The organism is Williamsia sterculiae (assembly GCF_900156495.1).
In the GTDB taxonomy this organism is placed as follows: domain Bacteria; phylum Actinomycetota; class Actinomycetes; order Mycobacteriales; family Mycobacteriaceae; genus Williamsia_B; species Williamsia_B sterculiae.
Window position 1 is genome coordinate 518,424 of sequence record NZ_FTNT01000002.1, and the last position, 57,671, is coordinate 576,094.

50 protein-coding genes, 1 tRNA gene and 1 pseudogene (2 of these 52 cut by a window edge) are annotated in these 57,671 nt (G+C 68.4%); 30 read left to right on the top strand and 22 right to left on the bottom strand.

What is annotated here, in order from left to right; all coding sequences use genetic code 11:
- Positions 1-945 carry the 3' portion of a 5-(carboxyamino)imidazole ribonucleotide synthase gene (locus tag BW971_RS05215; RefSeq protein ID WP_083709315.1) on the top strand. Its footprint begins 276 nt before the window's first position, so the window shows 945 of its 1,221 coding nt (coding positions 277-1,221); its start codon lies beyond the left edge, outside the window; it ends in the stop codon at positions 943-945.
- The gene (purE, locus tag BW971_RS05220; RefSeq protein WP_076477148.1) at positions 932-1,459 is read left to right on the top strand and encodes a 5-(carboxyamino)imidazole ribonucleotide mutase; all 528 of its coding nucleotides are present in this window, start codon (positions 932-934) and stop codon (positions 1,457-1,459) included. The genes BW971_RS05215 and purE overlap by 14 nt, the downstream gene beginning before the upstream one ends.
- 6 nt (positions 1,460-1,465) lie before the next feature.
- Here purE and BW971_RS05225 read toward each other — a convergent pair whose 3' ends face one another.
- Positions 1,466-2,293 (bottom strand): dienelactone hydrolase family protein, encoded by an 828-nt coding sequence (locus BW971_RS05225; protein WP_076477150.1) that lies wholly within the window; start codon positions 2,291-2,293, stop codon positions 1,466-1,468.
- A gap of 198 nt (positions 2,294-2,491) precedes the next feature.
- Here BW971_RS05225 and BW971_RS05230 point away from each other — a divergent pair, with 198 nt between their 5' ends.
- A complete protein-coding gene (locus BW971_RS05230) occupies positions 2,492-3,652 on the top strand; it encodes an acyl-CoA dehydrogenase (RefSeq protein ID WP_076477152.1) in 1,161 nt (386 codons plus the stop codon).
- Positions 3,653-3,662: 10 nt separating this feature from the next.
- Here BW971_RS05230 and BW971_RS05235 read toward each other — a convergent pair whose 3' ends face one another.
- The gene (locus tag BW971_RS05235) at positions 3,663-4,274 is read right to left on the bottom strand and encodes a helix-turn-helix transcriptional regulator (RefSeq protein WP_076477154.1); all 612 of its coding nucleotides are present in this window, start codon (positions 4,272-4,274) and stop codon (positions 3,663-3,665) included.
- Between the two features lie 46 nt (positions 4,275-4,320).
- Between BW971_RS05235 and BW971_RS05240 the strand changes: the two genes are divergently transcribed.
- Positions 4,321-5,148 (top strand): class I SAM-dependent methyltransferase, encoded by an 828-nt coding sequence (locus BW971_RS05240; protein WP_076477156.1) that lies wholly within the window; start codon positions 4,321-4,323, stop codon positions 5,146-5,148.
- Between the two features lie 31 nt (positions 5,149-5,179).
- On the opposite strand, the gene BW971_RS05245 is transcribed toward BW971_RS05240, so the two are convergent.
- Together BW971_RS05245 and BW971_RS05250 are read right to left on the bottom strand one after the other, a co-directional pair.
- Positions 5,180-5,896 (bottom strand): TIGR03089 family protein, encoded by a 717-nt coding sequence (locus tag BW971_RS05245; protein WP_076477467.1) that lies wholly within the window; start codon positions 5,894-5,896, stop codon positions 5,180-5,182.
- A 32-nt stretch (positions 5,897-5,928) separates the two neighbouring features.
- Positions 5,929-7,539 carry an LCP family protein gene (locus tag BW971_RS05250; protein WP_234974239.1) on the bottom strand — a complete coding sequence of 537 codons (1,611 nt, stop codon included), beginning with the start codon at positions 7,537-7,539 and terminating at the stop codon, positions 5,929-5,931.
- A 523-nt stretch (positions 7,540-8,062) separates the two neighbouring features.
- Between BW971_RS05250 and rfbD the strand changes: the two genes are divergently transcribed.
- The 4 genes from rfbD to BW971_RS05270 are packed head-to-tail and all read left to right on the top strand — an operon-like array spanning position 8,063 to position 11,847.
- Positions 8,063-8,974 (top strand): dTDP-4-dehydrorhamnose reductase, encoded by a 912-nt coding sequence (gene rfbD / locus BW971_RS05255; protein ID WP_076477159.1) that lies wholly within the window; start codon positions 8,063-8,065, stop codon positions 8,972-8,974.
- A 28-nt stretch (positions 8,975-9,002) separates the two neighbouring features.
- The gene (locus BW971_RS05260) at positions 9,003-9,971 is read left to right on the top strand and encodes a glycosyltransferase family 2 protein (RefSeq protein WP_076477470.1); all 969 of its coding nucleotides are present in this window, start codon (positions 9,003-9,005) and stop codon (positions 9,969-9,971) included.
- The gene (gene manB / locus BW971_RS05265; RefSeq protein ID WP_076477161.1) at positions 9,968-11,044 is read left to right on the top strand and encodes a mannose-1-phosphate guanylyltransferase; all 1,077 of its coding nucleotides are present in this window, start codon (positions 9,968-9,970) and stop codon (positions 11,042-11,044) included. The genes BW971_RS05260 and manB overlap by 4 nt, the downstream gene beginning before the upstream one ends.
- Positions 11,045-11,064: 20 nt before the next feature.
- Positions 11,065-11,847 carry an SGNH/GDSL hydrolase family protein gene (locus tag BW971_RS05270; RefSeq protein ID WP_234974240.1) on the top strand — a complete coding sequence of 261 codons (783 nt, stop codon included), beginning with the start codon at positions 11,065-11,067 and terminating at the stop codon, positions 11,845-11,847.
- A gap of 53 nt (positions 11,848-11,900) precedes the next feature.
- On the opposite strand, the gene BW971_RS05275 is transcribed toward BW971_RS05270, so the two are convergent.
- Positions 11,901-12,557, bottom strand: a complete 657-nt coding sequence (locus tag BW971_RS05275) for an O-methyltransferase (RefSeq protein ID WP_076477163.1) — start codon at positions 12,555-12,557, stop codon at positions 11,901-11,903.
- A gap of 292 nt (positions 12,558-12,849) precedes the next feature.
- Between BW971_RS05275 and sigE the strand changes: the two genes are divergently transcribed.
- The 4 genes from sigE (at position 12,850) to tatB (ending at position 16,329) form a co-directional block, all read left to right on the top strand.
- Complete coding sequence (sigE, locus tag BW971_RS05280) at positions 12,850-13,485, top strand: RNA polymerase sigma factor SigE (protein ID WP_200799363.1); 636 nt, start codon at positions 12,850-12,852, stop codon at positions 13,483-13,485.
- A gap of 205 nt (positions 13,486-13,690) precedes the next feature.
- Positions 13,691-14,167, top strand: a complete 477-nt coding sequence (locus tag BW971_RS05285; RefSeq protein ID WP_143690202.1) for an anti-sigma factor family protein — start codon at positions 13,691-13,693, stop codon at positions 14,165-14,167.
- Positions 14,168-14,290: 123 nt separating this feature from the next.
- Positions 14,291-15,790 (top strand): S1C family serine protease, encoded by a 1,500-nt coding sequence (locus tag BW971_RS05290; protein WP_143690203.1) that lies wholly within the window; start codon positions 14,291-14,293, stop codon positions 15,788-15,790.
- A gap of 56 nt (positions 15,791-15,846) precedes the next feature.
- Positions 15,847-16,329 (top strand): Sec-independent protein translocase protein TatB, encoded by a 483-nt coding sequence (gene tatB / locus BW971_RS05295; protein ID WP_076477167.1) that lies wholly within the window; start codon positions 15,847-15,849, stop codon positions 16,327-16,329.
- Between the two features lie 13 nt (positions 16,330-16,342).
- On the opposite strand, the gene BW971_RS05300 is transcribed toward tatB, so the two are convergent.
- The 4 genes and pseudogenes from BW971_RS05300 to BW971_RS05315 all read right to left on the bottom strand — a co-directional run bounded on the left by BW971_RS05300 (position 16,343) and on the right by BW971_RS05315 (position 21,767).
- Complete coding sequence (locus BW971_RS05300) at positions 16,343-17,485, bottom strand: Mrp/NBP35 family ATP-binding protein (protein ID WP_076477169.1); 1,143 nt, start codon at positions 17,483-17,485, stop codon at positions 16,343-16,345.
- Between the two features lie 43 nt (positions 17,486-17,528).
- Entirely contained in the window at positions 17,529-19,544 is a 2,016-nt protein-coding gene (locus BW971_RS22135) for a lytic murein transglycosylase (RefSeq protein ID WP_327200537.1), read from the bottom strand.
- A gap of 388 nt (positions 19,545-19,932) precedes the next feature.
- Positions 19,933-20,463, bottom strand: a pseudogene (locus BW971_RS05310) (DUF1003 domain-containing protein); the annotation flags it as partial.
- On the bottom strand, positions 20,460-21,767 hold the full coding sequence (locus BW971_RS05315; protein WP_076477171.1) for a magnesium transporter MgtE N-terminal domain-containing protein: 1,308 nt from the start codon (positions 21,765-21,767) through the stop codon (positions 20,460-20,462). The gene BW971_RS05315 and the pseudogene BW971_RS05310, both read right to left, overlap by 4 nt.
- Before the next feature lie 86 nt (positions 21,768-21,853).
- Here BW971_RS05315 and BW971_RS05320 point away from each other — a divergent pair, with 86 nt between their 5' ends.
- The 5 genes from BW971_RS05320 to BW971_RS05340 all read left to right on the top strand — a co-directional run bounded on the left by BW971_RS05320 (position 21,854) and on the right by BW971_RS05340 (position 27,040).
- Entirely contained in the window at positions 21,854-22,342 is a 489-nt protein-coding gene (locus tag BW971_RS05320) for a YflT domain-containing protein (protein WP_076477173.1), read from the top strand.
- A gap of 193 nt (positions 22,343-22,535) precedes the next feature.
- Positions 22,536-23,999 carry an extracellular solute-binding protein gene (locus BW971_RS05325; RefSeq protein WP_076477175.1) on the top strand — a complete coding sequence of 488 codons (1,464 nt, stop codon included), beginning with the start codon at positions 22,536-22,538 and terminating at the stop codon, positions 23,997-23,999.
- Between the two features lie 44 nt (positions 24,000-24,043).
- Positions 24,044-25,030, top strand: a complete 987-nt coding sequence (locus BW971_RS05330; RefSeq protein WP_083709317.1) for a carbohydrate ABC transporter permease — start codon at positions 24,044-24,046, stop codon at positions 25,028-25,030.
- A 4-nt stretch (positions 25,031-25,034) separates the two neighbouring features.
- The gene (locus tag BW971_RS05335; protein WP_076477177.1) at positions 25,035-25,865 is read left to right on the top strand and encodes a carbohydrate ABC transporter permease; all 831 of its coding nucleotides are present in this window, start codon (positions 25,035-25,037) and stop codon (positions 25,863-25,865) included.
- 2 nt (positions 25,866-25,867) lie between these two features.
- On the top strand, positions 25,868-27,040 hold the full coding sequence (locus tag BW971_RS05340) for an ABC transporter ATP-binding protein (protein WP_076477179.1): 1,173 nt from the start codon (positions 25,868-25,870) through the stop codon (positions 27,038-27,040).
- A 40-nt stretch (positions 27,041-27,080) separates the two neighbouring features.
- Here BW971_RS05340 and BW971_RS05345 read toward each other — a convergent pair whose 3' ends face one another.
- On the bottom strand, positions 27,081-27,941 hold the full coding sequence (locus tag BW971_RS05345) for a chromosome partitioning protein ParB (RefSeq protein WP_076477181.1): 861 nt from the start codon (positions 27,939-27,941) through the stop codon (positions 27,081-27,083).
- Complete coding sequence (locus BW971_RS05350) at positions 27,931-28,659, bottom strand: metallophosphoesterase family protein (protein ID WP_076477183.1); 729 nt, start codon at positions 28,657-28,659, stop codon at positions 27,931-27,933. Before BW971_RS05350 ends, BW971_RS05345 begins: the two co-directional genes overlap by 11 nt.
- Before the next feature lie 72 nt (positions 28,660-28,731).
- Here BW971_RS05350 and BW971_RS05355 point away from each other — a divergent pair, with 72 nt between their 5' ends.
- Positions 28,732-29,310 (top strand): suppressor of fused domain protein, encoded by a 579-nt coding sequence (locus tag BW971_RS05355; RefSeq protein ID WP_076477185.1) that lies wholly within the window; start codon positions 28,732-28,734, stop codon positions 29,308-29,310.
- 41 nt (positions 29,311-29,351) lie between these two features.
- Here the strand turns inward: BW971_RS05355 and BW971_RS05360 are convergent, their stop codons facing one another.
- Positions 29,352-30,431 (bottom strand): magnesium and cobalt transport protein CorA, encoded by a 1,080-nt coding sequence (locus BW971_RS05360; RefSeq protein WP_076477187.1) that lies wholly within the window; start codon positions 30,429-30,431, stop codon positions 29,352-29,354.
- Positions 30,432-30,528: 97 nt separating this feature from the next.
- On the opposite strand from BW971_RS05360, the gene BW971_RS05365 reads away from it, so the two are divergent.
- On the top strand, positions 30,529-31,149 hold the full coding sequence (locus BW971_RS05365; protein WP_076477484.1) for a MarC family protein: 621 nt from the start codon (positions 30,529-30,531) through the stop codon (positions 31,147-31,149).
- On the top strand, positions 31,136-31,759 hold the full coding sequence (locus BW971_RS05370) for a hypothetical protein (protein ID WP_076477189.1): 624 nt from the start codon (positions 31,136-31,138) through the stop codon (positions 31,757-31,759). The genes BW971_RS05365 and BW971_RS05370 overlap by 14 nt, the downstream gene beginning before the upstream one ends.
- A 16-nt stretch (positions 31,760-31,775) precedes the next feature.
- On the opposite strand, the gene BW971_RS05375 is transcribed toward BW971_RS05370, so the two are convergent.
- Entirely contained in the window at positions 31,776-32,603 is an 828-nt protein-coding gene (locus BW971_RS05375; RefSeq protein WP_076477191.1) for an SDR family NAD(P)-dependent oxidoreductase, read from the bottom strand.
- Between the two features lie 14 nt (positions 32,604-32,617).
- Positions 32,618-34,114 (bottom strand): flavin-containing monooxygenase, encoded by a 1,497-nt coding sequence (locus BW971_RS05380; RefSeq protein ID WP_076477193.1) that lies wholly within the window; start codon positions 34,112-34,114, stop codon positions 32,618-32,620.
- Positions 34,115-34,191: 77 nt separating this feature from the next.
- Here BW971_RS05380 and BW971_RS05385 point away from each other — a divergent pair, with 77 nt between their 5' ends.
- Complete coding sequence (locus tag BW971_RS05385) at positions 34,192-34,815, top strand: TetR/AcrR family transcriptional regulator (RefSeq protein ID WP_076477195.1); 624 nt, start codon at positions 34,192-34,194, stop codon at positions 34,813-34,815.
- 14 nt (positions 34,816-34,829) lie between these two features.
- Here BW971_RS05385 and BW971_RS05390 read toward each other — a convergent pair whose 3' ends face one another.
- From BW971_RS05390 to BW971_RS05405, 4 genes are all read right to left on the bottom strand, one after another.
- Positions 34,830-38,684, bottom strand: a complete 3,855-nt coding sequence (locus tag BW971_RS05390) for a multifunctional oxoglutarate decarboxylase/oxoglutarate dehydrogenase thiamine pyrophosphate-binding subunit/dihydrolipoyllysine-residue succinyltransferase subunit (RefSeq protein WP_234974259.1) — start codon at positions 38,682-38,684, stop codon at positions 34,830-34,832.
- Between the two features lie 190 nt (positions 38,685-38,874).
- Complete coding sequence (locus BW971_RS05395; RefSeq protein WP_076477197.1) at positions 38,875-42,726, bottom strand: ABC transporter ATP-binding protein; 3,852 nt, start codon at positions 42,724-42,726, stop codon at positions 38,875-38,877.
- Positions 42,672-43,397, bottom strand: coding sequence for a hypothetical protein (locus tag BW971_RS21055; RefSeq protein ID WP_234974242.1), 726 nt, complete (start codon positions 43,395-43,397; stop codon positions 42,672-42,674). The genes BW971_RS05395 and BW971_RS21055 overlap by 55 nt, the downstream gene beginning before the upstream one ends.
- An 11-nt stretch (positions 43,398-43,408) precedes the next feature.
- Positions 43,409-44,509, bottom strand: coding sequence for a glutathione S-transferase family protein (locus BW971_RS05405; protein WP_076477199.1), 1,101 nt, complete (start codon positions 44,507-44,509; stop codon positions 43,409-43,411).
- Positions 44,510-44,621: 112 nt separating this feature from the next.
- On the opposite strand from BW971_RS05405, the gene BW971_RS05410 reads away from it, so the two are divergent.
- The 4 genes from BW971_RS05410 (at position 44,622) to BW971_RS05425 (ending at position 48,636) form a co-directional block, all read left to right on the top strand.
- Entirely contained in the window at positions 44,622-45,311 is a 690-nt protein-coding gene (locus BW971_RS05410) for a PadR family transcriptional regulator (RefSeq protein ID WP_159441830.1), read from the top strand.
- Positions 45,308-46,849: an MFS transporter gene (locus BW971_RS05415; protein ID WP_076477201.1), complete on the top strand. Its 1,542-nt coding sequence runs from the start codon at positions 45,308-45,310 to the stop codon at positions 46,847-46,849. The genes BW971_RS05410 and BW971_RS05415 overlap by 4 nt, the downstream gene beginning before the upstream one ends.
- Positions 46,850-46,913: 64 nt before the next feature.
- A complete protein-coding gene (locus BW971_RS05420; protein WP_083709287.1) occupies positions 46,914-47,570 on the top strand; it encodes a TetR/AcrR family transcriptional regulator in 657 nt (218 codons plus the stop codon).
- A 193-nt stretch (positions 47,571-47,763) separates the two neighbouring features.
- Positions 47,764-48,636 (top strand): thermonuclease family protein, encoded by an 873-nt coding sequence (locus BW971_RS05425; RefSeq protein ID WP_076477203.1) that lies wholly within the window; start codon positions 47,764-47,766, stop codon positions 48,634-48,636.
- Positions 48,637-48,655: 19 nt separating this feature from the next.
- Here the strand turns inward: BW971_RS05425 and BW971_RS05430 are convergent, their stop codons facing one another.
- Positions 48,656-50,266: a molybdopterin-dependent oxidoreductase gene (locus tag BW971_RS05430; protein ID WP_234974243.1), complete on the bottom strand. Its 1,611-nt coding sequence runs from the start codon at positions 50,264-50,266 to the stop codon at positions 48,656-48,658.
- Between the two features lie 92 nt (positions 50,267-50,358).
- Here BW971_RS05430 and BW971_RS05435 point away from each other — a divergent pair, with 92 nt between their 5' ends.
- From BW971_RS05435 to BW971_RS05455, 5 genes are all read left to right on the top strand, one after another.
- Entirely contained in the window at positions 50,359-51,570 is a 1,212-nt protein-coding gene (locus tag BW971_RS05435) for a metallophosphoesterase family protein (protein WP_076477205.1), read from the top strand.
- Positions 51,567-54,158, top strand: a complete 2,592-nt coding sequence (locus tag BW971_RS05440) for an AAA family ATPase (protein ID WP_076477207.1) — start codon at positions 51,567-51,569, stop codon at positions 54,156-54,158. Before BW971_RS05435 ends, BW971_RS05440 begins: the two co-directional genes overlap by 4 nt.
- A gap of 73 nt (positions 54,159-54,231) precedes the next feature.
- A tRNA-Arg gene (locus BW971_RS05445) sits at positions 54,232-54,304 on the top strand.
- A gap of 134 nt (positions 54,305-54,438) precedes the next feature.
- Positions 54,439-55,071 (top strand): hypothetical protein, encoded by a 633-nt coding sequence (locus BW971_RS05450; protein ID WP_143690204.1) that lies wholly within the window; start codon positions 54,439-54,441, stop codon positions 55,069-55,071.
- A gap of 46 nt (positions 55,072-55,117) precedes the next feature.
- Positions 55,118-55,945: a shikimate 5-dehydrogenase gene (locus BW971_RS05455; protein WP_076477496.1), complete on the top strand. Its 828-nt coding sequence runs from the start codon at positions 55,118-55,120 to the stop codon at positions 55,943-55,945.
- 13 nt (positions 55,946-55,958) lie between these two features.
- Here BW971_RS05455 and BW971_RS05460 read toward each other — a convergent pair whose 3' ends face one another.
- The 3 genes in view from BW971_RS05460 to BW971_RS05470 are tightly spaced (at most 49 nt apart) and all read right to left on the bottom strand, a layout consistent with a single transcriptional unit that may run on beyond the window.
- Positions 55,959-56,648, bottom strand: coding sequence for a TerD family protein (locus BW971_RS05460; protein WP_076477498.1), 690 nt, complete (start codon positions 56,646-56,648; stop codon positions 55,959-55,961).
- Positions 56,649-56,697: 49 nt separating this feature from the next.
- Positions 56,698-57,495: a DUF305 domain-containing protein gene (locus BW971_RS05465; protein ID WP_076477499.1), complete on the bottom strand. Its 798-nt coding sequence runs from the start codon at positions 57,493-57,495 to the stop codon at positions 56,698-56,700.
- Between the two features lie 11 nt (positions 57,496-57,506).
- On the bottom strand, positions 57,507-57,671 hold the end of the coding sequence (locus tag BW971_RS05470; protein ID WP_083709288.1) for a DUF3105 domain-containing protein. The gene runs 735 nt beyond the window's last position; the window shows 165 of its 900 coding nt (coding positions 736-900); the start codon falls outside the window, past its right edge; its stop codon occupies positions 57,507-57,509.

Here is a 57,671-nt window from a genome sequence, read left to right on the forward strand (position 1 = left end):
CAGGCCCTGATCTACGCCCAGGACAAGTTGCGCATGCGGGTGCGGCTGGCCGAACTCGGTGTCCCGGTGCCCGACTTCGCCGACCTGTCCGGCACCGACCGCGACACGGTGCTCGCGGAGTTCGGTGCCCGTCACGACTGGCAGGTGGTGCTGAAGACCGTCCGCGGCGGATACGACGGTCGCGGGGTCTGGGTACTCGACAACGAGTCCGACGCGCGGGCCGTGCTCGCGGAGGTCGACGGTGACCTGCTGGTGGAGCAGCGGGTGCCGATGCGCCGGGAATTGTCGGCGATGATCGCCCGGTCGCCCTTCGGGCAGGGCGCGGCCTGGCCGGTGGTCGAGACCGTACAACGTCATGGTCAGTGCGCGGTGGCCATCGCCCCCGCGCCCGGACTGGATCCGTCGACCGCCGAGGCGGCCGAACACCTCGCCCTGCGGCTCGCCGCCGAACTCGGGGTGGTGGGGGTGATGGCCGTGGAACTGTTCGAGAAGGAGTCGGGTGCGTTGTCGGTCAACGAGCTCGCCATGCGACCGCACAACAGTGGGCACTGGACCATGGACGGTGCGGTGACCGACCAGTTCGAGCAGCATCTGCGGGCGGTTCTCGACTACCCGCTCGGAGCGACGTCGGCACGCGCACCGGTGACGGTGATGGCCAACATCCTGGGGGCCGAGCAGACACCGACGATGACGATGGACGAACGGCTCCACCACCTGATGGCCCGAATCCCCGAGGCCCGGGTACATCTCTACGGCAAGGGGGAACGACCCGACCGGAAGATCGGCCACGTGAACATCGTCGGCACGGCCGGTGTCGGGGTCGGGGCGGGGTCGCCCGACGACGAGGACTACGTGGCCGCGATCCGCGAACGCGCCGAACGCGCGGCCACCTGGATGTCCACCGCGGTGTGGACCGACGGATGGGATCCGCATGACGAGCACTGAATCGATCGCGGGGGACGGCCCGCGTGTCGGACTGATCATGGGCAGCGACTCCGACTGGCCCACCATGGAACCGGCCGCGCAGGCGCTCGCTGAATTCGGCGTCCGGTTCGAGGTCGGGGTGGTGTCGGCCCACCGCACGCCGCAACGGATGCTCGACTACGCCCGCGACGCCGCGGCCCGGGGCATCTCGGTGATCATCGCCGGCGCGGGCGGTGCGGCCCATCTGCCCGGCATGGTGGCGTCGGCGACGCCGCTCCCGGTGATAGGGGTGCCGGTGCCGCTGAAATACCTCGACGGCATGGACTCGCTGCTCTCGATCGTGCAGATGCCCGCGGGGGTGCCGGTCGCCACCGTCTCCATCGGCGGGGCCCGCAACGCCGGTCTGCTGGCGGTGCGCATCCTGGGCACCGCGGATCCGCAGTTACAAGGGCGGATGGCCGAGTTCCAGCGGGGACTCGAGGAACTGGTCGCCGAGAAGGACGCCGCCCTGCGCGACCGACTGCTCGGCGACTGATCGGGTTCAGTCCGGCGGCGTCACCTGCAGCCGGTCGACGAAGAACGCCAGCACCTCGTCGAGTGCCTCGCGAGTGGGTTCACCGGGTTCGTCGACGAGATGCAGGGTCATCGGCGAATGCGGCGGCACCGGCACGTTCTTGTTGGCGGCGCTGTTGGGGACCTCGGTCGCGAGGAATGCGTCACCGAGTTGGTCGCGGAGGAACCGGAAACGACTCCGCGGGCACATGCGGTCACCGGAGAACCGGACCCCTTTCACCTGCAGTCCGGCCGCACACCGTTGTTTCACGGTCTGCAGGTCCGCGGGACTGATGTCGATGTTGCGGGCCCGCCCGGGTGTCACCGCGAAGGGCAGTCCCGGTTGGGCGAGCACCGGGGCGAGCAACCGGTCGTCGACCGCCATCGACAGCGCGAACCCGCCGGTGAAGCACATGCCGATGGCCCCCACCCCCGGCCCGCCGCAGCGATCGTGTTCGGAGCGGGCCAGCGCGCGCAACCAGGCCACCACCGGCGACGACCGACCGGTCGCCAAGACGGTGAACTCCTTGCTGATACACGCCGAGGTCATGGTGCCGAGCGCCGTGCGTGCGGCGGCGATGGTGCCGTGGGCGCTGGGCAACGCGTCGCGGCCGTCGGTACCGAACAGCGACGGCAACACCGCGGTGCAGCCGATGTCGGCCACCCGGCGTCCGAATGCCGCGACCTCGGGGGTGATGCCGGGCATCTCGGCGATCACGATCACCGCCGGTCCGGTGCCCTTGCGGTACACGGTGAACTCGTCGCCGGTTGCGCCGAACCGGGTCTTCTCGAAGTCGGCGAGGTCGTCGTCGGCCATCGTCGGGTCCGTCCCTTCTCCCACCGGCCTGCCATACCGGCCGACTGCACACCACCCTGCCGTACCGACCGGCGCCGCACCAGGTACGAGTGATGACCGGCGGGTCGACGGTGGGACTCGAGTTACCTGCGAGTAACCGAATCGGAGGGCGGTACTAGGATCGGTGGCGACATCGACCCGTCCGCTCAGGAGCTCCCCATGGTTGCCAACCCCGATTTCGACCTGTTCCAGTTGCCGGAGGAACACCGCGAATTGCGCGCGGCCATCCGATCGCTCGCCGAGAAGGAGATCGAGCCCTTCGCCGCCGAGGTGGACGAGAACTCGCGCTTCCCCGAGGAGGCCCGCAAGGCGCTCACCGCGTCGGGTTTCAACGCCATCCACGTGGGTGAGGAGTACGGCGGTCAGGGTGGTGACTCGGTCGCCGCCTGCATCGTCATCGAAGAGGTCGCTCGCGTCGACGCCTCGGCGTCGCTGATCCCGGCGGTGAACAAGCTCGGCACCATGGGGTTGATCCTGTCCGGGTCGGAGGAACTCAAGCAGAAGGTTCTCACGGAGATCGCCTCCGGCGACGCGATGGCGTCGTATGCGCTGTCCGAGCGCGAGGCCGGTTCGGACGCCGCGTCGATGCGTACGCGCGCGGCCCAGAAGGGTGACGACTGGGTGCTCAACGGCACCAAGGCGTGGATCACCAACGGTGGGGTGTCCAGTTGGTACACCGTGATGGCGGTGACCGATCCGGAGAAGGGCGCCAATGGGATCTCGGCGTTCATGGTGCACAAGGACGACCCGGGCTTCAGTGTGGCCGGGTTGGAGAAGAAGCTCGGTATCAAGGGTTCGCCGACCGCCGAGTTGCATTTCGAGAACTGCACCATCCCGGGTGATCGGATCATCGGCGAGCCGGGCACCGGGTTCAAGACCGCCCTGGCCACCCTCGACCACACCCGGCCGACCATCGGTGCGCAGGCCGTCGGCATCGCGCAGGGCGCGCTGGACAAGGCCATCGAGTACATCAAGGACCGCAAGCAGTTCGGCAAGCCGATCAGCTCGTTCCAGGGTGTGGAGTTCATGGTCGCCGACATGGCGATGAAGATCGAGGCGGCCCGGTTGATGGTCTATACCTCGGCGGCGCGCGCGGAGCGCGGTGAGAAGAACCTGGGGTTCATCTCCTCGGCGTCGAAGTGCTTCGCCTCCGACGTCGCGATGGAGGTGACCACCGACGCGGTGCAGTTGTTCGGTGGCGCCGGGTACACCCGCGACTTCCCGGTGGAGCGGATGATGCGCGACGCCAAGATCACCCAGATCTACGAGGGCACCAACCAGATCCAGCGGGTCGTCATGTCCCGGGCGCTGCTGCGCTGACGGTGCCCGCTCACCGGGGGGTGTCGTCGGTGTCGTGCAGGTGGATCCGCCGACCCTCGTGATCGAGCATCGTGATCAGTTCCATCGGCGCCTCCGCCGCCCCGATGTGATGCGGTGTCATGGTGTCGAACTCGGCGGCCTGACCGGCCTCCACCAGGATCGTGCGGTCACCGAGTTGTAGGCGGGCCACCCCGGTGAGCACGGTGAACCAGTCCCGACCGGGATGGACGCGCAATGCCGACGGCAGCAGCGGTGGCGTGGCCGCGTCGATGCGCATCTTGGCGACGGTGGTGCCCTGCGCCCCCGCCTCCCGGCTGAGGTACCAGACCGTGCGACCGCTTCCGGTCCGCCCGTGGTCGCGCTGCGGCCGGATCACCACATCCTCGTCGAGGTCGGAGGCGACCAGGTCGTCGAGGGTGGTGCCCAGCGCCCGAGCAAGCGGGATCAACTGATCCAACACGATGCGTCGGTGCCCGGTCTCGATGCGGCTGAGCGTCGACGGACTCAGGTGGCAGCGCGCGGCGAGAGCGTCCAGGGACCATCCGCGGGCCACGCGCAGACCTCGGATGCGGGTGCGGATCAGAGTGTCGACCGAGTCGGGCTCATCCTTCTCTTGCTTCATCGGCAAGACTATATGCGAAATTCGCAGGCGACCCTACGATCGAATTATGACCACGCATCATCACCATCACCACGACGACACCGGGATGGCCGAACTCCTCGACCTCGACGCCGAGGTGTTGACCGAGTACTTCGCGACCCTCGCCGACTGGTTGGCCCCACACACCGGGGCGGTGCACCGGATCGCCGATCTCGGTGCGGGGACCGGCACCGGGACCACCCTGCTGGCGACCGTGTGTCCGCGGGCCATGGTGGTGGCGGTGGACTCGTCGCCGGACATGCTGGCGCGGTTGCGGATCCGGGCGGGCGACCGCGGGGTCACCGACCGGGTCGAGACGGTGGTCGCCGACCTCGACGAGCCCTGGCCGGAACTGGGTTCCCCGGATCTGGTGTGGATGGCGAATTCGCTGCATCACTGCGCGGACCCGGACCGGGTGATGGCGCAGGTCCGCGCGGCGTTGCGGCCCGGCGGATTGTTCGTCGTCACGGAGATGGCCGAACCGATGCGCTACCTCCGCGACGACGCGCCCGCGCAGGCACCGGGACTCGAGGGCCGGGTGCTCGCGGCCGTCGGCCACCGGGCCCGTCGTGAGGTCCCCGAGCTGGGCGCCGACTTCGGTCCCCGGTTCACCGCCGCCGGCTTCGACCTCCTCGACGAGCGTCACTTCACGATCACGGCGACCCCATCGGCTCCGCAGGGGCGGTACGCCCAGATCGCGTTGAGTCGCTACCGCGAATGGCTCGACGGATCACTCGCTCCCGACGACCTGCGGGTTCTCGACGACCTGCTGGGCGACGGCCCCGAAGCTCTCGCGCACCGCGATGACCTGGAGGTCCGGGGTGGCCGCACCGGGTGGCTGCTGCGTCGGCCCTGAGCCGGTCGGTGATGCCGTCCGACGATGCCGCTCAGGAGAGAGTGGTGGTCACTCGCTCGGTCTCGGCGTGGCGTCCGGGCGAGGTCGGATCGGCATGCGCCACCTGCACCAGCGAACAGCCGGCCGCGAACACCGCGATGAGCCCGTCGATCAGCGCCTGGGCGTTCGTCCAGCCATGGGTGGACAGCACACGGTCGCCCCGGCGCAGACCGGCCGACCCCGCTGCCTTGCCCGCGGCGGTCAGAACCGCCGTCACCGACGACCCGTCGAGCGCCACCGGGCCCGCACCCGACGGCACGAACCGGTCACCGTGGACGCGGACGGCCGACCCGAAGTCGATGACACCCATCGGCAAGCCCGGCACCGCCATCGCGAAAGCGTCCAACGGCACAGCGATGACCTCACCGTCGGCGTGATCCTCCACTGCCGAGGCAGCGCAGAATGTCGCCGGAGCCGACGGGTCCGGAGCGGTGCGCACCTCGCAGCCCGCCCACCACACGCCGAGCAGCACGGCCGCGGTCTGCCAGTGCACCGGCAGGTCGACCACCACCGCCTCACCCGGGGCCAGACCCAGCTCGTCGCGGACGAAATTCGCCGTCTTGGCCGCCCAGTTCGCCAGCGTCAGCCCGGACAGCTCGGTCCGTTCGCCACTCGCGTCGTCGTAGAAGGTCAACAACGGCTGCGTCGGATCGGGGTGCGCCGACGGCGCCAGCAGCGCGTCGGTCACCGTGGGCCCGGGGGAGGTCACGATCGGCTCCTTCTCGATTCGCGGACTGCGCTTCAGTTCACACACTGGGGTTGCGACGACCCGGCCGTCACCGAAGGTGAGTTGTCGGCGCTGCTCGGCGCCGCACTGCTCGGCGTGGGTGTGCTGTCGGGCTGGCTGCCGGTGTCGCTGACGGACCCGGGACCCGCGTAGGAGTCGGTGAGCACCACCTTCATCCGACCCGACGGCATCGCCGGATCGGCCTTCACCGGCAGTCCACCGAGTTGCTTGGCCAGGTTCTTGGCAGCCGAATCGTCGGTGTGGGCGTAGATGATCGAGTCGGTGTCGGCCGACTCCGCATTGCCCACCGCACCCTTCTGAAAACCCTTGTTGGTGACGATGGTGGCCACGTTGGTGGCCAGCCCGGCCACCGAACCGGTGTTGGACACGTCGACGGTGTACGACGAGGTGTCGGGGGCCTGGCCCGCGGTCGACGCCGCCTTCTTGTTCAGCAGACTGTTGGTGAAGGCGTGCACCTGCGTCGGGTCCACCTGCACCACGCTCTGGTCACCGTCGTCGCTCCACCCGTTCTCGCTCACCACCGGGATGGTCGCGAATTTCACCTTGCCACCACTGAGATCTTTGAGCTGCTCGGTGAACTTCACGATGTCCCAACCGTCGTCGATGACCACCGACCGCGACACCGCGTCCTCGAGGTCGCCGAGCTTGCCCGGGTTCGACAACGTGCCCGCCGACAACACCTTCTGCGCAAGTGACGCCATGTACACCTGCTGCCGGGTGATCCGGTCGAGGTCGCCGCGCGGCAGTTCGTGACGCTGACGCACGAAACTCAACGCCTGGGAACCGTTCAGCGTCTGCTCACCCGCGCGGAAATGCGCACCGGAGAACGGCTCGTTGACCGGTCCCTTGAGACACACGGGGACCCCGCCGACCGCGTTGGTCAGCAGGACGAAGCCGAGCAGACCCACCTCGGCGTAGTGATCGACCTGCACCCCGGTCAAATTGGCGACGGAGTCGATGAGCGCCTTGCGGCCGGCCTGCACGCCTTGGCGTTCCGCATCGGTCGGATCGCCGCCCGCGTTCACCACGGCCTCGCGTTTGATCTCCTTGGTGGAACCGTAGGCGGAGTTGATCTTGGTCTTCCCGATACCCGGGACGTCGACGTAGGAGTCGCGGGGTATGGAGATCGCGGTGGCCGACGACCCGTCGTTGGGGATGCGGATCAACAGGATGGTGTCGGTGTTGGTGGCCACGTCGTCACCGGCGTGCAGTTCGGCGAGCTCACCGGCCGACAACGGATTCCCGTGGGCGTCGGTCCGGGAGTCGGTGCCGACCAACAGGATGTCTACCGCGCCGTCGGCGCCCTTGCCCAGCGAGAGGTCGCCGAGGCGGGTGACGCTGGACTGCAGTCCGGCCAGCCCGTTCCACGCGTAACCGGTCGCCAGCAACACCGCCGCGGTGACCAACGCGACCAGGATGCGCCCACTGTGCCGGCGGGCCAGTTGAACCGGTCGTGCCGCGGTCGCCGTCGCGGCCGGTGAGGACTTCTGGGCGACAGAGGTGGTGCCCGCGTCGGCGGCCTTCGGGGTGACCGACGTCGCACCGCGCTCGGGTCGGCGGGGCCGATCGCGCGGCGCGTCGGCGGCGGCTCTCCTCCGTGACACATCCGCGTCGGTCCGCGCCTGGTGGCGGCCGCCGGACCGCCTCGCCCCGGCGTCTCGCCGTGCACCGGCGTCGGGCTGGGGAGGTTGCCGACGAGGGCGGTCGTCGGGCGGCGGATCGACGGCGCGACGAGCACGGGGGTCACGCTCGTCGGGTCGGGGGGCGCGGCGTCGGGGACGCTCCGCGGGATCGGACCGCTCCGGCGGGGGCGATGCCGGACGGGATGGTCGTCCCTGGCCCGCCGCGCGCCGCGGATCGGCTCGCCTGCGTGGCTCCTCGCTGGACGGTGGCACTGCGGGTGGCGCTCCTCGTGGCTGGTGGGTGTCGGTGGGCGGGCGTGGACGTCCGGCCGTCGGTCGGACCCACCACCGGCGCCCGCGATCAGGGGGCACCCACGGGGTGGCAGCACGCGTGGAGCCGGTGACTGGAGTAAGGGTACGTGCGAGAATCGCGGCAACCGCGCAGCGCAACGCCGCGACGCCGACAACGGTGGTCCCCGTCACCCATCCGACCGACAGGACAGTGATGATCGCAGCGTCGTCCACCGCAGGTGAGACCCGCATTCTGGTGACCGGGGGGACGGGCCAGGTCGGTCGGCTCCTCGGCGCCCGTGGCCCTGCCTCGGTCACCGCGCTCGGTTCGACGGAGCTCGACATCACCGACCCTGCGTCGGTCTCGTCGGTGCTGGACGGGTACGGCCCCGGTGACGTGGTGATCAACTGCGCCGCCCACACCGATGTCGACGGCGCGGAGACCGACGTGGAGCGGGCCACCGCGATCAATGTCGACGGACCCCGGCTGCTGGCGGAGCACTCGGTGCGACGTGGAGTGTGGTTGATCCACCTGTCCACCGACTACGTGTTCGTGCCCACCGGTGGTGCACCGCGTCCGTGGCGGCCGGAGGACCGTGACGTCGACGGCCCCGACCCCGTCGGTGTCTACGGCAGGACCAAGTTGGGGGGTGAGCGTGAGATCCGCGCGGCCGACCCGACGGCCACGATCGTGCGCACCGCGTGGGTGTACACCGGGGCCGAGGGTGGGACCGACTTCGTCAGCACCATGCGCCGGCTGGAACGGACCCGCGACACCACCCGGGTCGTCGACGACCAGACCGGTTCGCCGACCTACTCCGTCGACCTCGCCGACGCGCTGCTCGAACTCGCCACCACGCGACCGTCCACAACGGTGGGGGCCGTCCTCCACGCCACCAACGCCGGATCGTGTACCTGGTTCGGTCTCGCCCGCGAGGTGTTCCGGGCGGTGGGCGCCGATCCGGGACGAGTCCAGCCCTGTACCACCGCGGAGTTCCCGCGGCCCGCACCGCGGCCCGCGTACTCGGTGTTGTCGGGGGCGGCGTGGTCGGACGCCGGGCTGACCCCACTGCGCGAATGGCGTGCCGCACTTCACGACGCGGTGCGTCACGCCGGGGACGCCTGATCGGGCCGGTCCCCGGTACCCTGTGCGCGTGACTGCTCAGTTCGGCCCGCCCCGGTGCGCGGTGGTGACGGTGACCTTCTCGCCAGGAGAACACCTCGGCACCTTTCTGCGGAGCCTGCAGCGGGCTACCGCGGGATCGCCGTCGGTCATCGTCGCCGACAACGGCTCCACCGACGGGGCGCCCGAGGCCGCCGCGCGGGACTTCGACGGCGTGACCCTGCTGCACACCGGCGGCAACGTCGGTTACGGCGGGGCGGTGAACCGCGCGGTCGCCGAGGTGGATCCGGACATCGAGTTCGTCGTCGTGGCCAATCCCGACATCGAGTGGGGAGACGGCGCCATCGACCGCCTGATCGCGGCGGCGGACCGTCGACCCCGCGCGGGGTCGTTGGGGCCGCTGATCCGGGAACCCGACGGTTCGATCTATCCCTCGGCCCGTCAGGTACCCGACCTGGTGTCCGGCACCGGCCACGCCCTGCTCGGCGCGGTGTGGAAGACCAACCCCTGGTCCACCGCCTACCGACAACTCGACGCGCAGATCACCGAGCGCGACGTCGGTTGGCTGTCCGGGTCGTGTCTGCTGTTGCGGCGCACTGCGTTCGACTCGGTCAACGGGTTCGACTCCCGCTACTTCATGTACATGGAGGACGTGGATCTCGGTGACCGCCTCGGTCGCGCGGGCTGGCGGAACGTGTTCGTGCCCGACGCCCACGTCGTCCACTCGACCGGTCACTCGGCGGGCAGGCACCCCGAACTGATGCTGCCGGCCCACCACGACAGCGCCTACCGATTCCAGGCCGACCGCCATCCGGGTCCGAGATACGCGCCGCTGCGGCTGGCCCTGCGCGCGGGGCTGGCCCTGCGGTCGCGCCTGTCCGTCGCCGCGGCCCGCCGGGCCCGCGTCCGTGACCAGGTGTCGGGCACAGATGATCCGTTCACATCAGACCCAACCAGAGCAGCGGAAGGCCGGATACCGATGGAGAGCACCAACCGATGAGCGCACGCGACGTCCAGGCCGTCATCCTGGTCGGTGGCAAGGGCACCCGCCTACGGCCGCTGACCCTCTCGGCCCCCAAGCCGATGCTGCCGGTCGCCGGCCTGCCGTTCCTGCAGCACCTGCTGTCGCGGATCGCGGCCGCGGGCATCAACGACGTGGTGCTCGGCACCGCGTTCCAGCCGCAGGTCTTCGAGGACTACTTCGGTGACGGGTCCAAGCTCGGCATCAAGATCCGCTACGTGCACGAGACCGAACCGCTGGGCACGGGTGGCGGCATCCGTAACGTGTACGACTCGCTGACCGCCGACACCGTGATGGTCTTCAACGGCGACGTGCTCAGTGGCGCCGACCTCGACGCGCTGATCGAGACGCACGACTCGAGCGGCGCCGATGTCACCCTGCAGCTGTTCCGGGTCGCCGACCCGCGCGCCTTCGGCAGTGTGCCGACCGACGAGACCGGTCGGGTGACCGCCTTCCTGGAGAAGACCCAGGATCCGCCGACCGACCAGATCAACGCGGGTTGCTATGTGTTCAAACGGTCCATCATCGGCGACATCCCGTCCGGGCGCGAGGTCTCGGTGGAGCGTGAGGTGTTCCCGCAACTGCTGGCGTCGGGCAAACACATCCAGGGTCACGTCGACAACGGGTACTGGCGCGACATGGGCACACCGGAGGACTTCGTGCGCGGCTCCTCCGATCTGGTGCGCGGGATCGCGCCGTCGCCTGCACTGCCGGGGGACCGCGGTGAATCGCTCGTGCACGAGGGCGCGGGAGTCGCCCCGGGTGCGCTGCTCATCGGTGGGTCGGTGGTCGGTCGGGGTGCGGAGATCGGGGCCCGGGCGCGACTCGACGGCGCGGTCATCTTCGACGGTGCGGTGGTCGAGGCCGGTGCCGTCATCGAGCGCAGCATCATCGGGTTCGGGGTGCGGGTGGGACCACGTGCGCTGATCCGTGACGGCGTCATCGGCGACGGCGCCGAGATCGGTGCCCGGTGTGAGCTGTTGCGCGGTGCCCGCGTCTGGCCCGGTGTCACCTTGCCCGACGGCGGGGTGCGATTCAGCTCGGACGTGTGACCGCCTCGATGCCCCACACGGTGCCCATCGCAGTGTCGCGACCGCACCGCTACGTGGCCATCGGCGATTCGTTCACCGAAGGTGTCGGCGACGACGATGCGGATTACCCCAACGGGGTTCGCGGCTGGGCCGATCGCGTCGCGCAGTGTCTGGCCGCCGACGACCCCACGTTCCGCTATGCGAATCTGGCCGTCCGGGGACGGCTTGCCGCACCCGTGTTCGCCGAGCAGACCCATGCCGCGGTCGCGATGGGTGCGGATCTGGTGACGGTGTGCGCAGGCGTGAACGACCTGTTGCGACCGTCGGTCGACATCGATGCGTTGATCGAGGCGTTCGACGACTGCGCGGCGACAGTGGTCTCCTCCGGGGCCGCGGTGCTGACGTTCACGCTGGCCGATCCCGGTGGCATGTCGGTCTTCTCCGCGCTGCGCGGTCGGTTCGCCATCTACAACGAGTTGCTCCGGGAGGTGGTCGACCGGCGCGGACTGTTGCTCGTCGACTTCTGGCGTGACGACGCCTATCGGGAGACCCGGATGTGGGAACGGGACCGCATGCACCTCTCCACCGCCGGACACCAGCGGATGGCGGGCGCGGTGCTCGACGTACTCGGCATCTCGCACGCCCTGCCGATCGTCGACTTCCCGCCTGCGCCCGCGCTGACCTCCGCCCAACGGCGCCGCGCCAACCGGGAATGGACCGCCCAACACGCCGCGCCGTGGATCGTGCGACGACTCCGTGGCGTCTCCAGAGGCGATGGTCTCACGGCCAAATACCCCGAACCCACCGTCCCGCCACCGCCGTGACGTCGAACGGGCCGAGATCTCGGTCGAGCGGGCCGTGATGCCGCGCGTTCCGGTCAGCGACGCTTGGCCGCGACCAGCAGTCCGGATCCCAGCGGGATGACCACCGGCGTCAACGACTCGTCCTCGGAGATGGCCACGGCGGCCTCGCGCGCGGCCACGGTGTCCGGGTCGGTGCGCTCGGGGTCGGCGATGCGTCCGTCGGCCGCCGCGTTGTGCACCACCAACACACCGCCGGGTCGCAGCAGTCGGACACCTTCGCCGACATACCGAGGCTGATCGATGATCGCCCCGTTGACGAAGATGAGGTCGTAGGACTCGTCGGCCAACCGCGGTAACACCTCGGCGGCGCGGCCGTTGATCAGCCTCGTCCGCGACGGCGCGATACCGGCGGCGACGAAACCCTGGCGCGCGGCCCGATGGTGCTCGGCCTCGACGTCGATCGTGGTGAGGATGCCCTCGGGCGTCATCCCGCCGAGCAACCACATCCCGCTCAGTCCCGCGCCCGTGCCGATCTCGACGACCGCCTTCGCATTGGTCAGGGTGGCGAAGAGACTGAGTGCGGCACCGACGGCGGGGGAGATGGTCGGGGCCCCGAGCTCGACGGCCCGTTCACGCGCACCGAGCAGGATGTCGTCCTCGACGATCGCCGATTCGGCGTATGCGGCGAGCGATCGGGGGTCGGGGAACTGATCGTGCGACGGGTCGGACACGCACCGAACACTATCGGAGTCACGCCCACCGGCAGAGCCGACGGGCAACTCCGCGCATTCGTCGCGGCAGATCAGGACTCTCAGCGAAACCTCAGCTCGCTCACACCACGGCCATACCCCGATGGGAAAGAGTCGTGGGTACAGGAAGCCGCCACCGTCGTGAGCAGCCGGTCCGGAACAGATCCCGGACGCCCGCTGTTGGATGTCGTGGATCGACCGGCAATCCTCGGAAGGAAGTGGAGCCGCGCACATGACGAACCCGACGGGTACCGACACCGGAGCTACCGAACGCATGCCCGCCGACGACATCACGCTGATGGATGGCGACGGGACCGGTGCGGAGGTCACGCCGACGGGTACAGCGGGATTCGACGCCACCGGCGACGGCGCCCTGATGCCGTCGTGGGACGAACTGGTGCGCGAGCACGCCGACCGCGTGTACCGCCTCGCGTTCCGGCTGTCCGGTAATGCGCAGGACGCCGAGGACCTGACCCAGGAGACGTTCATCCGGGTGTTCCGGTCGCTGCAGAACTACCGCCCCGGCACCTTCGAGGGCTGGCTGCACCGCATCACCACCAACCTGTTCCTGGACATGGTGCGCCGCCGCGCCAAGATCCGGATGGAAGCGCTGCCCGAGGACTACGAGCGGGTACCGGGCAACAGCCCTGATCCCGAGCAGGTCTATCACGACGCCAACCTCGACCCCGACCTGCAGAGTGCCCTGGACTCGCTGGCGCCGGAGTTCCGCGCCACCGTCGTCCTGTGCGACATCGAGGGTCTGTCCTACGAGGAGATAGCGACCACTCTGGGTGTGAAACTGGGCACGGTACGTAGCCGTATCCATCGCGGCAGGCAGGCATTGCGTGAGCACCTCGCCGCGCAGGGTCATCACGATGTGAAGTCGGTCGCGGCCGGACCCGTCGCCTGACGTCATTCCTCTGGTCCACGCCCCGCGTGACCGCCCACGGGAACCATCCGCGCACCCCCCTCGTTGTCCTGGCGACATCCCTGACGGTTTCGGACTGCTCCGTTACAGTGGCGCAGACCGGTTCGGACCAGCAGGGACCGTGACACGCCGAGAACTCGGCCCCCTGGGGGTCCGACAGACCGGTTCCGACGACAGACGTGACGAGGTGAACGCAGTGGCACGCCAACCGACATCCGACGCCGACGACCGGTCGGACCGCGGTGATGCCGGGTCCACTGACGACCTGCGTGGCCGATGGAGTCTGCAGCCCGCTGGCTCATCGATCACCCCCAACCGCGGGTACCGCGCGCCGGGCACCGTCGGTGGCCGGGGATTCGCGCCCACCGATCACCTGTCCACCGAGGCTGTGGCGGCCTACGTCGACGGTGAACTGAAGATGAGTGCGTACCTGCGTGCCGCTCGACACCTGCAGGCGTGCCCGGAATGTGCCGCCGCCGTCGACGACCAGACCGCGGCGCGCAACGCGTTGCGCCAGAGTCGCGACATCGCCATCCCCATCGGACTGCTGGGTCAGCTCAGTCAGATCCCCACTCGTGAGATCGACATGCGACCGACCGCCACGCCGTCGCGGAGCCCCTTCTCGGTTCCCGGGCTCCCCGTCCACCGGCGTCGGCACCGCTGATCGTCGCCACCGCGTCCGGCGTGCGGCGATCAGGTCCCACGGAGGTGACGCGGCACCGCCCGGTACATTCGAACCCGCGACCCTCGAGTGCCAGGAGAACGGATACATGACGCGGGACATGCGGTGACCTCTGACCCAGGTGACCCGTCCGGTCCTGGCGACCCCGGTCCGCGACGCGACGCACGCCCCGAACAGCCCCGCGCTCACCGGTCCGCCGGTGATCCGGCCGCGTCGGTGTTCGGCAGACCCGCGGGCGTGCGCGGATCTTTCGCCGGCGGATCACGTCCCGACGACGGACCCCAGCCTCGACTGGCGCCACCCGACCCCGTACTCGCCGAGGCGTTCGGGCGACCCGCGGTCGACGCCGAGTCTCTGCAACGCGACCCCGACGCGCGCTACGGCCGCGCCGAGGCCGTGCCCGAGCCCGCGGACCCATGGCGAGATCCCGACGCGACGGCCAGCCTCGACCGTCCGGCCGTGGAGGTCGCCGAGGCACCCGAACCCACCCGTCCGGGCCCGAAGGTCGGGGTCCGCGACATCCTGTTCGACAGGGCTGTCACCTGGCGTGCCCTCGCCCTTCTGGGGGTGGCCGCCCTGATCGTCGGACTGGTCGGCGGTCTCATCGGTCGCTACGCCGCGGAGGCCACCGATCCGCTGTTCTCCGACTCGGTGAAGCTGGGCCAGTCCAAGGCCGACAACAACGCGGCCCCCCGCAGCCAGGTGGCCAAGGTGGCCCAGGCCGTCGAACCGTCGGTGGTGGCCGTCGACGTCCGCACCAACTCCGCCGACGCGACCGGGTCGGGCGTGGTCCTGGACAAGCGGGGCTACATCCTCACCAACAATCACGTCATCTCGATGGCCGCGACCGATCGTGCGGCCGTGCTCGAGGTGGTGTTCTCCGACCGGAAGCGGATCGCGGCCCGGATCGTCGGACGTGACACCCGCACCGATCTGGCCGTACTCAAGGTCGACGGCATCGGCGATCTCACCGTCGCGCAACTCGGCAACTCCCGGGACCTGCAGATCGGCCAGGAGGTCATCGCCTTCGGTTCGCCGCTCGGACTGGACCGCACGGTGACCTCCGGGATCGTCAGTGCACTCCACCGGGCCGTGCCGCTGCGTCCGGACGCCGAGTCCGACACCGACGCCGTGATCGACGGTATCCAGACCGACGCCGCGATCAACCCCGGAAACTCCGGTGGTCCGCTCGTCGACGACGATGCCCGGGTGGTCGGGTTGAACACCGCGGGACTGGTCCCCGGCGGCGGATCCATCGGGCTCGGATTCGCCATCCCCATCGATGAGGCGATCGGCGTCGCGCAGTCGTTGATCAAGGACGGCACCGTCACCCACGCGCAGATCGGGGTCAACGCCAGCGACGTGCGCAACACGCAGGTGCTCGGCGCGCAGGTTCGCAACGTGGTTGCGGGCTCACCCGCGGCCCAGGCCGCGATCCGCGAGGGCGACGTCATCACCGAATTCGGTGGGCGGCCCATCGAGGGTGCCGACGAACTCACCGTCGCGGTCCGCACCGCCACGATCGGCACCGACGTGCCGTTCACCTACTGGCGGGACGGTCGCACCTTCACCGGCACCATCCGGCCGGGCGCCGACCGCCAGTAACCCGTCGCCGCCATCGCGCGCGGTGCTGTCGCACCGGGGGCGGTAGCCTGGGCATCGTGTTCAGCAGTGTGGGTTGGGGCGAACTGCTCGTCCTGTTGGTCGCGGGTCTCGTCATCCTCGGACCGGAGCGACTTCCCGGCGCGGTCAGCTGGACCATGCAGTCGATACGCAAGGCTCGCGAATACGCGACCGGCGCCACGGACGATCTCAAGAACGAACTGGGCGACGACTTCGAGGACCTCCGCAAGCCGTTGGCCGAACTCAACCAGCTGCGGGGGATGACCCCGCGGTCGATGATCACCAAACACCTGCTCGACGGTGACGACTCCATCTTCCGCGACTTCGAGGGCCGGCCGTTGGACCCGCCGGCCATCAAACCGGTGTCGGCCCCCATGCCGGGTGTCGCGAGTCCTGCGCCCGAGACGTCGTCCGTCCCGTCACCGTCCGCCCCGTCCGGGTCCGCGGCGCCGGTCGACCTCGGCAAAGCTGACGGCTCGGCCGGGGCAGGACGCAGTGTGGCGGACTGGGACGCGACCTAGCCTCGAACGTCGCTCACGACCGCGTCGTGTCGATGCCCAGGCTCATACCGGCGAGGCCACGACGCCGGACCGCCAGGCGGTCGGCGACCGCACGCAGCGCAGAGCCCGCGGACGACGCGGGCGCGGACAACACCAACGGCACCCCGGCGTCTCCGCCCTCCCGCAACGTCGGGTCCAGCGGGATCTGTCCGAGCAGTGGCACCTCCGCACCCACCGCGCGGCTGAGGCGTTCGGCGACCACCTCGCCGCCACCGGAGCCGAAGGGTTCCATGCGGGTGCCGTCGGGAAGTTCCATCCACGACATGTTCTCCACCACACCCAGGATTTTCTGCCGGGTCTGCAGAGCGATGGCACCCGCCCGTTCGGCGACCTCCGCGGCTGCCTGCTGCGGTGTGGTGACCACCAATATCTCGGCACCCGGGATCAGCTGGGCGATGGAGATGGCCACGTCACCGGTGCCCGGCGGGAGATCGAGCAGCAGGATGTCGAGATCGCCCCAGTAGACATCGGCCAGGAACTGCTGCAGCGCGCGGTGCAACATCGGCCCACGCCACACCACCGGGGTGTTGCCGCTGGTGAACTGGGCGATCGAGATGAACTTCACGCCGTGCGCACTCGGCGGCATGATCATCTTCTCCACCTGCGTGGGTTTCGCGTCGTTTCCCAGCATCCGGGGCACGGAATGACCGTAGATGTCGGCATCGAGCACCCCGACGGTCAGGCCCTTCTCGGCGAGTGCGGCGGCCAGGTTCACCGTCACACTCGACTTGCCCACCCCGCCCTTTCCGGAGGCCACCGCATAGACGCGGGTCAGCGAGCCGGGCTGGGCGAAGGGGATCACCGCCTCGGCCCGGTCACCGCGTAGCGATTTGCGCAACTCGGTCCGTTGGGCGTCGTCCATCACGTCGAGTTCGACGGCGATCGCGCCCACCCCGGCCACGTCGGCGACGGCGGTGGTCACTCGCTGGGTGATCTCGGTGCGCAGCGGACAGCCCGCCGTGGTCAGATAGATGCCGATGTCGACCGCACCGTCGGCAGCGATGTCGATGGACTTGACCATGCCCAGCTCGGTGATCGGTTTGCCGATCTCGGGGTCCGTCACACCGCTGAGCGCGGATCGGATCGTCGATTCGGTGGGCAACACGTCGGTACTCATCCCCACCAGACTATCGCCGTCCGCGGACGTCCCCGTGTCGCGGTCAGTGGGCGGGAGCCGAGGCGGGCACCTTCTGTGCCGGTTTCCTTGTCGCCGGAGGGGGCGGCGGGGGCAGCGTCGGCAGCTTGATGCAGACGATGAAGCACGGTGCCTGTGACGAGGGCGGCGTCACCGAGGAACTCGACCCCGAAGAATTCGGTGGAGAGGGACGCGGCGGCGCCGAACTCGACGAGGACTTCGACGACGAGGACGCCGAATCCTTCGGCGGCGCGACGCCCGCCGCCGACCCCGCGGGTGGCAACACCCCGATGGGGTTGGTCGGCATGGTTCCGGTCGAATAAGCGATGGCCCAGCCGATCACGTCGCTCACGTACTGCAACGAGTTGTTGTAGCGCAGGACCGCGGGAACCCTCTCGCCCACCGAGAAGATGTCCTTCACCCCCGCACACAGGTAGTTCCCGGCGGCCAGGGTGGCGTCGAAGATGTTGTTCGGATCGGCCTTGCCGTCACCGTTGCCGTCGGCACCCCATTTCGCCCAGGTGCTGGGGATGAACTGCATCGGACCCACCGCACGGTCGTGTCCGGCATCACCGTCGTATGCGCCCTTGTCGGTGTCATCGATGACCTCGTTGCCCGCCAGGGTTCCGTTCAGCACCGGTCCGAGGATCGGCTGCAACGTTGTCCCGGCGGCGTCGACGGCGCCGTTGTCCGCGTGACCGGATTCGATCCGGCCGATGCCTGCGAGCAGGAACCACGGGAGTTTGCACGCCGGGTCCTCGGCGCCGACCCGATCGGCGGCGAGTTTGTAGGCCTGCAGCACGATGCCGGGGATGCCCAGTGGACCGGACGGCAGGTTGACGATGGCTCCCGCGGCACCCGCGGTCGCGCCGCCGCCGGCACCGGTCCCCAGGATCGCGGCAGCACCCATCGGGGCCGCCGGTGGTGCGAAACCGCTCAGCGATGCCTGCGTACCCCCGTCGACCACCGCGGCCAGCGGGGTCGCCTTCTCGGCGGCGGTGACGCGGACCGGTGCGAGTTGAGCGCTCGACGAGGTCGCGGCCAACAACCCCGCCCCGATCAGTGCGCTGAGCACGCCGACGATCGCGACCTTCGGGACGCCCAGCCGACGTCCGTCGCGCTCGTCGGGGTCCACGGCGTCGGGATCCGGGTCGAAGTCGGAGAAGTCCTCGTGGTCGTAGAAGAAGTAGTCGTCGGGGTCGGTGGCGGCGTCGACCGTGGTCCACTCGTCGTCGGCGCCGAGTGGGGGATCGGCGACAGGGGCCAGCTGTGTGGTCTCGGCCTCGTAAGCGCTGTAGGCGACGGGACCGAACACCTCGGTGGGTGCGTCGACAGGGTCGGCGAGCGAAACCGATTCGGCGGCGGGCGCGTCGGCCTCGGTCGGCGTGTCATCGGCCGACGCGGCCTCGGTGGCCGAGGCCTCGTCGTCGATCGCGACGACGGGCACCGTCTCGCCGGTCTCGTCCGCCTCGGCGGCGTCCGGTGTTTCACCGCCGGCGACCGGGGTGATGTCGTCCTGGGGCTCGTCCGCCTCATCGGCGACCCCTGGGGTCTCGGATGACTTCTCGGTGGTGCACTCGGTCGCGACTGTCTCGGTCGGTGTCTCGTCCGCCTCGGCGACGTCGGCGGCAGGCGCGTGCGCATCATTCGGTTCGACGGCGTCGACCACAGCAGGGACCGGCTCGCCACCCGCACCTGCCACGTCGTCCGGGACCTCGGCCGGCTCGTCGGTGTCGGCAGGGGACTCGGCCGCCTCGTCGGCATCGGCCTCGACCGACCCCTGGTCTGCCTCATCCGCCTCGGCTGACACGTCCGTCTCCGGCTCTGCCGACACACCCGCCCCCGGCTCGTCCGTGGCAGCCACGGTGGTCGGCCGGTCGTCGGGGATCGCTGTCACCGACTCGTGGTCATCGAGCGCGGTGTCGACGGTGTGGTCGTCAGGGGACCCGTCGGGGCCGACGGGTCGGTCTACGTCCTTCGGGGTGGTGTCGTCGCTGTTCGAAGGCGCGCTGAAACGGCGCCACCACCGGCTCGGTCCCACCAGACAACTCCCAACGTCGAAGTCCACATCTCCGGTGAGGTCGGTTCCGGCCCCCTGCCCGTCGCGAGTCTGTCACTGCGCGAAGCGAATCGACCTGTCAACACCGGAGCCTGCGCTCCGTTCCGGACGGTTCTATCAGTCCTTGTGACTCACACTACATACGCGGGCACGATGCGTTGCGGAAAGTCTCAAATGTCCTCCCTGACCCAGTCGTCGCAGCAGCAGCGCCCGTTACTCGGCTCACACAGAAGGGTCAACGGGCGTCGTGGCGATCGAGATCGCGCACCTCGGTGCCGTCCGGCGACCCCGCACCCGACGACCCGTTCTGCTTCGCGGCCTTCTTGGCATCGGCCTTGTTCTTGGTGCCCTTCTTCGACTCCGACCGGTGTCGCGGATCGTCACGGGACTCCGGATGCGGATCCCCGTCATCGGTGTCGAGGCGTTTGGTGAGCTCCCCGAGGAGGTCGTCGAGCTCTTTGCGCAGGTAGTCGCGGGTGACGGTGTCGCCGACGGCCAGCCGTACCGCGGCCAGCTCACGGGCGAGGAACTCGGTGTCCGCCTTGGTCTGCTCGGCGCGCAGCCGGTCCTCCTCCAACGCCACCCGGTCGCGGTTCTCCTGGCGGTTCTGGGCCAGCAGGATCAACGGCGCCGCGTAGGCGGCCTGGGTGGAGAAGGCCAGGTTCAGCAGGATGAAGGGGTAGGGGTCCCAGCGGATGGAGACCGCGGCCAGGTTCAACCCGATCCAGACCACGACGATCACCGTCTGGATCGCCAGATACCGACCGGTGCCGAGGAACCGCGCGATCCGCTCGCTGTAGACGCCGATGGCATCGGTGTTGACGTTGAGGCGCAACCCTCGACGCTGGCGTGGCGTGTCCAGACGGCGCCCGGCGGTGCTGCTGGTGCGTTCCGGGCTCATCGGCTCACGCCGCTCGGCTGGGTGCCCATCTCCGAGACCTTCGTCTCGTTCTCACGCCAGTCCTCGGGCAGCAGGTGGTCCAGCAGGTCGTCCACCGTCACCGCGCCGACCAGGTGATCGTCCTCGTCGACCACCGGACCACACACCAGGTTGTAGGTGGCGAAGTATCGGGTGACGGTGTCCATGTCGTCCTCCGGGCTCAGGGTGGCCAGGTCCGCGTCGACGATCCCGCCGACGAGGTTCGCCGGGGGTTCACGCAGCAACGCCTGCAGGTGGACACAGCCGAGGTACTTGCCGGTCGGGGTGGCGGTGGGCGGACGTACCACGAAGGTGAGGCTCGCGGACGCCGGGGTGAGATCGGGGTTGCGGGCACGGGCCAGCGCCTCGGCGACGGTGGTGCTCGCCGTCACCACCAGCGGTTCGGGGGTCATCAGTCCGCCCGCGGTGTCGGGTTCGTGCACCATCAGGCGGCGGACCGGCTCGGACTCCTGGGGATCCATCCGTTGCAGCAGGGCCTCGGCCTCGGTGGCAGGCAGTTCGCGCAACAGGTCGGCCGCGTCGTCGGGGTCCATCGCCTCCAACACGTCGGCCGCCCGCTCCACCTCCAGATGGGTCAGCAGGTCGGTCTGGTCGTCGCTGGGGAGTTCCTGCACCACGTCGGCGAGGCGCTCGTCGTCCAGGGCGTTGGCGATCTCCTGACGCCGCTTGCTCGGCAGCTCGCGCAACGCATTCGCCACGTCCGCCGCACGCATACCCTCGAACTGCGACAAAACCTGCGCCACACCCTGGTTGGGGAGTTGCAGCGAGCTGTGGGTCAGACCCCGGACATTGGTCCAGTCCACCACGTGGGTCTGCGCCCGCCGACCGAGCCGCGACCGCCCGCCGCGCACCGCTATCCGGTTGACCACCCAGTCCCGTGTGCGGGTGCGTTCGATGGCCAGATCGACGATCGTGAGGTCGACGTCGCGCAGGTTGGGCAGGTCGGGGTCGTCGACGCGAACCCGTGAGTCCAGGACCTGTCCGATGGCCAACGCCTCGCCGGTCCGCAGGTTCAGCCGCCGTAGGCTCACCGTTCCGGTGTTCAGGGTGACCGAGGTCGGTTCGATGGCGGTGACGCGGAGCATGGGCACGAAGATCCGTCGTCGGGTGGTGAGCTCCACCGCCAACCCCAGCACCCGCGGCGGCTGGCCACCGGTGCGGATGGCGATGACCAGGTCACGCACCCGACCGATCGACTCACCGTCGGGACCGAGTACCGCGAGGCCGACGAGCCGTGCCACGAACGCCTTGCTCACCACTGCCATGGCAGTAAGGGTAATAGTGGGGGGTGCACCCTCTCGTGCCCACCGAGACCGTGGGCACGATCGCCCAGCACAGGAGCGCAGTAGAGATGACCAACCCGATGCGACCGGGAACGCGCGCCACACCGGGTCTGCCGACCCCGCCGAGGGGCTGGCCGATCGGCTCGTACGCCACCTACGCCGAGGCGCAGCGTGCCGTCGACTACCTGTCCGACGAGACTTTCCCGGTGGAGGACGTGACCATCGTCGGGGTGGACCTGATGCAGGTCGAGCGGGTGTTGGGTCGACTCACCTGGGCCAAGGTCGTCGGTGGCGGCATCGTCTCCGGTGCCTGGCTCGGCCTGTTCTTCGGACTGATGGTCAGCCTGGTCACCGGGCACGCGCTGGTGCCCATCCTGTTCGGGCTGATCGGCGGTGTGGTGTTCGGGGCGATCAGCACGTCCATCCCGTACGCCGCCACCCGCGGCCAACGCGACTTCGCCTCCACGATGCAACTCGTCGCCGGTCGTTACGACGTGATCTGTGATCCGAAGAGTGCCGAACGGGCCCGCGACATGCTCTCTCGCTTGACCATCTGACCGACGGGTCGACCGCTCCCCGCGCCGGTGAACGGTTCCGTACCGGCGATGACCAGGTCTGCGTTCGGTATCGAGTTGGCACGATCATCCCGAATGTGTTGCGTGTCACTATGCGGTGTCTATAAGTTACCCGCAGACATCCATCGGGGCATCGTCTGGCAACACCTGCATGCCCGCCAGGCAAGGAGGCTGCATGCAGTCCAGGTACGGGGTGCAGTCCGTGAAGGGCAGCCGTCCGCGGGGCCGGATCGCCCTCGCCGCGGTGGCCGCTGCGGCGGTGCTGCCGTTGGTGAGCGCCTGCGGTTCCGACTCGTCGCGCGGGACCATCAACATCTACCCGCCCGCCGACGGGGCCAAGTTCATCGAACAGGCGGCGCAGACCTGCAGTGCGAACTCCGGTGGGAAGTACAAGATCGTCACCCACCCGCTGCCCAAGGCCGCCGACGACCAGCGGTTGCAACTGGCCCGACGACTGGCGGGCAACGACCACTCCCTGGACCTGATGGGGATGGACGTGGTGTGGACCGCCGAGTTCGCCGATGCGGGGTGGGTGGCCAAGGTGCCCGATGCACTGGCGGCGAAGGTGAAGAAGGACACGCTGGGCGGCCCGCTGGAGACGGCCCTGTGGAAAACCAAGGACGACAAGGACAAGACCCTCTACGCCATCCCGACGTGGACCAACACCCAGCTGCTGTGGTTTCGCCCGGATGTGTTGAAGAAGTACACGGGCTCTGCCACCCCACCACAGACCTGGGACCAGCTGCTGGCCGAGAACAAGAAGATCACCGCGGCGGGCGGACCGAGCTATGTGATGGTGCAGGGCAAGCAGTACGAGGGCCTGATGGTCTGGTTCAACTCGGTGCTCGCCAGTGCCGGTGGGCAGGTCGTCGACCCCGACGATGCGAGCAAGCAGACCCTGAACGACACCCCCGAGCATCGCGCGGCCACGGTCAAGGCTCTGCAGATCCTCAAGGCGGTGGCCACCGCACCGGGCCACGATCCGTCGATCACCAACAGCGACGAGAGCGCCGCCCGGTTGGGAATGGAGAACGGCAGCGCCACCTTCGAGATCAACTACCCCTTCGTGTTCCCCTCGATGCGCTCCAATGCCGCCGCCGGTGACGTCGCCTTCTTCCCGGAGATGGCGCAGAAGTACGGAAAACTGCTGGGCGATCCCGACAACTCGCCGCCGGACAAGGAACTCGGTCCGGCCAACAACCTGGTGCGCACCAAGTTCGACTTCGGGTTGTACCCGGGAGTGAAACAGGGTGAACGGCCGCGCAGCACACCCGGTGGCGTGAACATCGCGGTGGCCAGCACCTCGCAGCAGAAGGACCTCGCCTTCACAGCCGCCCAATGTCTGACCGACACCGATTCCCAACGTCTGTACGCGGTCAGTGGTGGCACCCCGCCCACGCTGGCCTCGCTGTACGCCGACGCGGACTTCAAGGCCGCCTACCCGATGGGGGAGAAGATCAAGGAACAGCTGGAATCGGGTGTCGCCGCTCCGCGACCTGCATCGCCGCAGTACCAGGCGATCTCGACGCTGCTCACCGCCAAGCTGAGCCCGGTGGGGTCGTGGGACCCCAACACACTCGTCGACCAACTCGCCGACGTCGTCAACGCCGCCATCGACGGTAAGGGGCTGATCCCGTGACCACAGCCGACGCAGCCGGAGAGTCGCATCGCGGCCGCCACGCGATGCCCGACGAGCTCAGTCCACGAGGCACCTCCACCGCCGTGGCGGGTGCCGGCCGACCGGGTGCACGTGCCGCCGCGACCAGGGGCGACGGGGCGGGTAAGCCGGTCCTCAGTGAGGGCAAGAGGGCCGAACGCCGACTGGGTCTCTGGCTCATCGCCCCTGCCGCGGTGTTGATGCTGGTGGTCACCGGATACCCGATCGCCTACGCCTTCTACCTCAGCCTGTTCAAGGCCAGCTTGTCGGCGCCGGGGGAGAACAAGTTCATCTGGTTCTCCAACTACGGGGCGGCGCTCAGCGACGGGTACTGGTGGACCGCACTCGGCATCACCCTGTTCATCACCGTGGTCTCGGTGGCCATCGAATTGGTCCTCGGACTGGCCATCGCGATCGTCATGCACCGCACCATCTTCGGCCGTGGACTGATCCGCACCGTGGTGCTCATCCCGTACGGCATCGTCACCGCCGCGGCTGCGTTCTCGTGGTACTACGCGTGGACTCCCGACACCGGATATCTCGCCAACCTGCTGCCCACCGGCAGTGCACCGCTGACCGAACAGTGGCCGTCGTTGTTCATCATCATCCTGGCCGAGGTCTGGAAGACCACCCCGTTCATGGCGTTGCTGCTGCTCGCCGGGTTGGCCCTGGTCCCCGACGATCTGCAGAAGGCGGCTCAGGTGGACGGGGCCGGGGTGTGGACGCGACTGTTCCGCATCACGTTGCCGCTGATGAAGCCCGCGATCCTGGTGGCGCTGCTGTTCCGCACCCTGGACGCGTTCCGGGTCTTCGACAACATCTACGTCCTTACGGCGGGCAACAACAAGACCGCGTCGGTGTCGATGTTGGGGTACTCCAACCTGTTCAAGGCGTTCAACCTCGGCGTGGGGTCGGCCATCAGCGTGCTGATCTTCATCTGCGTGGCCATCATCGCGTTCCTGTTCATCAAGGGTTTCGGGGCCTCGGCCCCCGGCGCCGAAGACGGAAGGTAAGCCCGTGAACAACACCCCGGGGCGCAAGGTCTGGTGGACGATCGTCAACCTGCTCGTCGTGCTGTACGCGCTCATCCCGGTCCTGTGGATCATCAGCCTGTCGTTCAAGACGCCGGGTACCGTCACCGACGGCAACCCGATCCCCACCAAGTGGACCCTGGAGAACTACACCGGCATCTTCTCCACCGACGACTTCACCAGTGCGCTGATCAACTCGATCGGCATCGGGTTGATCACCACCCTGATCGCAGTGGTCCTGGGCACCGTCGCCGCCTACGCTGTTGCCCGACTCGACTTCCCGGGAAAGAAGGCGTTCATCGGGGTGACCTTGCTGATCGCGATGTTCCCGCAGATCTCCCTGGTCACGCCGATGTTCAACATCGAGCGGGCGGTCGGACTGTTCGACACCTGGGCCGGTGTCATCATCCCCTACATCACCTTCGCTCTGCCGTTGGCGGTGTACACGCTCACCGCGTTCTTCCGTGAGATCCCGTGGGAGCTCGAGAAAGCCGCGAAGATGGACGGCGCCACGCCGGCCCAGGCGTTCCGTCGCGTGGTGGCGCCGCTGGCCGCGCCGGGTATCGTCACCGCGGCAATCCTCGTGTTCATCTTCGCCTGGAACGACCTGCTGCTCGCCCTGGCACTGACCTCGACCACCAACTCCATCACCGCTCCGGTCATGATCACCAACTTCACCGGCAGCAGTCAGTTCGAGGAGCCGACCGGTTCGATCGCCGCCGCCGCGGTGATCATCACCATCCCGATCGTCGTCTTCGTCCTCTTTTTCCAACGTCGTATCGTCGCCGGCCTGACCTCCGGCGCTGTGAAGGGATAACCATGGCCGACATCGTCCTGGACAAGGTGAGCAAGACCTACGCCGATGGTTCGCCCGCGGTCAGTGAGGTCAGCATCGACATCGCCGACGGCGAGTTCATCATCCTGGTGGGGCCCTCCGGTTGCGGAAAGTCCACCACTCTCAACATGATCGCCGGTCTCGAGGACATCAGCTCGGGTGAGCTCCGCATCGACGGCGACCGGGTCAACGAGAGGGCGCCCAAGGACCGCGACATCGCGATGGTGTTCCAGAGTTATGCGTTGTACCCGCACATGACCGTGCGCGAGAACATCGCGTTCCCGCTGACGCTGGCCAAACTGTCGAAGAAGGACATCGCCGCCAAGGTCGACGAGGCCGCGAAGATCCTGGATCTCGGCCAGTACCTGGACCGCAAACCGTCCAACCTCTCCGGTGGTCAACGCCAGCGCGTGGCCATGGGCCGGGCGATCGTGCGCTCGCCCAAGGCCTTCCTGATGGACGAGCCCCTGTCGAACCTCGATGCCAAGCTCCGCGTGCAGATGCGCACCGAGATCTCCCGGTTGCAGCAACGACTGGGCACCACCACGGTCTACGTCACCCACGACCAGACCGAGGCGATGACCCTGGGGGACCGGGTGGTGGTGTTGCGCGGCGGCCACGTGCAGCAGATCGGTTCCCCAGCGGAGCTGTACAACGACCCGGAGAACCTCTTCGTCGCCGGGTTCATCGGATCCCCGGCGATGAACTTCCTTCCCGGGCGGCTCACCGCCGACGGTGTGGACACCGCGATCGGCACCATCCGGGTGCCGGATCACCAGCGGGTGGTCGACAACGCGAATCGGTTGCGCGGTAACGGCGAGGTCCTCATCGGGCTGCGTCCCGAACACCTCGAGGACGCCGCGCTGATCGACTCCGTGGCCCGCGGCCGCGGCCAGTCCTTCGATGTGAAGGTGGAGGTGTTGGAGTCGATGGGATCGGACAACTACGCCTATTTCACCGTCGAGGACGCCCGCGCCTCCAGCTCGGCGCTGGCCGAGCTGTCGGCGGACGCCGGCGCGGAGCTGGGTACCGGCCAGATGATCGCCCGGTTGTCGCCGGAGTCGACGATCAGCAAGGGCAACACCGCGACGCTCTTCTTCGACCCGGCCAAGGTGGCGATCTTCGACCAGGAATCCGGGCACAACCTGCGGCGGTGACCCGCGGCAAGCCATCCAGGTCGGCGTCCGCGGGTCAGCATCAACCCCGGCGCCGCCTGCGCGGCAGGGTGCGTAGCTCCTCGATCACCTCGTCGTCCCAGACGTGCTTGCGCACCAAGCGATATCGCTCGCAGGCCAGGCGCATGTACAACTCTGCGTCGCTGGTGACCTCGGGCAGGATCTCCGCGCGCCTGGCCATTCGGACCACCGGGAGGAACTCCTCGCCGAACCACCGCCGCGCCGCCTCGGTGCGGCCGACGAACTCGCCGATCTCCTGCGACAACCGGAAACCCCACGCCTCGATGTTCTCGGCGAGCTCGGCGTAGTCCTCGGCGTCCTCCAGTGCGATCGCCTCGGCCTGCCGCCCTGCCAGCGGGACCCGCGACAGGAACAGCCTGCGCATGTCCTTGAGCACCAGATCCGAACGGCCGCTGATGCCGTCGGCGGACACTCGGGTCAGGATCTCCGTGACGTAGGCGTCGATGACCGCGTCGCTGCGGGCGATGGCGATCGACACCCGGTGGTGACCGTCGATGACGAAGTACATCGAGCCCACCTTGTACAGCTGGATGGGTGGCACCGACTCACCGCGTCGCTGTGCGGCCGCCAAACGCTGCCAGCGCGCGCGGACCCGGGCCGACGTGGGACGGAAGTAGCGGTCGAAGTCACCCGTCCTGTCCACGCTGCCGACGATGGCGTCGACCGGGACCGATTGCAGCCCCAGCGATCTCTCGCTCACCCGGCCGACCGCACGGACCACGTCGTCGAACGGCAGCACCGTGGTGACGTCGCGCGGTTGCCGGGTGAACCAGGCCGCCAATCGTGCGAGCTCGGCGCGCCTGCGTAGCCTGCTGAAGTCGTTCTCGGCATCGGCGTCGGGAAATCCGGTGTCACGCGCCATGTCGCCGCCGTTCGATGGTGATGTCCCGGCCGCCGGGTTCGATGTCGAACAGGCAGTAGCCCACCGTGTTCACGCGGTGCGTCACCGTTCGGCCGCTGCCATCGCGGCCGGGCAACGGGATGTCCGCCTCCGTCGGGCGGCTACCGTAGGGGTGGATGTGGCCGTGCAGCAACAACTGTGGGCGCAGGGCCCGGATCAACGGTAGAAAACAGACGAATCCGCGATGCGGGCCGTCGTCGCCGTCACCGTGCCCCCGCGGCGGCGAGTGGGTGAGCAGTACGTCCACCGGGCCTGGTGACCACCGGATGCGGTCGACGCGTTGCCGCCACCGCAGGCCCCGGCTGCGCCGACGCTGAGCACCCTCCCGGTATTGGTTGGGACCGGTGTTGTAGCGGATACACCCGCCGAGCCCGGCGATCCGCAGACCCCCGACGGTCACGATGCGACCGTCGGCGTTCACCGCGCCCGCGGGCCCCGGATCGACGCTGGGCAGACCGGCTCGCGTCCACCCGGTGCGCCCGCGCCGGTACCCCGACAGGTCGGGGTCGTGGTTGCCGGGGACGAACACCAGCGGCACGTCGCACTTGATCATCAGAAGCTCAAGGTAGTCGAACGGCAGGTCGCCGGCGGCGAGAACGAGATCGGGGGCCATGGCCTGGGCAGATCCCAGCATGAGACTGTCGACGACCTCGTCGGACACCGACAACACCCGCACCATGAGGTACCACCTTAGGGTCGCCGCACGGTGGTGGGCGTGGGCCACCCGGCGACGTGCGGGTTTACTGGGGTCATGTCGGACGAGGTGACCGTGTTGGTCGAGCGGACGTTGCGAGCGGCCATCGGCGGTGAACCGCAGCGTGCGTCGGTGACCTTCGTCGGGGTCGAACCGATCGATGTACTCCGCTTTGTCCACGGTGACGAGTTGGTGTTCGCGACGGTGGGGTGTGCCCGCCACCCGATGGGGGATCCCGCCGACCTGCTCGCCGACCCCGACCGGGGCCCGCGGGCGGAGCTCGTGGTGCGGATGCGCGCCAGCGGCCCGTTGCGCGGGCTGCACCGCACACTGGCCACCGTCGCGGCCGCCCCCGCCGTGGAGGGGTTGGTGCTCACCCCGGACGCGCTCCTCGACATCGGTGAAACCGCCTGGGAGGGATCGTCGTTCAGCGCCTTCCTACTCGCCGAGGACACCGTCGGTCCGTGTGTGTTGGCCGAGCCGCGCGAGGCCGTGCAATTCCTGCGGGCCGTACCCATCACCGCCAACGAGGCGGCGTGGGTCCGGCTGAAGGGGGCCGAGGCGTTGCGGCAGGCGTGGGACGAGGCGGGCATCGATGACACGGATCCGAACCGGGCGTCCGCGAATCCTCGATGATCGGTGAGGAGAACTGACGGCCCGATCCGCGGCGAGCAGCCTCAGAGCCAGTGGTTCTTGCGGAAGGTCTTCCAGAGGAACACGCACACCACCACCAACGCGCACATCAGCACCGGATAGTAGTAGTGGATCTTCAGCTCGGGCATGAAGTCGAAGTTCATCCCGTAGATCCCCGCGACCATCGTGGGGACGGAGGCGATGGCCACCCAGGCGCTGATCTTGCGCATGTCGGTGCTCTGCTGGATGTTCACTTTGGCCTGACCGGCGTCCAGCAGTGAGCTGAGCACCTCGTCGTATCCGGTGATGCGTTCGGTGACCGCCGTGTGGTGGTCCTGGACGTCGCGGAAGTACCGGCGCACCTCCTTGGGCATCAGATCGTTGTCGGGGGAGGTGAGCCGTTGCAGCGGGACGGCCAACGGGCCGATGGCGCGCCGGAGTTCCATGATCTCGCGCTTGAGCAGGTAGATCGGTTCGATCTCCACCCACCCGCGCTTGGGCGCGAAGATGTTGTCCTCCGCGGAGTCGACGTCGGTCTCGAAGTCCTCCGCCACCTCGACGTAGGTGTCCACCACATGGTCGGCGATGCGGTGCATGACCGCGGTGGGCCCCAGCTCCAGCAGCTGAGGACGGCGCTCCAGCGACGCCCGCACCCCGGTCAGCTGGGTGTGGTCGCCGTGGCGCACGGTGATGACGAAGTCCGGCCCACAGAAGACCATGATCTCACCCGTCTCGACCACTTCACTGGCAGCCTCGATGGACTCGTGCGGTACATAGCTGACCGTCTTGAGAACCAGGAACAGGGTGTCGTCGTAGCGTTCCAGCTTGGGCCGCTGATGGGCCTGCACCGCGTCCTCGACCATCAGCTCGTGGAGGCCGAAGGTCTGCGCGACACCTTCCATCTGTCCCGCGTCGGGTGAGTGCAACCCCAACCAGACGTAGCCGCGGCCCTTCTCGCGGACGATGGCCAGCGCGTGCTGGTAGGAGTGGTTGCCCGGTTGTCGGTGACCGTCTATGTACACCCCGCAGTCGACCACCGCGCGGGAGGCGGGGATGGGGATGTGTGGCGCATGAACCCGCGAACGGCGACCACCCGACGGCCGCAGGGAGGGTAGTGACGGCATCGGCAACTCCTCGTGACATGCCGATGTGCGGTGCATCGGCGACGCCGTGATGGTACCGAGTTGGATGCACGGGCACCGCCTGAGAGACTCGACTCCCGTGAGCTTCGACATGACCGTCTACACGACCGTTGTGATCACACTTCTCGTCATCATGGACCCGCCCGGACAGGTGCCGATCTTCCTGAGCCTGGTCGGCCACCGCACCCCGCAGGTCCGCAACCGCGCGGCTTTCCAGGCACCCGCGGTCAGCCTGCTGGTGATCAGCACCTTCGCCCTCGGCGGCAAGTTCATCCTGAACTACCTGCACATCGGGATCCCGGCGCTGCAGGGCGCGGGGGGTCTGCTGTTGCTGCTGGTGGCGCTGCAGTTGCTCACCGGCAGCGGTGGTGCCTCCAACCCGCAGGCCTCCGACGACGTCAACGTCGCACTGGTGCCACTGGGCACCCCTCTGCTGGCCGGACCGGGAGCGATCGCGGCGGTCATCGTGGCGGTGTCGCAGGCCGACGGGTCGGCGTCGGGGTACCTGGCCATCGCCACGGCGATCGTCACCGTGCACATCGTCCTGGTGGTGGTGTTGCGCTTCTCCACCGTTCTCATCAGGGTGCTGGGGGTCGGGGGCATCACCCTGGTCGCCAAGGTCGCCGGTCTGCTGCTCGCGGCGATCGCGGTCCAGCTGATCGCCAACTCCGTCACGGGATTCGTCCATGCCGCCCACTGACCGCAACCGCGGATGGGTGATCCCCCTGGTGGTGTGCGCCCTCCTGATCTGCGCGGGCTGCTCCACCCGGCCCTCGTCCACCGACGGCCTGGTTCTCGGGTCGGCGCCCGCAACGGGGTTGCGTATCACCGCGCAGATCTACGCGGGCGTGCTGAGGCATGCCGGTGCGCGCGTCGCCGACGACCTCCGGACCCGCGACGAGGCGGGTCTGCTCGACGAGGTCGCGACCGGGCGCCTGGACCTGTTCCCGACGTTCACCGGGGACGCGTTGACGAGCCTCACCCCGCCGTCGTCGGTCGCCTCGGCGACCGCATCACCCACGCCGTCCGGCGCAGACGACGGGGTGGACGCTCGCTACGTCGCGCTCAACGAGTCGCTGCCGCAAGGTGTCACGGCGGGCGACGCGACCCCGGTCCGCGACGATGCCGGTGACAGCCTGGTACCCGTCTACCGCTCCGCGGTGCTGAGCCGTGAACAGGTGCGCGCCGTCAACCAGGTCGCCGGAGAACTGACCACCGCCGATCTGGAGGCGATGGTCACCTCGGTGGACTCCGGTCGTACCGACACCACACAGGCCGCGTCCACCTGGTTGGGTGAACACGGCCTGTGATCGTCGCGTGGACCGTTCAGCTCCTGGGTATGACCCGCTTCGCGACCTTCGCCGAGAACGCCTGGTAGTAGGAGCCGACCAGCCGGATCAGCGCGTCGAGGACCTTGGCGTCGGCGCCGACCAGTACCCGGGCGTGCTCGCGCTCCACCGCCTTGAGGATGATGCTCGCGGCCTTCGGTGACGAGGTGGTGGCCAGGTATCTGTCGAACAGGTCCGCCATGGCCTTGGCGTCACCCCCCTCGGCGACGGTCATGTTGCGCCCGATGGCGGTCTTGATGCCCCCGGGGTGCACGCAGGTGACCTTGACCGGATGGCCGGCCACCTGCATCTCCATGTTCAGCGACTCGGTGAAGCCGCGAACCGCGAACTTGGCCGCGTTGTACGCGCTCTGACCGGGCTGCGACATGATGCCGAACAGCGACGACGTGTTGACCACATGGCCGTCGCCGGAGGCGATGAGGTGCGGCAGGAAAGCCTTGGTGCCGTTGACTACACCCCAGTAGTCGACATCCATGATCCGCTCGAAATCCTTGAACTCGGTGCGCTCCACCTCACCGTGATAAGCGATGCCGGCGTTGTTGAACACCAGGTTGACGGTGCCGTAGTGCTCGATCACCGCATCGGCGTACTCCAGCACCGCCTCACGCTCGGCGACGTTGAGCAGCTGCGAGTGGACCTGGGCGCCGGTGGCTTTCACCAGGCGTTCGGTCTCCTCGAGACCGACGGGGTTCATGTCCGAGATGGCCACCCGGGCACCCTTCTGTCCGAGCTGGATCGCGAGGTCGCGCCCCATCCCCGAGGCGGCACCGGTGACGACCGCGACCTTGCCATGGAAATCCTTCATGAGTTCAATCCCTCTCAGTTGACGCCTGCGGCAACGGGTTCAGCGGTCCCCACCTCGGTGTTGACCTGGTAGGCGGGTAGGTCGAAGCGTTTGGTCGCGCGTCGGAAGTTGAAGGTGAAGCCGGGCCACAGCGTGGTGATGTTGCCGAACTTGTCCTTGTACCAGGAGGCGCATCCACCGTTCTCCCACACGCTGTCGGACAAGGTGTCCTTCAATGCCGCGTTGTAGCGCTTCTGCTCGTCGGCGCGCACCTCGATACGTGCGATGTTCCGCTCGGTGACGGTACGCAGATAGTCGACGAGATAGTTCAGCTGCGACTCGATCATGTAGACCATCGAGGTGTGTCCGAGTCCGGTCGACGGGCCGATCATCAGGAACAGGTTGGGGAAGCCGTTGACCGTGGACCCCTTGTAACCGCTCATCCCGTGGTGATCCCACACCTGGGCCAGGGTGCGACCGTCGGCGCCGGTGATGTGCTCGAATCCGGGTGAGTCGGTGACGTGGAAGCCGGTGGCCACCACGATCACGTCGACGTCGCGGTGGGTGCCGTCCGTGCTGACGATGCCGGTCGTGTCCACGTGGTCGATTCCGTCGGTCACCACATCGGTGTTCGCCTGGGCCAACGCGGGGTAGTAGGTGTTCGACAACAGCAGCCGCTTGCAGCCGGCCCGGAAGGTCGGTGTGACCTTGGCGCGCAGCTCGGGATCACGGATGGCGCGGGCGATGTTCGCCCGTCCGGCGAGTTCCGCGGGCTTGAGCAGGTTCGGGTTGTGGGTGAGGCCGTAGGAGACCAGTTCGTGACCCGCGTAGATCCCCGCCCGGGACAGCTGCTGGACGAGGGGAACGTTCTTGAAGGCCCAGTGCTCGACACCGGTGTAGGGGCGGTCGGCTCGGGGCAACACCCACGGTGCGGTCCGCTGATAGACGTCGAGGTGGGCGACCTTCTTGGCCAGTTCGGGGATGATCTGGATCGCCGAGGCGCCGGTGCCGATGACCGCGACCCGCTTACCGGTCAGGTCGTAGTCGTGATCCCAGCGTGCCGAGTGGAATATCTCACCGGTGAACTCGGTGATCCCCTTGATGTCGGGAAGGTTGGGCTCGCACAGCGGGCCGATCGCGCCGATGAGCTGTTCGGCGCGGTACTGACCTCTGTCCGTGTCGATGATCCACCGATTCGAGGCCTCGTCCCATCGGGAGTCCTGCACGTCGGTGTTGAAGTGTGTGCGCCGTCGGATCTCGTACTTCTCCGCGACCCGGTTGATGTAGGCGTGGATCTCGGCCTGTCTGGAGAACGACCGTGTCCACTCCGGGTTGGGGGCGAAGGAGTACGAGTACAGGTGCGACGGCACGTCGCAGGCCGCGCCCGGATAGGTGTTGTCGCGCCAGGTCCCACCGAAGTCGGAGCCGCGGTCGAGGACGACGAAGTCCTCGAAACCGTGTTGCTGCAACTTGATGGCAGCTCCCAATCCGGAGAACCCGGCGCCGATGATGGCGATCTTCACATCGTTCATGGGGACGATCGTAGAGCCGTATTGACGGCTGGTCAATAGGTTGTTGACGGAAAGTCAATAAGCGCTAGTCTTATTCCATGGGCGCAACCAAGCGGACGCGGATGACCCCGGAGGCACGTAGGCGCCAACTCATCCTCGAAGGTCTCGAGCTGGCCGAAGAGGTTCCGTTGGAACAGGTCAGCATCGAGGCGGTGGCCGAGTCGGCCGGGGTCTCGCGGGCGTTGCTGTTCCACTACTTCGACACCCGACAGGACTTCCACGTCGCGATGGCCGAAGAGCAGGCCCGGCTGATGTTGGAATGCACCGAACCCGACCTCACCCTCGAGGACCCGATCGATATCCTGCGCGGGACCATCGTGGCGTTCGTCGATTTCGTCACCGAGAACAGTGCGGTGTACCTCGCACTGATGCGCGGGGCGTCGTCGGCGGACCCGGCGATGCAGGCGGTGTTCGACCACACCCGCTCGGTGATGGTGCGCCGCACCCTCGACCACGTGTCGTTGGTCGACCTCACGCCGACCCCGCTGATCGAGCTGGCGGTACACGGCTGGTTGGCGTTCGCCGAGGACGTCACCATCCGGTGGCTCACCCGGCCGACCATCGACCGCGACGACCTGCTGCAGATGATCACCTCGTCGCTGCCGATGCTGGCGCTGGCGGCAGGGGAGTCCATCCCCGGGATGGAGCGGGCCACCGGCTGAGGTGCGCCCGCGCGTCACTCGAAAGCGGTGTCGATGATCTCCTGTTGCTCCACGGCGTGCACCTTGGACGACCCCGACGACGGTGCCGACATCGCCCGACGGGACACCCGCTTGAGACCGGTGAAGTACTCCGGCAGCAACTCGGGGAGGTTGAGGCCGAAGAACGGCCACGCACCCTGGTTGGCCGGTTCCTCCTGGACCCAGACGATCTCTTCCCGGTTGGGGTAACGATCCAGGGTCTGCGACAACCGACGGTGCGGGACCGGGTACAGCTGTTCGAGGCGGATGATCGCGACGTCGTCGCGCTTGTCCTTCTGCTTGCGCGCGGCGAGCTCGTAGTAGAGCTTGCCGCTGACCATCAGCACCCTGGTCACCTTGTCGCGCCCCGCGTCGTCGGTGATCGCGGGGTCGTCGATCACCGAGCGGAACTTGGTGTCGCCGGTGAAGTCCTCCACCGGGCTGGTGGCGGCCTTGTTGCGCAACATCGACTTCGGGGTGAAGACGACCAGCGGACGGCTGATGCCGTCGAGCACGTGACGACGCAGCAGATGGAAGTAGCTGGCCGGCGTGGACGGCACGGCCACGGTCATCGAACCCTCCGCACACAGCGTCAGGAACCGCTCGATACGTCCCGAGGTGTGGTCCGGCCCCTGGCCCTCGTGGCCGTGTGGCAGCAGCAGCACCACGTCGGAGAGCTGACCCCATTTGGCCTCACCGGAGGCGATGAACTCGTCGATGATCGACTGGGCGCCGTTCATGAAGTCGCCGAACTGCGCCTCCCACAACACCAGTGCATCCGGGTTGCCCACCGAGTAGCCGTATTCGAACCCGACCACCGCGAACTCCGACAAGGGGGAGTCGTAGGCCAGGAAACGTCCGCCCTGGTACTCGCCCTCGGTCCGGACCAACTGGTTCAGCGGGGTGTACTCCGAACCATCCTTGCGGTCGATGACCACCGAGTGACGCTGAGTGAACGTGCCCCGCCGCGAGTCCTGGCCGGACAACCGCACCGTCCGCCCCTCGTCGACCAGCGAACCGAGCGCCAACAACTCGCCGAAGGCCCAGTCGACACCGCCGTCGCGGGACATCTCGAACCGTCGCTGTAGAACCGGTTTCACCCGTTGGTGGACGCTGAAACCCTCGGGCACGTTACCGAAGGCGTCACCGATCTGGTGGACGACGTCCGTGGAGATGCCGGTGACCAGCTTGCCGGGGAGCTGCTGGTCCTCCTCGACCGACGGGCTCGGCTTCGGCTTGTACTTCTCGAGCTCCTTGACCTCGTTGAACACTCGCTCCAACTGGCCCTGATAGTCGCGCAAGGCGTCCTCGGCCTCTTTGGTCGAGATGTCACCACGACCGATCAACGCCTCGGTGTAGGACTTGCGTACCCCGCGCTTGGTGTCGATGACGTCGTACATCGCCGGCTGGGTCATCGAGGGGTCGTCGCCCTCGTTGTGACCGCGACGGCGGTAGCAGACGAGGTCGATGACGACGTCCTTGTGGTACTTCTGGCGGTAGTCGACGGCCAGCTGCGCGGCCCAGACGCAGGCCTCGGGATCGTCGCCGTTGACGTGGAAGATCGGCGCACCGATCATCTTGGCCACGTCGGTGCAGTACTCCGAGGAGCGCGAGTGTTCCGGTGCCGTGGTGAAGCCGACCTGGTTGTTGACCACGATGTGCACGGTTCCGCCGATCCGGTAGCCCGGCAGCATCGCCAGGTTCAGGGTCTCGGCCACCACGCCCTGGCCGGCGAATGCGGCGTCGCCGTGCAACATCAGTGGCAGCACCGTGAACGCTCCGTAGCCGAGGTTCAGCAGGTCCTGCTTGGCGCGGACCAGACCCTCGAGCACCGGGTCGACCGCCTCCAGGTGGGAGGGGTTGGCGGTCAGCGAGACGTTGATCTCGTTCTCGCCGAACATCTGGTAGTACTTGCCCTCGGCACCGAGGTGGTACTTGACGTCACCGGAGCCATGGGCCTGCGACGGGTTCAGGTTGCCCTCGAACTCGGTGAAGATCTTGGAGTACGGCTTGCCGACGATGTTGGCCAGCACGTTCAGCCGACCGCGGTGCGGCATACCGATGACGACCTCGTCGAGTTGGTGTTCGGCGCTCTGGTCGATCACGGCATCCATCATCGGGATGACCGCTTCGGCGCCCTCGAGCGAGAACCGCTTCTGCCCGACATACTTGGTCTGCAGGAAGGTCTCGAAGGCCTCGGCGGCGTTGAGCTTCGACAGGATGTACTTCTGTTCGCCCACCGGCGGTTTGGCGTGCTTGATCTCCACCCGCTCCTGCAGCCACTGCTGCTGCTCGGGTTCGAGGATGTGGGTGTACTCCACGCCGACGTGTCGGCAGTAGGCGTCGCGCAACACCGACAACACGTCGCGCAGCTTCATCCGGTCCTTGCCGTGGAAGCCGCCCACGGTGAACTCACGGTCCAGGTCCCACAACGTCAGGTCGTAGGTCAGCACGTTGAGATCGGGGTGGGCCGCCCGGGCGTCGCTGTCGATGCCGAGCGGATCGATGTCGGCCATCAGGTGACCGCGGTTGCGGTACGCCGCGATCAACTCCAGCACCCGCGCGTTCTTGTCGACCGCGGGGGAGGCGATGTCCTTACGCCACCGGATCGGCTCGTAGGGGATGTGGAACGCGGTGAAGATCTCGTCGTAGAAGTCGTCGTCGAGCAACAGGTGGTGGATGGTCCGCAGGAAGTCACCCGACTCCGCGCCCTGGATGATCCGGTGGTCGTAGGTGGAGGTCAGCGTCTGCAGTTTGCCGACGGCCATCTCGGCTATCCGCTCGTCGCTGGCACCCTGGAACTCGGCCGGGTACTCCATCGCGCCCGCGCCGATGATCGCGCCCTGCCCCTTCATCAGGCGCGGCACCGAATGCACCGTGCCGATGGTGCCCGGGTTGGTCAGTGAGATGGTGACGCCGGAGAAGTCGTCGGCGGTCAGCTTGTTGTCACGGGCTCGGCGGACCACGTCCTCGTAGGCGGCGTGGAATTGACCGAACGTCATGGTCTCGGTGTTCTTGATGGCCGCGACCACCAGCGAACGATTGCCGTCCTTGCCCGGCAGGTCGATGGCCAGACCCAGGTTGGTGTGCGCGGGCGTGACCGCGTTGGGCTTGCCGTCGATCTCGGCGAAGTGCCGGTTCATGTTCGGGAAGGCCTTGATCGCCTGCACGATGGCGTATCCGAGGATGTGGGTGAAGCTGACCTTGCCACCGCGGGTGCGGGCGAGGTGGTTGTTGATGACGATGCGATTGTCAATCATCAGCTTGGCCGGGATCGCACGCACGCTGGTGGCGGTCGGGATCTCCAGAGAGGCCGACATGTTCTTCGCCACTGCGGCGGCCGCGCCCCGCAACACCTTCGAGCTGTCCTCTGCGGCTGTCTGCGACTTCGCCGCGGGTGCCGGAGTCGGCGACTTCGTCGCGGGGGCGGGCTTCGACGTTGCCGCCGCCTTGGCCGAGGCCTCGGCCTTGGTGGGCGTGGTCGCCCGAGCCGCGGGGTCGTCCTTGGCCGCCGACGCGGCGGACCCGTCCCGGCTCTGGGTGCTCGTGCCCGAGGCCGCCTTGGTGGCCACCGCCTCCGGCCGCGGTGTCGGGGTGTTCTCGGCGATCGGGTGCTCGACGTTGTCGCGCGTCGCATCGGACTTCGTGTCGGCGGCCGCGGAGTCCGACCGGGACTTCGTCGCGGAGTCACCCGACGCGCCGTTGCGACCGGACTTCGGGGCTGCGCCACCGGACCCGTTCGCGCCGGGGCCGTTCTTCTGGGAGCCGTTGTCCTCGGGGTGGTAGTTCTTCAAGAAGTCGTGCCAGCTGGGGTCCACCGACCCCGGGTCGTCCTGAAAACGCTGGTACATCTCGTCGACCAGCCACTCGTTCTGCCCGAAGTCCGAAATGGAACTGCTCACAGCAGTATCTCGCCTCAATTCCCTGATCGCATATCTCGTGCCTGTGGCGCAGGCGTCCTCTCCGTCCATGAGGTTAGTCCCCCACGGTGTCGGCCACCATGAGAAGGCCGCCCACGCGCGAGTGGTCTTCCTCGCGGACCTAGTGGACGGGCGAGTCGGCTTCCCAGCTCGTCAGGCCGGCAACCCAGAGCTCCCGGTACCTCCCTCGCAACGCGATCAGCTCGTCGTGAGTTCCCGACTCCACCACCGCGCCGTGGTCGATCACCGCGATGCGATCCGCGCGGGCGGCCGTGGCCAACCGATGCGCCACGATGACGGACGTCCGGGATCCGGCGAGATGCCTTCCGGCGGCGAGGACCTGGCGCTCGGTGGCCTGGTCGAGAGTGGCGGTCGCCTCGTCGAGGAGCAGTAGATCGGGGTCGACCAACTCGGCGCGGGCCAGCGCGATCAGTTGGCGCTGGCCGGCGGACAGGTCGCGTCCCCGTTCACCCACGCGGTGATTCATCGCCTCGGGCAGCGCGGCGATCGTGGCCAGGGCACCCACCGACCTCGCCGCGTCGACGATCTCGCCGCGGGTCGCCGCGGGACGACCGAAGGCGATGTTCTCGGCCACCGTCCCGGTGAACAGGTGTGGCTCCTGCGGGACCACCCCCAGTCGCATGCGGTAGTCCTGCAACGGGTGACGGCGGATGTCGACCCCGTCCATGGTGACGGAACCCGACGTGGGGTCGTAGAACCGCGCGAGGAGTTTGACGATGGTCGACTTGCCCGCGCCGGTGCGGCCCACCAACGCCAGCGACGAACCGGCGGGGATGTCGAGGTGGACATCGCTGAGCGCGTCGGCGGTGTCGGGGCCGTAGCGGAAGCGGACGTCGTGCAGGGCGGCGTGACCCTCGACGTGGCCGCTGACGGGGATCGCATCCGCACCCGGCGACGGCAGGCTGGTGGGGGTGCGCAACAGGTCGCCGATACGGCGCAACCCCACCGACGCCTGCTGGTAGCCGTCGAACACCTGCGACAGCTGCTGCACCGGACTGAACAACATCGACAGGTAGAGGACGAAGGCGACCAGCGTGCCCGCGCTGATGTGACCACCGACCACCTGGTGTGCGCCCACCGCGATGACGAGGGCGGTGGCCATGTCGGACACGAAGGTGATGAACGGGAAGTACACCGAGATGGCCTGCTGGGACACCATCCTCGCACGCACGTACTCGGCCGCGCGATCGGCGAAGCGTCGTCGGGCGACACCCGTGTGGCCGTAACTGACCGAGGTGCGCAGACCGGCGATGTTCTCCTGGAAGTCGGCGTTGACGGTGCTGACCAGTTCACGCGACCGGGTGTAGGCGCGCGACGAGATCCGCCGAAAGACCACGGTGGCCACGATGATTGGTGGGAACACCGTCAGCAGCAACGCACCCAAGGTCAGGTCGGTGACCAGCAGCGCCACCGCGACCCCCAGGATGGTCAACACCGCCACCACGGCCTGCGACAACCCGGTCTGCAGGAAGCTCGACAGGGCGTCGACGTCGGTGGTCATCCGGGTCATGATCCGACCGGACAGTTCGCGCTCGTAGTAGTCCAGACCGAGTCGTTGCAGATGGGCATAGCTGCGGATCCGCAGACCCAGCAGCACGCGTTCCCCGGCACGTGAACTGGTGATGGTCATCATCGACGTCGCGACCCACCCCACGGCCACCAGCAGGACACCCACCCCGATCGCGATCCACAGCGAGCCGGCGTGCTGTGACGTGGCAGCGTCCACGGCGACCCGTGCGATGGACGGCAGCCCCAATCCGGACAGCGTGTCGACGGTGATGCCGACGACGGTCAGCACCAACAACAACCGCACGGGGGCCAGCAGTTGCCGGAGCGAGAACCGGGGATCCGGACGGCGCACTGCGTCCACCGCATCGGGAGCCCGCTCGTCGGCCGGTGGCAGGGCGGCGACCGCGGCCAGCACCCGTGGACTCGCAGGTGCGGCACCGAGGGCAGCCCCCAGACCACCCGGGCGCCCGCTGGCCGACGTGACCGCCGCGCGCATGGCGCGATCCGCGGCGGCCGTGAGAGATCCGCTGGTGTCCGACCGCTCCGGCCACAGCGCGTGCACGGCGTCCGGAGCGTCGTCGTCGCTGTCCGGTTCGAGGGCGTCGACCTCGAGATCGTCGTCCGGGGTCACCGACATCAGCGAACGGAAGAGCGGCGACCGCGACTCCACCTCGTCGACGGTGCCGATGTCGGTGATCACCCCACCATCGAGTACGGCGACACGGTCGGCGAGCATCAGGGTGGAACGACGGTGCGCCAACACGATCATGGTGCGCCCGGTGTCGTCGCCGTCCGGGGTGCGCAGTTCGCGCAGGATGACCGACTCGGTCGCGGCGTCGACGGCCGAGGTGGCATCGTCGAGAATCAACACCCGAGGGTCGGTCAACAGCGCGCGGGCCAACGCCACTCGCTGTCGTTGACCGCCCGAGAGCGTCAGACCCCGCTCGCCGATGACGGTGTCGTACCCGTCGGGCAGGTCTCGGATGAAGTCGTCGGCAGCGGCTCGTCGGGCGGCGTCGTGCACCGCGGCGCGACGACCGGGGTCGGCCGGGTCACCCACGAGATCGATGTTCGCCGCGATGGTGTCGGAATAGAGGAACGGTTCGTCGAACACGACCGTCACCGCCGAGTGCAACGACCCCGGTGCCAGATCGGCGACCGGATGGTCGCGGCCGTCGACCGAGAGCGAGATCGCACCGGTGTCGGGGGTCTGGATGCGGTCGATGAGCAGCGCCAGCGTCGATTTACCCGAGCCGGGGGGACCGACCACCGCCACGCACTCGCCCGGCGACACGTGCAGGTCCAGTCCGTCCAGTACCGGGGTGTGGCCCTCGTCGGTGTCCCCGACGGACCGCCCATACCCGAACCGCACATCGCGCAGGTCCACACCGACGGGGCCCGCGGGGAGCCGCGCGGTCGCGTTCTCGTGCGGGTCGGTCGGATGATCGATGACCTCGTGCACCCGTTCCACCGCGGCCCGTGCGAGCTGTCCCGACACCACCACGTTGGTCAGCAGCCGGGCCAGTCCGGTCATCGTCGCGACATAGGTCGCGAAGGCCAGAAACGTGCCCACGGTGATGTCTCCGCGCATGGTCAGCCAGCCACCGAGGGCGATCACCCCGACCGTGCCCAGCTGCGGGATCGCCGACATGGTGGGGCTGAAACGGGCGTTGATGCGGGCCGCCCGCATCCGGAGCGCATACAGTCGGCGGCCGTGTCCGATCAGCTCGTCGACCATTCGTTCCTCTTGGCCGAACCCCTTGACGACCCGCACCCCGGTGACCGTCTCCTCGACGTGCTGGGCCAGCTCGGCGGCCTGTTGCTGCGCGGACCACGTGGCCGCGAACAGCTTGGTGCGGGTGCGCCAGACCACCACGCCGACGGCGGGCACGATGAGCAGGGTGACGATGGTCAGCGGCGCCGACAGGTAGAACATGATGCCCAGCGCGAGCACCACCTGGATCAGGGCGCCGATCGACAGCGGGACCATCGCCAGCAACCCCTGCACCGTCTGCAGGTCGGAGATGGAGCGGGAGACCACCTGACCGGTGCGGATCTCGTCCTGACCACGTCCGTCCAAGCGCAACAGCGTGTCGAGCAGACGCAGCCGCAACCCGTTCTGCACCAGCAATGACAACCGGCCCGCGGTCATCCGCCTGCCGTACTGACAGACGTACCGCAGTACGCCCAGGGCGGCGAGCAGTCCCGCGATCGCCGCGATGGAATGACCGTGTGTGGCCGCTCCGGTCGCCCGGTCGAGTGCGGCGCGGGTGAGCAGGGGGATGGTCAGGTCCACGATCACGGCGACGACGGTCACCATCAGCGTGACGGCCACCAACCGGCGGTGGCGCAGTGCGTCGGCGCAGAGACGGCTGATCCAGCCGCGACTCACTTTGCGGCGGGCGGCGCGGAGTCGATCACCTCGCCGTCGATGACCGGCCATTGCGCGGGTGGAGGTCCGAGGGCGTCGCGCGAGTTGGCGACGACCCGCTTGCCCAGTGAGCGGTTGCTCGCGCTGCCGATCGCGGCACCGATCCCTGCGGGCATGAGCTTGCCGACCGCGGCGGGGGCGCGCTTGAGTGCGAACTTCTTCACCATTCTCCTGACCAGCGTCCCGTTGAGGCTCGTCAGGGTGGACTCGGGGATGTTCCCGCGGCCGAGCCGTTGCAGCGGTCCGGTCCGCGTCCCCAGGGCCTTGCCGAGCGCGAGCAGCCCTTCGTCGCCGAGGAGGACGGTCAACACCAGTGTCTTTCGACGCTCCCGGTCGTGGACAGGTATGCCGTACACCTCGCCGAGGGCGAGTGCGTACAGCGCGGAGGCCTCGACGAAGAAGGCGCCCTCACCACCCAGCGCCGCGATCGCGGCGAGGGTACCGACACCCGGGAGGGCGGCGGTGGCGCCCACCGCACCGCCCGATCCGGTAACGGCTGTGAGGTAGCGGGAGTCCAGGCGGGCGACGATCTGCGCGGGTGACTCACCGGGGTGGGCGTCGCGGATCTTGCGGACGTATGTGGACACCGCGGGACCCTGCAGTCGCTGCGCGTGATCGACGACGTTCCCGAACCAGCCGGCGGCGTTCTTCTCTCCGGATTTCTCGATGGGTGGTCGGGACACAGATCTCTCCTTCATGTGGCGGGTACCCGGGCTGCGGGTCCAGGGGATGGGGGCACCCAGTGCGACGCGGGGACCACCTCCCCGGGGCGGGGAGGTGGTGGGGCCGTGCCGTCACCGAAGGGCCTGCCGCCGAGTTCCGCACGATGGTGTGGGGTGAGCCAGCCCCGCAGGTCCGGTCCCTTGGGCACGATCCCGTTGGGGTTCACGTCGGTCTGCACGATGTAGTAGTGCTGCTTGATCTGGGTGAAATCGACGGTGTCACCGAATCCCGGCGTCTGGAACAGGTCCCGGGCGTAGGCCCACAGCACCGGCATCTCACTGAGCTTGGACCGATTGCACTTGAAGTGGCCGTGGTACACCGCGTCGAAACGGGCCAGCGTGGTGAACAGGCGGACGTCGGCCTCGGTGATGGTGTCGCCGACCAGATAGCGCTGTGACCGCAACCGCTCGGTGAGCTGGTCGAGTGTGCCGAACAACCGGTCGTAGGCGGCGTCGTAGGCCTGCTGATTGCCCGCGAAACCACATCGGTACACCCCGTTGTTGACCTCGGTGTAGACGCCGTGGTTCACCTCGTCGATCTCCGCGCGGAGCCGCTCCGGGTACAGCTCGGGCGCACCGTCGCGATGGTGCTCGGTCCACTCCAGCGAGAAGTCGATGGTGATCTGCGGGAAGTCGTTGGTGATCACCTCACCGGAGGGGATGTCGACCACCGCGGGGACGGTGATGCCCTTGGCGTACTCGGGGAAGCGCCTGAGATACGCATCCTTGAGGCGCGGGATCTGCAGGACCGGGTCGACATCACCCGGATCGAGGTCGAAGGTCCAGCTGTCGGCGTCGTGGGTGGGCCCGCACAGCCCCATCGAGATGGCGTCCTCCAGACCCAGCAGTCGGCGCACGATGATGGTCCGGTTGGCCCACGGACAGGCCCGCGCGGCGACGAGTCGATACCGCCCGGGTTCCACCGGGTACCCGTCGCGACCGTCGCGGGTGATCCGGGTGTCGATGTACCGGGTGTCGCGCTCGAAAGGCGAGTCCTTGGTGACGTAGCTACCCCGGGTCGGGGGCGCGCCGGTTGGGTCCGGGTCGGTGGAGGACGGGTCGGTGGTACTCATCGGTGTCCAGGGTAGCCGCAGGCGGTGCGGGTCACGCCTGCCTTGGCAGCGGATGATCGGAGCGGTATATTCCTCGCGGAATACTTGTGCGGCTGGGGCCGGGGGTGAACGGGTGGGGGAGTCGAGCGACTGCACACAGGCGCGGTTGACGCCGCTGGCGATCATGGTCCTCGGCCTGCTGCGTGAGCGCCCGATGCATCCCTACGAGATGTATCAGACTCTGATCTCCCGCCGGGAACAGCGGCTCGCCAACGTTCGTCCCGGGTCCCTGTACCACACGGTCGACCGGTTACTGCAACGAGAGTTGTTGTGCGTCAACGATGTCGGCCGTGCGGGTAATCGACCTGAACGCACGGTCTACGCCATCACCGCGGCCGGATCGGCACAGGTCACCGAAGGCCTGGCCGACATGCTGGCCCATCCGGTGAGCGAGTACCCGCAGATCCATCTGGCGCTGGCCGAGGCGCACGAGCTGCCCGCGGACCAGGTCGTGACCTTGCTCGACCAGCGTCTGGACGCGATGCGGGCGGAATTGTCAGACCTGGAGGGCACCATCGAGGCGGCCGAGCAACGCGACGTCGCGGAGGTCTTCTACCTCGACGTCGGGCTGCGCGTCAGCGTCCTGCGCACCCAGATCGACTGGCTGCACGTCCTGGCCCGCCGGATCGAGTCGGGGGCGCTGGAATGGCCGACCAGACCGCACGGTTCCATCACCGAGACCGCCACCACCCCGACCCCCACGTCACAGATTCCCGACGTCACCCGAGACCACGCACCGCAGGAAGAGACCTCACGGACATGACCGCTCCCGAATCCGGCACCACGTCGTCGCCGGTGCCACCGCCACTGACCACCCGCCCGTGGGCCGCGCTGGGCGCCCTGTGCGTCGGCTTCTTCATGATCCTCGTGGACATGACCATCGTCGCGGTCGCACAACCCAAGATCCAGGAGGGCATCGGCACCGATTTCAACGGTGTCATCTGGGTCACCAGTGCGTATCTGCTCACCTACGCGGTGCCGTTGCTGATCACCGGTCGACTCGGTGACCGGTTCGGCCCGAAGTCCGTCTACCAGGCCGGGTTGGTGGTGTTCACACTGGCGAGCCTGTGGTGCGGTCTGTCCGGATCGATCGGCGAGTTGATCGCCGCCCGCGGGCTGCAGGGCCTCGGGGCGGCGTTGATCACCCCGCAGACCATGGCGGTCATCACCCGTATCTTCCCGGCCGACAAACGTGGCACGGCGATGGGCGTGTGGGGGACCGTGGCCGGTGTCGCGACCCTGGTCGGGCCGCTGCTCGGCGGCATCCTCACCGATCAGTTCGGTTGGGAGTGGATCTTCTTCGTCAACATCCCGGTCGGTGTGGTGGGTCTGTTCCTGGCCTGGTGGTTGGTGCCCGCGGTGCCCACCCGTAACCACTCCTTCGACCTGGTGGGTGTCGCTTTGAGTGCCATCGGGCTGTCGGCGCTGGTCTTCGGCATCCAGGACGGGGAGAAGTACGACTGGGCGGCGTGGATCTGGTCGTTGATCGTGGGCGGCATCGTGGTGATGGGTCTGTTCGTCTGGTGGCAGTCGAGGATCCGCACCGAACCACTGGTCCCCCTCTCACTGTTCGCCGATCGCAACTTCTCGCTGGCCAACATCGGTATCGCCACCATGGGTTTCGCCATATCCGGCTTGATGGTGCCGTTGATGTTCTTCCTCCAACTGGTCGGTGGGATGACCCCCACCCAGAGCGCGGTGATGATGGTGCCGATGGCGGTCCTCACCGGTGTCCTCGCCCCGATCGTCGGGCGATTCGTGGACAAGGTGCATCCGCGCTACATCGTGGCCACGTCGTTGTTGCTGAACGCGGCCGCGGTGCTGTGGCTGGGCGCGATCGCCTCGCCGGTGACCCCGGTCTGGGAGCTCATCATCCCGATGGGACTGATGGGTGTGGCCAGCGCCGGCATCTGGGCGCCGTTGGCGGCGACGGCCACCCGCAACCTGCCGATGTCCCGTGCGGGTGCCGGGGCGGGGGTCTACAACACCACTCGGATGATCGGGTCCGTGCTCGGCAGCGCCGCTGTCGGTGCGCTGATGCAGACCCGGCTGGCGGCGGAGCTGCCGGGGCTCGGTGGCAAGCCGTCGGAGGGTGCCACCGGTCAGCTGCCCGCGATGATCCGGGATCCCTTCGCGACCGCGATGGGCCAGACCATCCTGCTCCCGGGATTGGTCCTGTTGATCGGGGTGGTAGCCACGGTCTTCTTCCAGCGTCCGCAGCACATGGGTCGCCCGCAGCCCACCGCCACGCCCCGTGGGTCCACCGACGCGGAGGCGGATGCCGCGGTGACGGCCTCCTGACGCCGGGCCGCGTCGACCGGGACCCGGTGTTGACTCGGCCGGTCACCGAGGATTGACTTCTCCCATGCTGACCAGGCTGTCGATGACCGAACGTCGCGAGCAGTTGGTGGCGTGTGCCCTGCGGCTCGCCTACCGCAGTGGCATCGGTGCGGTCACCGTCCGGGCGGTGGCGGATGAGGCCGGGGTCTCGTTCGGCATCGTGCACTACTGCTTCGAGAGCAAGGACGAACTGGTCACCGCGATGATCGAACGGACCATCGCCGAACAGCTCGATGCGTTCATCGGCGACGACCAGGAACAGGGCATTCCCGTTCCGGAGGTCACCGATGCGGACGAACCTCGCGGCGCGGAGGCCTTGCGCGAGCTGTTGCTGGGGACCTTGAACACGGTGCTGCGCAAGGTGATCGATTACCCCGAGCGCTGGATGCTGTTGGTCGAGTCCACGCAGCTGTCGCTGCGTGCCGAACCGGGGTCTCCGGCCGCGGGTGTGGCCCGCAGACAGAACGAGCTCGCCGAGCAGTTCGGTGCGGGTTACCTACGGGCCGTGGGTGCGCAGACCGCCATGGGGTGGGGCGACCGCGAACGGACGGTCGTACGGGGGGCCATCCAGATGGTCCTCGGGCTCATCCAGTGGTGGCTGGCCGACGGTGACGACGACTCGGCCGCCCGGTCGGTGGAACTGCTCGCCGACTGGGTCGTCGACCAGGCGACGCCCGCCTGACGCCACCGCCCACCCGTCGACCGTGCCCTTGTCACGGTCGACCGGGCCCTCGTTCCCGTCGACCGTGCCCTTGTTCGCGCCCAGCGGGCCGTCGTTCTGTTCGCCGGAAATGACCAGCCTTCCGGGTGAACAGTGGGTGACACCCTGAGTCGCGGTCTTCCGCCGCCGCCACCCGCCGGGAAATGTGTCCCGCATGCCGCTCAGTGTCATTCAGGGGACCTACAAGATCGCCGGCACCTCGCCCGACGGCGACAGCATCCGGTTCTATCCCGACGACCCCGACGTCTGGACCAAGCGCCACATCGGCGCCAAGCCCAACGCGCAGGGCGGGGTCCAGTTGCGGCTGGACGCCATCGACGCACTCGAAACCCACTACACACCGCCGCACGCCCACCACATGTGGCGCCAGCCCGAGGAATTCGGCGACGGGGCGGCGACGAGACTTCTCGAGTTGCTCGGGTTCCGCGACGTCGTGCGCGGTGACAACGGGCGTATCACCTCGGCGACCCCGGCCGAACGACCCGGTTGCATCCTGACCCGATTCGCCGATGTCTACGGCCGTGCGATCTCGCTGGCCTATGCGGGCACGCGACCCGGTCGGACGTCGGCCGACGGATCCGCCCAGATCGACGTCGACGAGCTGAAGAAGTCGGTCAACTACCAGCTGCTCGCCGACGGCTGGGTGTATCCCACCTTCTACTCCAAGCTCTACATCGACTTCCGCGAGGCCCTGACCGCGGCCACGGTCGCGGCCCGCGACGCCGGAAAGGGCCTGTGGCCGAAGGACTCCACCACCAAGGGTTTCGCGGTGACCTCGGAGAAGCAGCTCACCGACGACCTGGTGATCCTGCCCAAATTGTTCCGCCGTCTCGCCGAATACCTCACCGACGCCGACGGCAGCGTCGCGCTGTCGGGCTTCAGCGCGTTCCTCGGCGCCCACGATGACGACAAGCTGTACACGGTGCCCGCCGGCCATTCCACCAGCCTGGACACGCTGGTGACGGTCAAGAACCGTACCGTAACGCTGACCCTTCCCCCCGAGCAGATCGTGTTCCTGGAGGACTGATCGGCCCGGTGACCACCGGTCAGGTCACCGTCACCCGGATGGCGTGCAGTCCGCTGCTGCCGTCGGGGATCGGGGACGCCTCGACCGCCGACTGCTGTTTGCCGTCACCGTCGAAAGCGCGCACGGCGAGCGTGTGGTCACCCGCGCCGGCCGACCAGGCAAAGCTCCACAACCGCCAGGTGTCGATGTCGTCGGGATGGGCCAGTCGTGCGCTGCGCCAGGGACCGTCGTCCACTCGCACCTCGACGCGGTTGATACCGCGGCCCTGCGCCCAGGCCACCCCGCCTACCATCACCTCGCCCGCCCGTACTCTGGCGCCCCCGCGGGGAACGTCGATCCGTGAGCTGAGTTTGATCGGCCCCTTCTCCGCCCACCCGCGCGTGGTCCAGTAGGCCTGCGCCCGGTCGAATCGGGTCACCTCCAGCGACGCGACCCACTTGGTCGCCGACACGTAGCCGTACAGACCCGGGATCACCAACCGTGCCGGGTAGCCGTGTTCGACCGGTAGCGGGCTGCCGTTCATCCCGACCGCCAGCATCGCGCCTCGGTCGTCGGTCATCGCCGACAGGGGAGTCCCGGCGGTGAACCCGTCGGAACTGGTCGACAGCACCATGTCGGCGTCGGCTCGCGGGTGTGCCATCGCCAGCAGGTCGGCCAAACGGTAGCCGGTCCATCGGGCGTTGCCGATCAGGTCGCCGCCCACCTCGTTGGACACGCACGTCAGCGTCACGGTCTTCTCGAAGGCGGCCATCCGCCGCAGATCGTCGAAGTCGAGCCGGACCTCGTGATCGACCATCCCGAAGATCCGCAGCGACCACCCTCTGCTCTCCACCCGCGGCACCTGGAGTGCGGTGTCGATGCGGTAGAAGTCGCGGTTGTCGGTGAGGTAGTCGCTGACGCCGGGCACTCGATCGTAGGCGGGGTCGGTGGGGTCGGCGGCGTTCGGCAGCGTGAAACCGGCACGGTCACGATCGACGTCGTGCAGGTGATGGTCGAGCGCGACACCGCCCACGCCACCGACCGCGGCGGCGGCCCCCGCCACACCGGCACCCACCAGGAAACCGCGGCGGTCGACCGGATGGGTCGGGCGCTCGTCCGGGACGCGGGGGATGGCGTCTCCCGGTGTGGCCGGTCGGCCGACACGTGTGATCAGCAGGTGCAGGGTGAGCAACCCTGCCGCCGCGCCGACGAAGCTGGGCACCGTCCAGGCCACCGAGCCGGTGGGTCGGGTGGCTGCGGCGACCACTCCCGTGACCCCGAGGATCACCAACAGAACCGAACCCCACAGTCGTCGGGGAGGCGCCTCGAGGACCCCCGCGAGCGCGGCGATGACCGCCAGCACGATGCCCATGATGGCCAGTAGCGCCGTCTTGTCCGAGGTGCCGAAGGTGGATATGGCCGACTCGCGTAACGACGGCGGGACCAGGTCGACCACCGCATCCGCCACCACGTAGAGCGGAGCGGAATCGCGATCGATCAGGCCCGCGACGAGTTGTCCGACGCCGAGAGCGACCGCGACGGCCAGTATGCCGGCGGTACCGCGCCACACGGCGGTCGAACCGCGGCTGAAGGTGCGCAGTCGTCGATCCACCCGCTCCAGTATGCCCGCGCCACGCGTGGTCCCGGCCACCTCCCACGCTGTGTCGGTGGCCGCTCGTACGATCTGGGCGCACGACATACCGACGACCACGACACACGGGCAGTTCAGCGGGAGGAGGGGCGATGACCACCGCACAGGCGTGGGACGGATCGCTGTTCGACGACCGCCCCGGTGCCGAACCCGAGCGCGCGGTCACGTTCGTGCACACCGCCGACTGGCAGCTGGGGATGACCCGACACTTCCTGGGAACGGATGCGCAGGCGACCTACACCGCGGCCCGCGAAGAGGCGATCGAGCGCGTCGGCGACCTGGCCCGTGAGGTCGCAGCGGCCTTCGTGTTGGTGTGCGGCGATGTCTTCGAGGACCCCCGGGTGTCGACGCAGATCGTCCGGCGCGCATTGGATCGCCTGTCCGCCATCGACGTCCCGGTGTACGTGCTGCCCGGCAACCACGATCCGCTCGACGCCGCGAGCGTCTACCGCTCCCGGACTTTCGTCTCCGGCAGGCCCGACAACGTCATCGTGCTCGATGCGTCCACCACCGTCGAGCCGGCACCGGGGGTGCGTCTGGTGGCCGCGCCGTGGCGGACCAAGACCCCGCACAGCGACCTCGTCGCCGACGCACTGCGCGGCGTACACGTCGGCCCGGACATCACCATCCTGGCCGGTCACGGCGGGGTCGACGATCTCACCGGTCGTGACGATCCGGCCACGGTGTCACTGGCCGGGATGGAGACGGCGATCGCCTCCGGACTGCTCGACTATGTGGCCCTGGGGGATCGGCACTCGGTCACCGAGGTGGGCAGCACCGGCCGCATCTGGTACCCGGGCGCTCATGAGGTGACCAATTACGACCACCGCGAGACCGACCCCGGTCAGGCGTTGGTGGTCAGGCTCACCCGCGGTCGGTGCCGCACCGTGGAGGTGACCCCGCATCGGGTGGGACGGTGGGCGTTTCGATCCCTGCGTCGGGAGCTGTCCGGCGACGCGGACATCGACGCCTTGTGTGCCGAGTTGGAATCGATCGCCGACAAATCCCGGGTGGTGGTGCAACTCGGTCTCCGGGGTGCGCTCCCGGTGGCCGCGCGGGCGCGACTGGACGACGAACTACTGGCCTTTGGTGAGCGGTTCGCTGCCCTCACCCTGTGGGACAAGGAGACCCGCTTGTCGGTGCTGTCCGCCGACGACGATTTCGCCGACCTGGGTCTGACCGGATACGCCGCCGACGCGGTCGCGGACCTCGGTGCCCGCACTCGCGACTCCGACCCGGCGACCGCCGATCGAGCCGCCGATGCGACGACCCTGCTGTATCGCCTGCTGGGAGAGCGGTCATGAGGCTGCACCGACTGGAGCTCGATGACTTCCGCGGAATCGGCCACCGCGAGGTGGTGTTCGCCGACACGGGTGTGACCGTCGTGGAGGGAGACAACGAGGTCGGCAAGTCGTCGATGGTCGAGGCGCTCGATCTGCTCCTCGACCTGCGATCCGACAGTGCGAGCCGACGGGTGCGGGCGGTCGCGCCCGCGGGACGCGACGTCCCCACTCGGGTGCGGGCTGAGATCTCCTGCGGTGAGCACAGGTTCGTCTACACCAAACAGTTCAACAAGCAGAACAGCACCGAACTCGACATCATCACACCGGTGCGGGAACAGCTCACCGGGCGCGCCGCCCACGAGCGCGTGCAGCAGATCATGGCCGGTGCGGTCGACACCGCGCTCTTCCGGGCGTTGCGGCTGATGCAGTCCGACGACCCCACGCCGGTGGGTCTGGACGAGAGTGCGGCCCTGACCACGGCACTCGACCGCGCCGCCGGCAGCAGCGGATCCACCACCGACGACAGCGGCATCCTCGACGCCGCACGCACCGAGTACGAGCGGTACCACACCGCGGGTCGTGGCAAGCCCACCGGTGAACTCGCCGCAGCCGAGGACGCTCTGGCCGCGGCCGATGCCGAGGTGGCCAGGGTCGCCGCGGTGCTGGCCGAAGCCGCCCGCGATGCCGACGAGTTGCGGGCCGTGGCCGAGCGGCAGCAGACCGAGCGGCGGTCGCTCGAACTGTCTCGGGTGGATCTGGCTGCGGTGGAACAGCAATGGGTCGAGGCCTCGGCCCTGCAGGTCGCATTCGAGAAGGCGTCCGCCGAAGTGGTGGTACTCGACAACCGCATCGAGCTGGCCCGCCGCGACGCGCGCGAGCGCACCGAGATCATCGATCGGGTCGGGCAGCTGCGGGACGAGATCATCACCGCGCGAGAACAACTCGATACCATGGTGGTGACCGCAACAGAGTCCGAACAGGTCCGTGAGCATACGGTGGCGGCCCTCGCCGACACCCGCAGCCGACTCATCGCGGCCGAGCAGCGTGACCGTGCGCGCGCCGCGCTCGCCGACGTCGGGCGTCTCGGCGACGAGTTGCGCGCTCTGGACAACCTGGTCGACAGGGTGCGGGAACTGCGCGCCGAGGTGGCCGCCACCGACGGTGAACTCGCGGTGCTGACCGTGGACGACGAGGTGGTCGCCGCGGCCTCGGCCGCCGCGGAGGCGTTGGCCGTGGCCAGGGCGCGACATGACGCGGTCGCGGGCACGATCGCCGTGGTGCGCAGCGGTGACATGCAGGTCCGGGTGGACGGTGACGAGGTCGTCGGCGGTGATCCGACCCGCACGCTCGGTGCCGATACCGTCGTCACGATCGGTGACCACGTCGAGATCCGGTTGCGCAGCGGGGTCGATGTCGAGGAGGTGGCGTCCCGGTTGGCCGATGCGCAGTCGGCGTGGGACGACCTCGGCGCACGGCACGGGCTGGGCACCGTCGCGGAGTTCGAGGCCGCGGCCGCGCGTCGACGATCGGTGCGGCGCGAGCACGACTCCGCGGTGATCCGGCTGCAGGCGACGCTGGCCGGGCGCGACGAGGCCGGACTCGGCCACAGCCGCGAACTGCTGGAGGCCCGGATCGAGGCCATGCGCCCGCAGTGCGTCGAACCCGACGGCCTGGAGCCCTCGAGTGACGATGTGGGGGTGTTGCGCGAGGAGGTCGCGCGACAGGCGGCGGAACAAGCCACTGCGGTGGCCGATGCCCGCCACGCCGCCGACGTGGTGACCACCCTGACCGCGAGGTTGACCAGCCTCAGGGAATCGGCCGAGCAGGCCGCGGTTGCTCTCGCTGACGCACGTGCCGTGGTGTCCGACGCGGAACTCGACGGCCTGCTCACCCGGTTGCTCGGCGATCGTGAGTCCGCCGCGCAGAGGTGTGAGGCGACGGGGGCGCGGTGTGCCGAGGTCGATGTGGCCGGGGTGGAGATGCACCGCGACGCATTGTTGCAGGCCGTCGAGGACAACCGCGGTCGTCTCGCCGATCTGCGCGACCGCGAGTCCGGGCTGATCGCGCGACTCGAGCTGTGCCGTTCCGAGGCCCGGTTCGACTCGCTCGAAGCCGCCGAGACCGTCAGAGAGCACGCCACCGCCACCGCCACCGCCGTGCGACGCCGTGCGGCGGCAGCAGCAGAGCTTTACTCCACATTGATGCGCCACCGCGACGCGGCCCGGGCGCGGTATGTCGCCCCGTACACCGAGCAGGTGGAGAAGCTGGGACGCCTGGTGTTCGGCACCGATCTGCAGGTGGAGGTCACCGATGACCTGCAGATCCGGGCGCGCACCCTGCACGGGCGCACGGTGCCGTACGAGTCCCTGTCGGGCGGAGCGCGTGAGCAACTGGGCCTCATCTGTCGGTTGGCCTGTGCGCAACTGGTTGATGCCCGGGACGGTGTTCCGGTGATCCTCGACGACGCGCTCGGCAACACCGATCCGCGGCGACTGTCCAGCATGGGCGTCACGCTCGGCCATGCCGCCCGCGATGCCCAGGTGATCGTGCTGACCTGCACCCCGGAGCGTTACCGGACGGTCGCGGGAGCCGAGGTGGTCTCGCTGTGAGCGGTGCCGTGACCGTCGGTGCGTGCCGTTTTGAGATCGGTTGACGCACTAGGTTAGGCTGATCCGTGCCCGAGCCCCCGTAGCTCAGGGGATAGAGCGTCTGCCTCCGGAGCAGAAGGTCGCAGGTTCGAATCCTGCCGGGGGCACAGTGACATTCCTGCCGCCCTCCGGGCGGTGTGACGACCTCCCCGCACATCGCGGAACGATCTCGCTTCGGACACGGTTACCGAGTCCAGGTAATGGTCGAATTCTCACCCCCGATCACCGGGGTATGACACAGATGCGCTCCCTGCGAACCCTGGTGATCGTGCTGGCCGGCCTGACCGCGCTGCTCACCGCCTGCGATGCGTCCGGCGGGTCGGCGACGTCCCGGGCACCGAGCACCGTCACGGTGACACCGACGACCACGGAGTCGTCGACACCTCCGCCGGACACCACCATCACGGTGACCCGCGCGGCCGACGATCAGACCGGCGGTGACGATCAGACCGGCAGTGACGGTCAGTCCGGCGGCGACTCCGGTGGTGCCGCGACGTCCACCGACGCGGGGCAACCGCCCGCGGGTCAGGGGACAGGGGGATCGGCGTACCTCGGCCACTGGCAACGTCACGACAGCAGTCTGGAGTTCGGGTCGGGGACCGGCAGCATCCTGCTCGGGTCCAGTTGCTGCGATGTCGAGAAGTGGTCGTTCACATGGGCCGATGGAGGAGGGTCGAACGCGACGATGACCCTTGGCGAGCGGATCGCTCTCCACGGGGAGGGTGCCGGTGCCGATCTGCGTTCGGGCCAGACGTTCACCGCCACACCCAGTCAGGACGCGGCCGGTACCGCGATTCTCCTGGTTGCCGATCCCAACGGTTTCACGTCGACCTGGTGCCGTGCGGGCGGTGGCAGCCCCGACTGCGGGGCGTGATCTGTCGCTTCTCGCGACGGCGCCCGTGGGGGATATGGTCACCGGCATGGACCCCGACGCCCGCACCCTGAACCGTGACACCACCGTGTGCATCTCCCTGTCGGGGCGGCCGTCGAACATCGGAACCCGATTCCACAACCACCTGTACAACGATCTGGGGCTCGACTTCGTCTATAAGGCGTTCACCGCGCACGATCTCGTCGACGCCGTCGCGGGGATCCGCGGTCTGGGTATCCGGGGCGCCGGCATCTCGATGCCGTACAAGGAGGCGGTGATCCCGATGGTCGACGTGATGCACGATTCCGCATCGGCCATCGAGTCGGTGAACACCATCGTCAACGACGACGGCACCCTGCACGCCTACAACACCGACTATCAGGCCGTCGCGAACCTGCTGCGCGACAGCGGGTTCGACGTGTCCTGGGATGTCGCGGTGGCCGGCAGCGGTGGGATGGCGAAAGCGGTGGTGGCGGCGGTCCGCGACAGTGGGTTCGGTGAGATCACCGTGGTGTCCCGTAACCCGGAGACCGGTCGGGAGCTGGCCGACAAGTACGACGCACGGTGGGTCGACGCACTGGGCGGCCAGCGACCGCGGTTGCTGATCAACGCCACCCCCATCGGGATGAGCGGGGGATCGCAGGCCGACGACCTACCGTTCACCCACGACGCGGTCGCCACCGCGACCGCCGGTGTCGACGTGGTGGCGATGCCGCCGGACACCCCGTTCGCCCGCACGTTCCGTGACTCCGGCCGGCCCGTGATCACCGGCGACGCGGTGATCGCACTGCAGGCCGCCGAACAGTTCGTGCTCTACACCGGGGTCAGGCCCACCGACGAGCAGATCGCGGCGGCCTCGGAGTACTCCCGACGCTGAGCCGGGCCAACGGTCACTTACGGCCGCGGGTCCACTGCATACCCCAGCCATATGCGGCGTCGACCGCGTCCTGCGCCCCGCGGATGTAGCGGACCTCACGGTTCACCACCAGTTCGCCACCACGGTTCTCCACCAACGCGATCGCACACGACATCGCGCCCTGCTGGTGTTCGTCGAGGCGCACCTCGATCTCCGGCCCCCGGACCGGGACCAAGGTGACCACGCCGTCGGCGGCGGCCCAGTTCGGTACGCCCTCGTAGATGTACGCGAAGATCAACAACCGTCGGATCGCACCGGTTGCGCTCAGGTCGATGGTCATGTTCTCGCCGCCACCGCCGGTGCGGTCGTCACCGTCGAGCACGATGATGGGTCGCCCCTGGGCGGGAGCGCGGAACGAGTTGCCCAGGGCCTGCACGATGCCCTTGCTGCCGTCGGAGAACTCGTACATGCACGCCAGATCCAGGTCGATCCCGCCCGAGGCCGCACCCACCGCGCGCTTGAGGAATCCGCCGGACCGCTGCCCGGGATCGCGGGCGGTCCAGCGCAGGTTGACCCGCAGCTCTCCCGTGGTGGCACCCTGTTTGGTCAACGAGATGGCCGGGGTGGACTTGGTCAACGTGATCTTGGACAGCGAGACACCCGGTCCACCGGCAGGTGGATTCGCCTGCTGGTTGCCCGGTCGTTTGGTGTAGTCGATGCCCATGTGGTTTCCGTCCCCGATCACCTTCGCCGGACGCGAGACAAGCGGCCGATCAGTTCATCGACAGCGGGGTGCCGCCGCGCTCGGCGATCATCTGCGTGAGTGTCTGCACCTCATTCTGCTGCACCGAGACCATCTGCTGGGCCAGATCACGCACGTAACCTTCGCTGACATGTGCCTTGTCGGCCGCGTACCGCATCATCGGCAGACCGCCCTGGTGGTGTCGCAGCATCAACTGCATGAAGTAGAGATCCAGCGGCTGTCCGCGCAGCGCCCGCAGCTTGTCCATCTCGCTGGTCACCGCCATTCCTGGCATGGGCGGTGTCTCCGCCCCACCTGACGACATGGAACCCGATGGCATGGTGCTCTGAGATGTCGCAGGCATGGACATCCCCGGCATGGACATGCCGTGCATGTCGTGGTCACCCTTCATCCACGCCATCGGTGTACCCGGATTGTCTGCCGGATATCCCCAGCGACTCAGCCAGGACTGCATCTGTCCCACCTGATTGGTCTGCTGGGTCAGGATGTCGTAGGCAGTGTTGCGCACCGCGGGGTCGGACCCGTTGTACAGCTCGATGGTGGCCATCTCCACTCCCTGCTGGTGGTGGCGCACCATGTCCTGGGCGAACCCGACCGCGGCCGAGTCCGCGGCCGGGCGATCGTCGCCGTCACGGTCCGACAGCGACGACTGCACGAGCAGTCCGACACCGACACCGATCAGCAGCAGAGCGATCGCACCCAGGCCGAAGACGGCAGGCAGCTGACGTCGCCAGCCCCGGCTCGGCGCCTGGGCCGTCCGACCGGGCTCGGTATCCGCGGAATCCGGGTTCTCCGTGTCTGTAGGCATCTTCCGCGAACTCATCCGGCCGGGGTGGGTGCCGCGGCGCCGTTCTCGTCGGTGGCCGCGGTGGTGCCCGTGCCGTTCATCGGCACCGCGTCCTTGGGTAGCGGTCCGGAATCCGCGGCGGGCGGATTGCTCGGATCGAAGGCACCCGGAATGGCCGCGCACTCGGCGCCGACCTC

Coding starts and splice junctions, on each gene's coding strand:
- purE (WP_076477148.1), top strand. CDS start 932: ATGACGAGCACTGAATCGATCGCGGGGGACGGCCCGCGTGTCGGACTG.
- BW971_RS05225 (WP_076477150.1), bottom strand. CDS start 2,293: ATGGCCGACGACGACCTCGCCGACTTCGAGAAGACCCGGTTCGGCGCA.
- BW971_RS05230 (WP_076477152.1), top strand. CDS start 2,492: ATGGTTGCCAACCCCGATTTCGACCTGTTCCAGTTGCCGGAGGAACAC.
- BW971_RS05235 (WP_076477154.1), bottom strand. CDS start 4,274: ATGAAGCAAGAGAAGGATGAGCCCGACTCGGTCGACACTCTGATCCGC.
- BW971_RS05240 (WP_076477156.1), top strand. CDS start 4,321: ATGACCACGCATCATCACCATCACCACGACGACACCGGGATGGCCGAA.
- rfbD (WP_076477159.1), top strand. CDS start 8,063: ATGATCGCAGCGTCGTCCACCGCAGGTGAGACCCGCATTCTGGTGACC.
- manB (WP_076477161.1), top strand. CDS start 9,968: ATGAGCGCACGCGACGTCCAGGCCGTCATCCTGGTCGGTGGCAAGGGC.
- sigE (WP_200799363.1), top strand. CDS start 12,850: ATGCCCGCCGACGACATCACGCTGATGGATGGCGACGGGACCGGTGCG.
- BW971_RS05300 (WP_076477169.1), bottom strand. CDS start 17,485: ATGAGTACCGACGTGTTGCCCACCGAATCGACGATCCGATCCGCGCTC.
- BW971_RS05315 (WP_076477171.1), bottom strand. CDS start 21,767: ATGGCAGTGGTGAGCAAGGCGTTCGTGGCACGGCTCGTCGGCCTCGCG.
- BW971_RS05320 (WP_076477173.1), top strand. CDS start 21,854: ATGACCAACCCGATGCGACCGGGAACGCGCGCCACACCGGGTCTGCCG.
- BW971_RS05325 (WP_076477175.1), top strand. CDS start 22,536: ATGCAGTCCAGGTACGGGGTGCAGTCCGTGAAGGGCAGCCGTCCGCGG.
- BW971_RS05330 (WP_083709317.1), top strand. CDS start 24,044: ATGCCCGACGAGCTCAGTCCACGAGGCACCTCCACCGCCGTGGCGGGT.
- BW971_RS05340 (WP_076477179.1), top strand. CDS start 25,868: ATGGCCGACATCGTCCTGGACAAGGTGAGCAAGACCTACGCCGATGGT.
- BW971_RS05345 (WP_076477181.1), bottom strand. CDS start 27,941: ATGGCGCGTGACACCGGATTTCCCGACGCCGATGCCGAGAACGACTTC.
- BW971_RS05350 (WP_076477183.1), bottom strand. CDS start 28,659: ATGGTGCGGGTGTTGTCGGTGTCCGACGAGGTCGTCGACAGTCTCATG.
- BW971_RS05355 (WP_076477185.1), top strand. CDS start 28,732: ATGTCGGACGAGGTGACCGTGTTGGTCGAGCGGACGTTGCGAGCGGCC.
- BW971_RS05360 (WP_076477187.1), bottom strand. CDS start 30,431: ATGCCGTCACTACCCTCCCTGCGGCCGTCGGGTGGTCGCCGTTCGCGG.
- BW971_RS05370 (WP_076477189.1), top strand. CDS start 31,136: ATGCCGCCCACTGACCGCAACCGCGGATGGGTGATCCCCCTGGTGGTG.
- BW971_RS05375 (WP_076477191.1), bottom strand. CDS start 32,603: ATGAAGGATTTCCATGGCAAGGTCGCGGTCGTCACCGGTGCCGCCTCG.
- BW971_RS05380 (WP_076477193.1), bottom strand. CDS start 34,114: ATGAACGATGTGAAGATCGCCATCATCGGCGCCGGGTTCTCCGGATTG.
- BW971_RS05385 (WP_076477195.1), top strand. CDS start 34,192: ATGGGCGCAACCAAGCGGACGCGGATGACCCCGGAGGCACGTAGGCGC.
- BW971_RS05390 (WP_234974259.1), bottom strand. CDS start 38,684: ATGTACCAGCGTTTTCAGGACGACCCGGGGTCGGTGGACCCCAGCTGG.
- BW971_RS05395 (WP_076477197.1), bottom strand. CDS start 42,726: ATGGCCGGTCATCGACGGCGAGGTGATCGACTCCGCGCCGCCCGCCGC.
- BW971_RS05405 (WP_076477199.1), bottom strand. CDS start 44,509: ATGAGTACCACCGACCCGTCCTCCACCGACCCGGACCCAACCGGCGCG.
- BW971_RS05415 (WP_076477201.1), top strand. CDS start 45,308: ATGACCGCTCCCGAATCCGGCACCACGTCGTCGCCGGTGCCACCGCCA.
- BW971_RS05420 (WP_083709287.1), top strand. CDS start 46,914: ATGCTGACCAGGCTGTCGATGACCGAACGTCGCGAGCAGTTGGTGGCG.
- BW971_RS05425 (WP_076477203.1), top strand. CDS start 47,764: ATGCCGCTCAGTGTCATTCAGGGGACCTACAAGATCGCCGGCACCTCG.
- BW971_RS05435 (WP_076477205.1), top strand. CDS start 50,359: ATGACCACCGCACAGGCGTGGGACGGATCGCTGTTCGACGACCGCCCC.
- BW971_RS05440 (WP_076477207.1), top strand. CDS start 51,567: ATGAGGCTGCACCGACTGGAGCTCGATGACTTCCGCGGAATCGGCCAC.
- BW971_RS05450 (WP_143690204.1), top strand. CDS start 54,439: ATGCGCTCCCTGCGAACCCTGGTGATCGTGCTGGCCGGCCTGACCGCG.
- BW971_RS05455 (WP_076477496.1), top strand. CDS start 55,118: ATGGACCCCGACGCCCGCACCCTGAACCGTGACACCACCGTGTGCATC.
- BW971_RS05460 (WP_076477498.1), bottom strand. CDS start 56,648: ATGGGCATCGACTACACCAAACGACCGGGCAACCAGCAGGCGAATCCA.
- BW971_RS05465 (WP_076477499.1), bottom strand. CDS start 57,495: ATGCCTACAGACACGGAGAACCCGGATTCCGCGGATACCGAGCCCGGT.